The organism is Streptomyces sp. NPDC020958, from assembly GCF_055562175.1.
This window is the reverse complement of the sequence record NZ_JBVHFU010000018.1, coordinates 115344-161089: the sequence shown is the minus strand read 5'-3', so window position 1 is coordinate 161089 and position 45746 is coordinate 115344. Positions and strand designations below refer to the sequence as shown.

Sequence of the window (45746 nt, the reverse complement as noted above, 5' to 3'; positions counted from 1 at the left end):
ACTCACCCTCTCGGGCTTTCCTCCGGGCTTCCCTTCGGTCTTGCGTTTCCGACTCTATCAGATCTTTTTCCGATCCGATTTCCTCGGTGCTTTCCGGGTTCCCGCTCTCGCGTTTCCCTTTCCGGCGTTTCCGACTCTATCAGATCCTCTCGGTCCTGATTCCCAGTCAGCGGGGTTGTCATCCCGGCTGTTGGGCCGTTCCGACGAGTGAGACTTTAGCGGATTCCCGGCCTCCGAGCTAATCGGGGGCCGCGTCCTTTCGAACGTGGATTCCTCATTTCGCGAATACGCACGCCGAAGCGACACGACACCGTGGCGCCGATTGCTGGTTGGTACTTGCGGAATGGCTGTCCGGGGACCGACCGGGGTCGGCGCTCACGTCGGACAACTCGGAGAACAGTACGTAGCCGCTCGGGGTGTGTCAACTTGCGGCAGCACGGCATTCCGGCGGCGTATGGTGGCCGACATGACTACGCGTACGTGTACCCAGCAGTGGTGGGCCGCCTGACGGCGGCCGCGCTCACGTACGCATCCAACGGCCGCCGCCTCGGCGGCCGTTCGTGTTTCTCCCTCCGGAACTCCTGAGGGCCGGCCGCCCGGGACGGCGGCTCCGGCCAGGAGGTGGAGAAGGAATGACACGGGTCTTCAGCGGGATCAAGCCGACCGGGCACCTGACCCTGGGGAACTACCTGGGGGCCATGCGGCAGTGGGCCGCGGTGGACCAGCACCGGGCCGATGCCGTGTTCTGCGTCGTGGATCTGCACGGGATGACCGTGGACCACGACCCGGCGCGGTTGCGCAGGCTCACCCGGCAGGCGGCGACGCTGCTGCTGGCGGCGGGGCTGGATCCGGAGCTGTGCACCGTGTTCGTACAGAGTCATGTCGACGAGCACACCCGGCTGTCGTACCTCATGGAGTGCGTGGCGACGGACGGTGAGATGCGGCGGATGATCCAGTACAAGGAGAAGGTCGCGAGCGAGGGGACCCGGGGGCGCGGGGTGCGGCTGTCCCTGCTGACCTATCCGGCGCTGATGGCCGCGGACATCCTGGCGTACGGGGCTGACGAGGTTCCGGTCGGCGACGACCAGACGCAGCACGTGGAACTGACCCGGGACCTGGCGGTGCGGTTCAACCAGCGGTACGGGCACACGTTCGTGGTGCCGAAGGCGACGGTGGCGACTGTGGCCGCGCGGGTGATGAACCTGCAGGATCCGACGTCGAAGATGGGGAAGAGCGACGACTCGGGGCCCGGGATCGTCTACCTGCTCGACGAGCCGGACGTGATCCGGAAGAAGGTCATGCGGGCGGTGACCGACAGCGGGCGGGAGGTCGTGTACGACCGGGAGGAGCGGCCCGGGGTCGCGAACCTGCTGGAGATTCTCGCTGCGTGCACGGACGGGAACCCTGAGTCACTGGCGACCGTTCACGATTCGTACGGCGCTCTGAAGCGGGCCACCGCGGAGGCGGTGGTGGAGGTGCTGAGGCCCGTGCAGGCCAGGCACAGGGAGTTGTGTGCCGATCCGGGTTATGTGGAGGAGGTGCTGCGGCATGGGGCGGACAAGGCGCGGGCGATCGCCCGGCCGATCGTCGATACGGCCTACCGGGCGATCGGGCTGTTGCCGCCGGGGGCCTTCTCGGGGACGGCCGCACCGGAGCCGGCGGTGAACTCGGCTCGGTAGTCCGCCGTCCCCGCGGGGTGGGTCCGGGCCTCAGTCCTTGTTGCCGGAGGCCAGCTCGCGGCTGCGGTCGCGGGCTGCCTCCAGGGCGGCGATGAGGGCGGCCCGTACGCCGTGGTTCTCCAGTTCGCGGATGGCGTTGATGGTGGTGCCGGCGGGGGAGGTGACGTTCTCACGGAGCTTGACGGGGTGTTCGCCGCTGTCGCGGAGCATCACGGCGGCGCCGATCGCCGACTGGACGATCAGGTCGTGGGCCTTGTCGCGGGGCAGGCCGAGCAGGATGCCGGCGTCGGTCATGGCCTCGACCAGGTAGAAGAAGTACGCCGGACCCGAGCCGGAGAGGGCGGTGCACGCGTCCTGCTGGGACTCGGGGACGCGCAGGGTCTTGCCGACGGCGCCGAAGATCTCCTCGGCGTGGGCGAGGTGGGCGGCGGTGGCGTGGCTGCCGGCGGAGATGACGGACATCGCCTCGTCGACGAGGGCGGGCGTGTTGGTCATGACGCGGACGACCGGGGTGCCCGTGGCGAGGCGCTCCTCGAAGAAGGAGGTGGGGATGCCGGCGGCGCCGCTGATGACGAGGCGGTCGGCGGGCAGGTGAGGGGCGAGTTCGTCGAGGAGGGTGCCCATGTCCTGCGGCTTGACGGTGAGGATCAGGGTGTCGGCGGTCTTCGCGGCCTCGGCGTTGCTGACCGGGGTGACTCCGTGGCGGGTGCGGAGTTCTTCGGCGCGTTCGGGGCGGCGGGTGGTGACCAGGAGGTCGGCGGGTGCCCAGCCGCCGCGGATCATCCCGCTGAGCAGGGCTTCGCCGATCTTGCCGGTGCCGAGGACTGCGACTTTCTGACTCATGCGGTTCAGTCTGGCACCGGCCTCGGGGCGGCGGGGGTGGCTGTCCGCTGGACGGACGCGCACTGGTGTCCTGGCCGTGTCCTGGGTCCGGCGTCCTCGGCCTGGCTAGGCCGTGCGGCGCTTCAGGGTGGCGGCTCCCAGGACCAGGACGAGCAGGGCGCAGCCGGCGACGATCAGGACGTCCCGGACGAAGGCCGTGGTCATGTCGGCGTGGTGGAGGACCTCGTTCATGCCGTCGACGGCGTAGGACATGGGCAGGGCGTCGGAGACGGCTTCCAGGACGGGGTGCATGTCGGAGCGAGGGGTGAACAGGCCGCAGAGGAGGAGTTGGGGAAAGATCACCGCGGGCATGAACTGGACCGCCTGGAATTCCGAGGCCGCGAAGGCCGAGACGAAGAGTCCGAGGGCCGTGCCGAGCAGGGCGTCGAGCAGGGCGACCAGGAGCAGGAGCCAGGGTGAGCCGGTGACGTCGAGGCCCAGGAACCAGACGGCCAGGCCGGTCGCCAGGGCCGACTGGATGACGGCGAGGGTGCCGAAGGCGAGGGCGTAGCCGGCGATGAGGTCGGCCTTGCCGAGGGGCATGGCGAGGAGGCGTTCGAGGGTGCCGGAGGTGCGTTCGCGGAGGGTGGCGATGGAGGTCACCAGGAACATGGTGATGAGCGGGAAGATGCCGAGGAGCGAGGCGCCGATGCTGTCGAAGGTGCCCGGGCTGCCGTCGAAGACGTAGCGGAGCAGGACCAGCATCAGGCAGGGGACGAGGAGCAGCAGCGCGATCGTGCGCGGGTCGTGGCGGAGCTGGCGCAGGACCCGGGCGGCGGTGGCGGTGGTGCGGGAGAGGTTGAGGACGCTCACGGGGGCGGTCGGGGTGGTCGTCTGCTGGGTGGTCATCGTGCCGTTTCCTTTGCGCGGGACTGGGCGGCCGCCGCGTCGACGAGGTGGAGGAAGGCGGCTTCGACGGTGTCGGAGCCGGTGCGGGTGCGCAGGGCTTCGGGGCTGCCGTCGGCGAGGATCTCGCCGTCGCGCATGAGCAGGAGGCGGTGGCAGCGCTCGGCCTCGTCCATGACGTGGGAGGAGATGAGGAGGGTGGCGCCGCGGTCGGCGGCGACGGCGTGGAAGAGCTGCCAGAGGTCGCGGCGCAGGACGGGGTCGAGACCGACGGTGGGTTCGTCGAGGACGAGGAGTTCGGGGGCGCCGAGCAGGGCGACGGCCAGGGAGACGCGGTTGCGCTGGCCGCCGGAGAGGTTGCCGGCGAGGGCGTCGGCGTGGCTGGTGAGGTCGACTTCGCCGAGGACGCGTTCGACGTCGGTGCGGCGGTCGGCGGTGGGACGGGCGGGGTCGAGGACGGAGCCGAAGTAGTCGAGGTTCTGGCGGACGGTCAGATCGTCGTAGACGGAGGGGGCTTGAGTGACGTAACCGATGCGGGTGCGCAGGGTGGGGTGGCCGGCGGGGCTGCCGAGGACGTCCAGGGTGCCGGTGACCTTGGCCTGGGTGCCGACGATCGATCGCATCAGGGTCGACTTGCCGCAGCCGGAGGGGCCGAGCAGACCGGTGATCTGCCCCCGGGGGACGGTGAAGTCGAGGCCGCGCAGGACGGTGCGGGGGCCGCGGGTGACGACGAGGCCGGTGGCCTGGACGGCGGGGGGCAGGGCTGTGCTGCCGGGGGCCTGGGGCGGCTCCGACGAGTAATTCACCATGTGATGAATAATGCGCCGAGGGGACAGGGCCGTCAAGGAGCGGGGTGCGCACCACTGCTGACACCGAAGGCTGGGGAGGAACCCTGCGGTCAGTCAGCCCCCAACCCGGGGTCGCCGCCCCCGTCGCCCGGCGCGGCTCAGTCGTTGCGGGCGACGAGGAGGAGGACGTCGTACGTCTCCTCGACGACCGCGTCCGGGAAGGCCTTCAGCAGGTGGGAGCGTTCCTCGGCGAGGAAGGCGGTGCGGCGGTCCTCGGGGATGACCAGGAACGCCGAGTGGCTGCCGATGTTGGCGAGGTGGGTGTCGACGGAGACGCGGCGGCTCCAGCGGACCTCGCGGCGGGTGAAGCGGAGGCGGCCGCTGGGGTCGGCGAGGTCCGTGCGGTCGGCGGTGCTGCGCTTCTCGGCTGCGGTGGCCACGCCGAAGAAGCGGCTCAGGCGGTCGTCCTGGGCGGCGATCCAGTCGACGTCGAGGGGGGTGGTGTTCCACCACAGCGCCAGCGCGCCGCCGGGACGCAGGACGCGCAGCGCCTCCGGCACGGAGCGGGCGGTGTCGGTCCAGTGCCAGGCCTGGGCGTAGGTCAGGAAGTCGGCGGTGTCGGCGGCGAGCGGGAGGGCGTTGCCGTCGCCGCGGACGATCGGGATGTCGGGAAAGGTGGCCCGGAACTGCGCCGCCATGCCCTCCCCCGGCTCCACCGCGATCACGTCGGCGCCGCGCGCGTGCAGCAGGGCGGTGGCGATGCCGGTGCCCGCGCCGACGTCGACCGCCGTGGCCCCGGTGAGGGACCGGCCGGCCTCTTCCTCGACGGCGTCGAGCAGGGCGGGCGGGTAGGAGGGGCGGTTCGCGGCGTACTGGGCCGCGGCGGCGTTGAAGGAGTGGGCGCGGGTGGTGTGGGAGGAGGGGGTGGGGACCGGGGGGCGTGACTGGCTCGTGGTCATGCGGTCATCGTCCCGGTGGTGGGGCGCGGGGCGACAGGGGATTTCCGAGCGGGGCGGCTCGGGTGGCGCACGGGGCATACGGGGCTTACGGGGCGCACCGTGCGTACGGGCTCAGCGCTTCCGCTTCTTCTTCGAGGGGTTGCCCGTGCGGCGGGTGGTACGGCGTTCGTGTTCCTTGACGGCGGTGTCGTACTCGGCGCGGTGGAGTTTCTCGCCGGGGGCCTCGGTGAGGGAGCGGAAGAAGTAGGCGAGCAGGGAGCCGACGAAGCCGATGGCGAGCAGGCCGCGCAGGGAGGCCTGGCGTTCGGGGTCGGGGCGCTTGCCGAAGGAGTCCCAGGTGGTGCGGAAGGCGAGAGCGCTGCAGATGGCGAACATCGCGACGACGAGGACGGTGACGAAGGCCCCGGTGTCGGCGAGCTGTACACCCTCGTAGGCGAGGCGCAGGACCAGACAGGAGGCGACGGCGGCGGCGAGCGAGCCGATGGCTACGCCGATGCGGCGGGCGGTGTAGCCGTCGTCGTGGTGCACCCAGGACGTGCCGAAGAAGCGGAGGGGCTCGGGGCGGGGGCCGCCGGTGGAGCCCGCGGGGCTGTCCGGGGTGCCTGTTTCGTCGCTCACGGGACGATTATGGCGCCGAGGGCTCCGCGGGCTCCGGGCCGGGGCCGGGGCCGGTGCGAGGGTCAGCCGCAGCGATCGGCCACGTAGCCGTCGCTGCCGGTGTGGACGTAGGTGTCGGAGACGTATTCGCCGTTGTCGATGTTGTCCCAGATGTTCGACGTGCCGTAGTAGCCGGAGACCGTTGTGCCGGGGGTCTGACAGAAGATGGGGACGCGGGTGCCCTCGGGGAGGGTCCGCGTGATGCTGTAGTTGGTGCCGGGGCCGCTGCGGACGTTGAGACGGACGCCCGGCGCGACCGCGTACGTCGCGACGGATGCCGCCGAGGCGGTCACGGCTGCGCCCTCTCCGCTGCTCCCGGCTTCCTGCGCGTGCTCGACAGACATGTGGTACTCCCCCCACTGGACCCATGAGTGCCATGGAGTCCCGTTGATTCCCCTGGATCGAGCCACGAAACACACGTCCGCAACTCGAACGCGGAGGCTAGCAAGCCGCCTCTGTGTCGCACGAGTCATCGACTAGGCTCCGTGCGTCGCGCTCCGCGGAAACAGCACGGGGGTGGTCCCTTGACGCCACAGCGCAACACCGGAGCGGGCGCGGAAGCGGAACTTCCCGAGTACGCCGGGCACTACCGCCTGGAGTCCTGCCTGGGCTCGGGTGGCATGGGCGTGGTGCATCTGGCCCGCAGCACCTCGGGGCTGAAGCTCGCGGTGAAGGTCGTGCATGCCGAGTTCGCCAAGGACCGTGAGTTCAGGGGGCGTTTCCGGCAGGAGGTGGCCGCCGCGCGCAAGGTGAGCGGTGCCTTCACCGCTCCCGTCGTGGATGCCGATCCGGAGGCCGAACGGCCGTGGATGGCCACCCTCTTCATTCCCGGCCCGACGCTCTCCGAGCACGTGAAGCGGAACGGGCCGATGTCCCCCGCCCAGTTGCGCCGCCTGATGGCGGGGCTGGCGGAGGCGCTGGGCGACATCCACCGGGTCGGCGTGGTGCACCGGGATCTCAAGCCGAGCAACGTGCTGCTCGCCGAGGACGGTCCCAAGGTCATCGACTTCGGGATCTCCCGGCCGAAAGACAGCGAGCTGCGCACCGAGACGGGGAAGTTGATAGGTACACCGCCGTTCATGGCGCCCGAGCAGTTCCGGCGGCCGCGCGAGGTGGGTCCCGCCGCGGACATCTTCGCGCTGGGGTCGGTGCTGGTGCACGCGTCGACCGGGCGGGGTCCTTTCGACTCGGACAGTCCGTATGTCGTCGCCTACCAGGTCGTGCATGACGAGCCGGACATCACCGGGGTGCCGGAGGAGTTGGCTCCGCTGGTGCTGCGGTGCCTCGCCAAGGAACCCGAGGACCGGCCGACGCCCGACGAACTGATGCGGGAGATCAGGTCGTTGGCCGCGTCGTACGACACGCAGGCGTTCATACCGGCACAGCGGATCAAGGACGAGGACGGCGTCGGTGACGCGCCGGAGGCGCCGTCCCCCGCCGCGCCGGAGCCGAAGCTGCGAGGGCCGTGGCAGGCCACGCGGCGGCGGGTGGCCTTCGCCGCCGGGTCGGGCGTCCTGGTCCTGGGCGGCCTGGTCGGCTCGGTGCTGTGGCCCGGTGACAGCGATCCGAAGCCCGTGGGCAGCACTGGGCACGGCGCCACGACCGCCTTCGAGGCGTGGCAGACGGACGCGGGGGCCAAGGACGGCTCCGGTATGCCGCACTGCGTGGCCGGGGCCGGGAAGCTGCTGTGTTTCCGGTCGGGTCTGGCCTACGCCCTCGACCCGGCCGACGGACGTCTGCTGTGGCGGCACAGGGTCGCGGAGGAGCGTACGAGTGGCTCGCCGTTCCTGTCGGGCGGGCTGCTGCTGTTGCCGACGGACGGGGGGCGGCATGTCGAAGCCCTGGATCCCGCCTCGGGTTCGTCGCGGTGGACGCTGGACCTTCCCGCGTCCCAGAGCCTGGAGGTCACCAGGAGCATGCTGCTGGCCGTCGGGTCCGACGGGGTGCTCAGCGGCATGGACAGCGGGTCGGGCCGTACGCGGTGGAGTCGGCCCCTGTCCGGCGGCGCGCCGTCCCTGGACTCGTTCGCCGGAGATCCGCTGGTCTACGCGACCAGCACCTCCGACCACGGGACGCACACCGTGGTCACCGCGCTCGATCCGGCCACCGGCGCCGAACGCTGGAAGGCCCGGCTGGCTGGGGATCTGCGGCCGGTCGGTACTGCGGGCGGGTCCCTGTTCCTGCTGTCCGTGAAGACCTCCGCCGGGGAGACGGACGGGGTCGTGCGCTACACCCCGGCCTCCGAGGCGACCCGTCGGGTGGCGCTGCCCGTCCCCCGGGTGGCTCCGGCGGCCACGGTGCGCGGTGACGTGGTCTGTCTGCTGTCCGCCGGCGGTTCACTGGAGGCCGTCGACGTCGAGAGCGGCAAGCAGCTCTGGGCGCTCCAGACCTCGGTGAGCCGGGGCTCGGCGCCCGTGACCGACGGCCGGTACGTCTACTTCACCGCGGCCGACGGACGCCTGCTCGCCGCCGACGCCCGCAGGGGAACCCTGGTCGGCCAGACCCCGGCGCGGCTCGGCGCGAACGCGAGTGAGGTCACGGCGTCGCTGTCGGCTCCGCTGCTCCTCGACGCCCACGTCTACGCCACCGCCCCCGACGGCACCGTGTTCGCCGTGGACGCGAAGGATCCGCGGGACTGGTGACGTCGTAGGGACGGAGCAGGGGCCGCTCCCGTGGGGGAGGCGGCCCCTGGGCGGTCGCCGTGTACGGGGTCAGCCCAGCTTGGACACGTCGCGGACCGCGCCCTTGTCGGCGCTGGTGGCCATCGCCGCGTAGGCCCGGAGCGCCGCCGAGACCTTGCGCTCGCGGTTCTTCGGGGCGTACGCGCCGTTCAGGGCCTGCTCGCGGCGGGACAGCTCGGCCTCGTCCACGAGGAGCTCGATGGTGCGGTTCGGGATGTCGATGCGGATGCGGTCGCCGTCCTCGACGAGGGCGATCGTGCCGCCGGAGGCCGCCTCGGGGGAGGCGTGGCCGATGGAGAGGCCCGACGTACCCCCGGAGAAGCGGCCGTCGGTGATCAGGGCGCAGGTCTTGCCGAGGCCGCGGCCCTTGAGGAAGGACGTCGGGTAGAGCATCTCCTGCATGCCGGGGCCGCCCTTGGGACCCTCGTAGCGGATCACGACCACGTCGCCGTCCGTGACCTGCTTGTTGAGGATCTTCTCGACGGCCTCCTCCTGCGACTCGCAGACGACGGCGGGGCCCTCGAAGGTCCAGATGGACTCGTCGACGCCGGCCGTCTTCACCACGCAGCCGTCGACGGCGAGGTTGCCCTTGAGGACCGCGAGGCCGCCGTCCTTGGAGTAGGCGTGCTCGACGCTGCGGATGCAGCCTTCCGCCGCGTCCTCGTCCAGGGCCTCCCAGCGCTCGGACTGGGAGAAGGCCTCGGCGGAGCGGACGCAGCCGGGGGCCGCGTGCCACAGCTCCACGGCCTCCGGGGAGGGCGAACCGCCGCGCACGTCCCAGGTCTTCAGCCAGTCCGCCAGGGAGGGGCTGTGGACGGAGTGCACGTCCTCGTTCAGGAGGCCGCCGCGGTGCAGTTCGCCGAGGAGGGCGGGGATGCCGCCGGCGCGGTGCACGTCCTCCATGTAGTAGGTGCGGGTCTTGGCGACGTTCGGGGCGACCTTCGCGAGGCAGGGGACCCGGCGGGAGACCGCGTCGATCTCGTTCAGGCCGAAGGGGACGCCCGCCTCCTGGGCAGCCGCGAGCAGGTGCAGGATCGTGTTGGTCGAGCCGCCCATCGCGATGTCCAGCGCCATCGCGTTCTCGAAGGCCGCGAAGGTGGCGACGGAGCGGGGCAGGACCGTGTCGTCGTCCTGCTCGTAGTAGCGGCGGGTGATGTCCATGACCGTGCGGGCCGCGTTCACGTAGAGCTGCTTGCGGGCCGTGTGGGTGGCCAGGACCGAGCCGTTGCCGGGGAGGGAGAGACCGATCGCCTCGGTCAGGCAGTTCATCGAGTTGGCGGTGAACATGCCGGAACAGCTGCCGCAGGTCGGGCAGGCGTTCTCCTCGATCCGGAGGATGTCCTCGTCGGAGATCTTGTCGTTCACCGCGTCGGAGATCGCGTCGACGAGGTCGAGGGTGCGGACCGTGCCGTCCACCAGGGTCGCGCGGCCGGCCTCCATGGGGCCGCCGGAGACGAAGACCGTCGGGATGTTCAGGCGCAGGGCGGCCATGAGCATGCCCGGGGTGATCTTGTCGCAGTTGGAGATGCAGACCAGGGCGTCGGCGCAGTGCGCCTCGACCATGTACTCGACCGAGTCCGCGATCAGGTCACGGGAGGGCAGGGAGTACAGCATGCCGCCGTGGCCCATCGCGATGCCGTCGTCCACGGCGATCGTGTTGAACTCGCGCGGGATGCCGCCGGCCTCCGTGATCGCCTCGGAGACAATCCGGCCGACCGGCTGGAGGTGGGTGTGGCCCGGCACGAACTCCGTGAAGGAGTTCGCGACGGCGATGATCGGCTTGCGGCCGATGTCCGCACCGGGTACACCGGAGGCGCGCATAAGGGCGCGGGCGCCCGCCATGTTGCGACCGTGGGTGACAGTGCGTGACCTCAGCTCGGGCATCGTCGCTCGCTCCTTCAGACAGATAGGGCTGTTGACGAGCGTACGCCCGTCGCCCACGGCTCGGGACGCGCTGTCCGGAATGCGGGACGGATGTCTCAGGATGTCTCGGGATGTCTCGGGATGTCTCGGGATGTCTCAGCGGGCAGGTCGGTGACCGGCCGGACCGGGGCCCCGGTCGGAGGAGGTCAGAGGGACCCGGTCAGGGAGTGGTCAGGTGCCCCTGCACCACCGGAGCGACCCGCGCCACGATCTGCTCCAGGTCCGCCGACGCCAGGGGCTCCACCTTGATCACATAGCGCAGCATCGCGCAGCCGACCAGCTGCGCGGCCGCCAGTTCGGCGCGCAGCTCCGCGTCCGGAAGGTCCAGCTGTCCGGCGATCCGGCGCAGCAGCTGGGTGGCGATCAGGCGGCGGAAGACAGCGGCGGCGGTCTCGTTGTTGACGGCCGAGCGGACGATCGCCAGCAGGGGCGTACGGGTGGCGGGGTTCTCCCAGACACCGAGGACGAAGCGGGTCAGGCGTTCGCCGACGCCGTCCGGCGGGCCGTCGGCCAGCGCGGCGGGCGCGTTCAGCGCGGGGGCGAAGGCGACCGAGATGGCGGCCTCGAAGACCTGTTCCTTGGTGCCGAAGTAGTGGTGGACCAGGGCGGAGTCGACCCCGGCCGCCTTGGCGATGCCGCGTACGGACGTCTTCTCGTAGCCCCGTTCGGAGAACTCCTCGCGGGCGGCGGCGAGGATACGGTCCCGGGTGCCGGCCGACTCGGTGCGCGGCGGGCGGCCACGGCGGCGGGCGCCGGAGTTGTGGTCGGCGTCGGTCATCGGCGGGGCACCCGCACCGCGGAGGCCAGGTGCAGGCGGGTGAAGGCCAGGGCCTCCGCGAGGTCGGCCTCGCGCTCCGCGCCGGACATCGCGCGCCGGGTGTTGACCTCGATGACGACGTGCCCGTCGAAGCCGGTGAGCGCGAGGCGCTCCAGCAGCTCGGCGCAGGGCTGGGTGCCGCGTCCCGGCACCAGGTGCTCGTCCTTGGCGGAGCCGCGGCCGTCGGCGAGGTGGACGTGGCCGAGCCGGTCGCTCATGCGGTCGAGCATGGCCAGGGCGTCCACGCGGGACGTCGCGGCATGGCTGAGGTCGATCGTGAAGTGCCGGTAGTCGTCCTTGGTGACGTCCCAGTCGGGGGCGTACGCGAGCATCTCGCGGTCGCGGTAGCGCCACGGATACATGTTCTCCACCGCGAACCGTACGTCCGTCTCGTCGGCCATCCGCCAGATCCCCTCGACGAAGTCGCGGGCGTACTGGCGCTGCCAGCGGAACGGGGGGTGTACGACGACCGTGGTGGCGCCCAGCTTCTCGGCGGCGGCCCGGGCCCGCTGGAGCTTGACCCAGGGGTCGGTGGACCAGACCCGCTGGGTGATCAGCAGGCAGGGGGCGTGCACGGCGAGGATCGGGATGCGGTGGTAGTCGCTGAGCCTGCGCAGGGCTTCGATGTCCTGGCTGACCGGGTCGGTCCAGACCATGACCTCCACGCCGTCGTAGCCGAGGCGCGCGGCGATCTCGAAGGCCGTCGCCGTCGACTCCGGATACACGGAGGCCGTGGAGAGCGCGACCTTCGCATCCGGGATGCGGACGACGTCCCTTGGATTTGCCACGAGGGACAGGTTACGGGGTGCGGGCGGGTGGGCACGGGGCGGCTGCGCGCCGTTGTGACCACCGCCATGCTCGGCGCCCCGCGGAGCGGCTACGCCGAACCCATGTGATCAAGTCGCCGCAGGATCACACCTTCCCGCAACGCCCACGGGCAGACCTCCACGCTCTCCACCCCGAACAGGTCCATCGCGGCCTCCGCCACCAGGGCGCCCGCCACCAGCTGGTTCGCCCGGCCCTCCGACACCCCCGGGAGCGCGGCGCGCTGCACCGTGTTCATGGCCGCCAGCCTCGGGACCCAGGTCTCCAGGGAGTTCCGCTTGAGTTCGCGCTGCACGTAGAGGCCCTCGGCGGAACGGGCCGCGCCGGCGATGCGGGCCAGCTGCTTGAACGTCTTGGAGGTGGCGACCACGTGGTCCGGGGCGCCGAAGCGGCTGAACTCGCCGACCGTGCGGGCGATCTCGGCGCGGACATGGCGGCGCAGGGCCCGTATGTCGTCGGCGGCCGGCGGGTCGCCGGGGAGCCAGCCCGCGGTGAGCCGGCCGGCGCCGAGCGGGAGGGAGACCGCCGTGTCCGGTTCCTCGTCGATGCCGTAGGCGACCTCCAGGGAGCCGCCGCCGATGTCCAGGACCAGCAGCTTTCCGGCGGACCAGCCGAACCAGCGGCGTACGGCGAGGAAGGTCAGCCGGGCCTCCTCGGCGCCGGTCAGGACCTGGAGCTCGACGCCGGTCTCGGCCTGCACGCGCGCGAGGACGTCGTCGGCGTTGCTGGCCTCGCGCACGGCGGAGGTGGCGAAGGGCAGCAGGTCCTCGACGCCCTTGTCCTCGGCGGCCTGCAGGGCGTCCTTGACGACATCGACCAGTTTCTCGACCCCGTCGGGGCCGATCGCGCCGTTGCCGTCGAGGAGCTGGGCGAGGCGCAACTCCGACTTGTGCGAGTGCGCCGGCAGCGGGCGCGCGCCGGGGTGCGCGTCCACCACCAGCAGATGCACCGTGTTAGATCCCACGTCGAGGACACCGAGTCTCATGTACGGAACTGTACGGAACGCTGCTGGGAGCGGGTGCCGAGCAGTCCCCGCGGGGGCCTTCGGCGACTTACCCTGGACGCGTGCCAAAGACGAACAAGACGAAGGACCACAAGGGCGTCAAATCAGCCGAGGGTTCTTCGCGGGTGAAGCCGCCGCGGCCGTCGAAGACGCCGAAGCTGTCCAAGAAGGCCCTGGCCGCGGACGAGAAGGGGCTCGACTTCGCGCGCGCGTGGGTGGAGTTCCCTGATCCGGCGGACGACGAGCAGGTGTTCCGCTGCGATCTGACCTGGCTGACCTCCCGCTGGAACTGCGTCTTCGGCAGCGGCTGCCAGGGCATCCAGGCGGGCCGCGCGGACGACGGCTGCTGCACGCTGGGCGCGCACTTCTCCGACGAGGACGACGAGAAGCGGGTCGCCGAGCACGTGGCGCGGCTCACGCCGGAGATCTGGCAGCACCACGCCGAGGGCACGCGGGACGGCTGGGTCGCGGAGGACGAGGAGGGTTCCCGCCAGACGCGCCCCTTCCAGGGCTCGTGCATCTTCCAGAACCGTCCCGGGTTCGCGGGTGGCGCGGGCTGCTCGCTGCACATCCTGGCCCTGAAGGAGGGCCGGGAGCCGCTGGAGACCAAGCCGGACGTCTGCTGGCAACTTCCGATCCGCCGGACCTACGACTGGATCGACCGCCCCGACGACACCCGCGTCCTGCAGATCTCGATCGGCGAGTACGACCGCAGGGGGTGGGGTCCGGGCGGCCACGACCTCCACTGGTGGTGCACGTCGGCGACGTCGGCGCACGGCGCGGGCGACCCGGTGTACGTCTCGTACCGCCCGGAACTGACCGAACTGATGGGCAAGGCGGGCTACGACCGCCTGGTGGAACTCTGCGAGCAGCGCCTGTCGTCCCAGCTGCCGCTCCTGGCCCCCCACCCGGCGGATCCCGCCGACTGACGCCCGCTGCAGCGCCCCGAAAGGGGCACCGCGAGTGCCCCCAGTCTGCACGGAGGGGCCGGGGTCACGGGGGCGGTGGGGGTGCTTCGCTGCCCGGGGCCGTCGGTGAAGCCGATGCCGTCGGGCCGTCGGTCTCCGACTCGGTCGGCGTGGGGGTCGGTGTCGGCCCGCTCGACGTCGGGGGCTCGGTCACCGGCGGCGTCGGCTGCGTCGGGGCGGAGGCCGTCGGCGTCGGCCTTCCCGGAGGGGTCGGTTTCGGCCCACGGCGGCCGGGCGGAGCCATCCCGTACCCGTCGATCGACACCACCGCTCCCGCGGGCGCCACCGCCACCCGCGCGCTCCAGTGTCCCGACGGCTCCCGCAGATGGTCGACGTACACCTTGACCGTGAACGACTCGCCCGGCCGCAGCGTGCCCGAGGACCGGGAGAAGTACAGCCACCCCGCCGAGGTGGACAGCGACCACCGCACCGCCGCGTCCCCGTCCGCCGCGAGCGTGACCAGGGTCGTGTCGCCGTCGTTCTCGGCCGTCACCGTGAGGTGCCCCGCGCCGGCCTGCTTCCGGTCGGCCCCGAGCACGCTGATCACCTCCACCGACACGTCGGCCTTGCCGCCCGCGCCGATCCGCGGTCCGGGTCCGGGTCCGGCGTTCCCGGCGTTCTCGTACCCGCCGCCCCCGGTGCCGTCACCGCCGCCCAGGACGCCGGAGCCGGCGGCCTCCCGCGCGGTCGCGGACGGCCCGTCCTGCCCCTCCCCCGCCGGCGAGCCCCGGTAGGCGGCCCACAGGGCGAGCACCGGCGCCGCCACCACCGTCGCCACGACGGTCGTCGTGACGGCACGCGCGCGCAGCCGGTCCCGACGGGCCGCGCGGTCCTTGGGGTCCATCGGGAAGCCGCGCCGGTCGAAGCGCGGCAGAGCCGCTCCCCGCGCGCGGGGCTGGTGCGCCATCGCCTTGTGCAGGGCCGCGCGGGGCGCCTCCAGGACGGGCAGTTCCGCGGGGGTGGTCATCAAGCCGGGCCACCGGCCGGGGGCCGCGCGTTCGGCGGTGCGGCGACAGCGCGGGCAGTCGTCGACGTGCCGGACCAGTTCGCGGCGCAGGGCGCTGCTGAGCACCAGCTGACTGTCCCCGGTGAGGTGGGACACGCTCGGGCAGCCGCCGGTCTCGACGACGGCGAGGGCCGCGCGGGTGCGTTCGACCTCGCAGGCGGCGGAGGAGAGCAGTTCGCGGGCGCCGGCGAGGTCCATGCCGAGGACGGCGGCGACCTCCTCGACGGTGAGGTGGTGGCGTACCGCGAGTTCGAGCGCCTCGCGCTGCTCGGGGGTGGTGCCGGCCGCCTCGGGCCAGGCGAGCAGGGCGAGTTCGCGGCGCCGCTCCTCCTGGTCGTCGGTGGGGGCCTGCGGTTCGGGGGCGATGTGGCGGCCCGCCGCGTGGGTGGCCTGACGTTTCTGCTTGGCCTGGGCCAGCCCGCGCAGACAGGCCCAGCGGGCCAGTGCGTACAGCCAGGCCCTGCGGTCCCCGGCGGCCGGCGGGACGCGCTGGCCGCGCCGCTCGGCGAGGGCGAGGACGTCCCCGAGGGCGGCGGTGGCCGCGTCGTGGTCGCACAGCACCGAGAGGCAGTAGGTGAACAGCCCGTCGAGGTAGGGCTCGTAGCGCGCCGCCGGTCGCTGCGCCAGCGCGCGCGCCGCCGTACGGTCGCGCGCCGCGCGCGCCTCCCGGTGCGCCCGGTGTGCACCGGTCGTGCGGGTCGAGGTGTCCGGAGTGCTGCTCATCACCCGTGCGACCGTAGGCGGCGGCGTAACGTCCCTTCTTGCGGCTTGAGCACTTTTAATCCGTACGGGTGAAACGATCCCTCAATAGGGGACAGGAGGCCGCGATTCCGTGGCTCGTTCCCGACGGGGGATGGCCGGGACCGGTCCACCCACACCCGTCACAGGAGCCACCCCGGACCCGTTGTCGGTGGCGGGGGCTACGGTTTCCGCATGGCCACCCGTACCAAGACCGCCAAGGACCGCCCGTCGTACCGCTGCACCGAGTGCGGCTGGCAGACGGCCAAGTGGCTCGGTCGCTGCCCCGAGTGCCAGGCCTGGGGGACGATCGAGGAGTACGGCACGCCCGCGGTCCGTACGACGGCACCCGGCCGGGTCACCACCTCCGCGGTGCCGATCGGCCAGGTCGACGGCCGTCAGGCCACCGCCCGCACCACCGGCGTGCCCGAGCTGGACCGGGTCCTCGGCGGCGGCCTGGTCCCCGGCGCGGTCGTGCTCCTGGCGGGCGAGCCCGGCGTCGGCAAGTCCACGCTCCTGCTGGACGTGGCGGCCAAGTCGGCGAGCGACGAGCACCGCACCCTCTACGTCACCGGTGAGGAGTCCGCGAGCCAGGTCCGCCTGCGCGCGGACCGCATCGGCGCCATCGACGACCACCTCTACCTCGCCGCCGAGACCGACCTGGCCGCCGTGCTCGGCCACTTGGACGCGGTGAAGCCGTCGCTACTGATCCTGGACTCGGTGCAGACGGTCGCCTCCCCGGAGATCGACGGAGCGCCCGGCGGGATGGCCCAGGTGCGGGAGGTGGCCGGCGCCCTCATCCGCGCCTCCAAGGAGCGGGGCATGTCCACCCTCCTGGTGGGCCACGTCACGAAGGACGGCGCGATCGCGGGACCGCGGCTGCTGGAACACCTGGTGGACGTCGTCCTGCACTTCGAGGGCGACCGGCACGCGCGCCTGCGCCTGGTCCGCGGCGTCAAGAACCGGTACGGCGCCACCGACGAGGTCGGCTGCTTCGAACTGCACGACGAGGGCATCACCGGTCTCGCCGACCCGAGCGGGCTCTTCCTGACCCGGCGGGCCGAACCGGTGCCGGGCACCTGCCTGACCGTGACCCTGGAGGGCCGCCGCCCGCTGGTCGCCGAGGTCCAGGCGCTCACGGTGGACTCGCAGATCCCCTCCCCGCGCCGGACCACCTCCGGTCTGGAGACCTCCCGGGTCTCGATGATGCTGGCGGTGCTGGAGCAGCGCGGCCGGATCAGCGCGCTCGGCAAGCGGGACATCTACTCCGCGACGGTCGGCGGGGTGAAGCTCTCCGAGCCCGCCGCCGATCTGGCCATCGCCCTCGCGCTGGCCTCCGCCGCCAGCGACACCCCGCTCCCCAAGAACCTCGTCGCCATCGGCGAGGTCGGCCTCGCGGGCGAGGTCAGACGGGTCACCGGCGTCCAGCGCAGGCTCTCGGAGGCACACCGGCTCGGCTTCACGCACGCGCTCGTACCGGGCGATCCCGGCAAGGTCCCGCCGGGCATGAAGGTCCTGGAGGTCGCCGACATGGGGGACGCGCTGCGGGTGCTGCCGCGCTCCCGTCGCCGGGAGGCCCCACGGGAGGCGGAGGAGCGCCGGTAGACTTTGCCCTGGTCTCGCCCGTCCGTACGAACCGAGTGCGGGTGCGGCAGCGCCTCAGAACCTGCGACCGGAGGAGTGCAGTGGCAGCCAACGACCGGGCATCGGCTCCCGGAAAGTCCGGCGGGAGTGCCGGTTCCGAGGGCCTGATGCGCGCCTCGCTGAGCGCCGTGGCTCCGGGCACCGGCATGCGGGACGGCCTGGAGCGGGTCCTGCGCGGCAACACGGGGGGGCTCATCGTGCTCGGCTTCGACAAGACGGTCGAGGCGATGTGCACGGGCGGTTTCGTGCTGGACGTCGAGTTCACGGCGACCCGGCTGCGGGAGCTGTGCAAACTCGACGGGGGGATCGTGATCTCCTCCGACCTGTCGAAGATCCTGCGGGCGGGTGTCCAGTTCGTGCCGGACGCGACGATCCCGACGGAGGAGACGGGCACCCGGCACCGGACGGCGGACCGGGTCTCCAAGCAGGTCGGCTTCCCGGTGGTATCGGTCTCCCAGTCGATGCGGCTGATCGCCCTCTACGTCGCCGGGCAGCGCCGGGTCCTGGAGGACTCGGCGGCGATCCTCTCCCGCGCGAACCAGGCGCTCGCGACCCTGGAGCGGTACAAGCTCCGCCTGGACGAGGTCGCCGGGACGTTGTCGGCGCTGGAGATCGAGGACCTGGTGACGGTCCGGGACGTGTCCGCCGTCGCCCAGCGCCTCGAGATGGTCCGCCGGATCGCCACGGAGATCGCCGAGTACGTGGTCGAACTGGGCACCGACGGGCGGCTCCTGGCCCTCCAGCTGGACGAGTTGATCGCGGGGGTCGAGCCCGAGCGCGAGCTGGTGGTCCGGGACTACGTGCCCGAGCCGACGGCGAAGCGGTCCCGCACGGTCGACGAGGCGCTCTCCGAGCTGGACGCCCTGAGCCATGCGGAACTGCTGGAGATGCCGACCGTGGCGCGGGCGCTGGGGTACACGGGGTCGCCGGAGGCGCTCGACTCGGCGGTGTCGCCGCGTGGCTTCCGGCTGCTGGCGAAGGTGCCTCGGCTGCCGGGGGCGATCATCGACCGGCTGGTGGAGCACTTCGGGGGCCTGCAGAAGCTGCTCGCCGCGAGTGTGGACGACCTCCAGACGGTGGACGGGGTCGGGGAGGCTCGGGCGCGGAGTGTGCGCGAGGGACTGTCGCGGTTGGCGGAGTCCTCGATTCTTGAGCGGTACGTCTGATTTCGCCTGCCGGCTCGGGCGGTTGTGGCGGTACGGCGGCTGCTGCCAGGTGGGGGCTGATCGCGCGGTTCCTCGCGCCCCTTGCGGGGCGCTCCCCAGCCGTGTCTTCAGATCGGCCCTAGTCCGCTGACAGGACGAACGACGCCTGGGCCTTCGGGTAGCCCGGGACCGCCGCTTGCAGGAGGTACGTGCCCGCGCCGGCCGATCCCGCCGGGGGCGTCGCGCACTGGGCCGCGCTCGGCTTGCGGTCCCACTTCAGGGTGTACGTGATGCTGCTGCCGGCCGGCACCCGGTACCACCGGTTCCCCGCCGTCCTCGGGCAGTCGGCGGAGGACCAGTAGCTGTTGTCCGCGGACGACGCGGTGATCGTCAACACCGCGTTCTTCGGGCCGAGATCGATCTTGCAGTCGCTGGACGAGGTGTTCTTCGCGGCGAGTTCGAAGGTCGGCGTCTGCTCCGGCGAGTACGAGTTGTGCAGGCTCTTCAAGGCCAACTGCACCGCGCCCGCAGTGCAGTTGGGGAGGGCGGAGGACCCCGGCAGCGAGGCGACCGTACCGCCGGAGCCGGAGGTCACGTCGCCGCCCGAGCCGGCCGAGGAACCGGCCGAACCGGCGGAACCCGACGAGCCCGACGTCGAGCCGTCCCCCGTACCGCCCGAACTCCCGTCGCCCGTACCGGAGCCGGCACCGCCGCCGGACCCGGATCCCGACCCGCCCCCGCTCGACTCGTCCCGTCCGCCGGGGGCCTGGCTGATCGCGGGCCCGCTGCCGGAGGGACCCGGCGTGATGGTGGACACGGGATTCTTGCCGTTGGAGCCGTCGGCGCCCTTCTTGCCGCCCCCGCCGCCCGACGTCACGATCCATGCGATCAGCAGCGCCAGGACGACGACCGCGGACAGCATGACGGCCCTCCGTCGCCAGTAGATGGAGGAGGGAAGCGGCCCGACCGGATTGCGCAGAGATCCCACGGCGCAAACTGTACGAGAGATCCATGCGCTTCCTCGCCCCACCCGCCGCCCTAACCTCAACTTTTCCGGATCATCATTCCGGCAACTCCCGTCAGCCCGGCTCTTCTTCGCCGTCGACGCCGTCAACTCCGGCCTCGTCACCCACCACGTCCGCCCCGGTCGTCGCGGAACGTGGCAGGATCGGAAGGGTCATGACTGAGAAGCTGCACACCCCTGTGATCGCCTGGTTCGACGCCCATGCCCGCGACCTCCCCTGGCGCCGCCCGGAAGCGGGCCCGTGGGGTGTGATGGTCAGCGAGTTCATGTTGCAGCAGACGCCGGTCAGCCGCGTGCTGCCGGTGTACGAGCAGTGGCTGGCCCGCTGGCCGCGCCCCGCCGACCTCGCCGCGGAGGCGCCCGGCGAGGCGGTCCGCGCCTGGGGCCGGCTCGGCTACCCGCGCCGCGCCCTGCGGCTGCACGGTGCCGCGGTCGCCATAACGGAACGGCACGGCGGCGACGTACCCACCGACCACGCGCAGTTGCTCGCGCTGCCCGGGATCGGCGAGTACACGGCCGCGGCCGTCGCGTCGTTCGCGTACGGGCAGCGGCACGCCGTGCTGGACACGAACGTGCGGCGGGTGTTGGCGCGGGCCGTGACCGGAGTGCAGTACCCGCCGAACGCCACCACCGCCGCCGAGCGCAGGCTCGCCCGTGAGCTGCTGCCGGCGGACGAGCGGACCGCGGCCCGCTGGGCCGCCGCCTCCATGGAGCTGGGCGCGCTGGTGTGCACGGCGAAGAACGAGGGGTGCCCGCGGTGCCCGATCGCCGCGCAGTGCGCCTGGCGGCTGGCCGGCAAGCCGGAGCACGAGGGGCCGCCGCGGCGCGGGCAGACGTACGCCGGTACCGACCGGCAGGTGCGCGGCAAGCTGCTCGCCGTACTGCGCGAGGCGCACGCCCCCGTGCCGCAGACGGCGCTCGACCGGGTGTGGCACGAGCCGGTGCAGCGGGCCCGCGCCCTGGACGGGCTGGTCGCGGACGGACTGGTGGAGCCGCTCGCGGGCGGTCTGTACCGGCTTCCGTTGGGCTGACGCACAGCCACATCACAGCGGCCGGGGTCGTGTTACGGCCCTAACGGTCGGACAAATACCCCAATAACCGGGCATAGCTCCCCGCCTGCTTACCCCGAACCTACTTCCGTTACACAACCGACGGACAGCCGATTGCTAGCCGCAGGCTGCTCCGCACAGCCCCGTGACAACGACTCCGTAGCTTCGTTCCTGTGCCCGCCAGGACCGCGGGCCGGCAGTGACCAGAGCAGGAACTCAGGGGCCGAGGGCCGGGGAAAACGGGGATCGGGAGGCGGTTGATCATGGCGCAGGGCGAGGTGCTCGAATTCGAGGAGTACGTCCGCACCCGGCAGGACGCGCTGCTGCGCAGCGCCCGCCGGCTGGTCCCGGACCCCACGGACGCCCAGGACCTGCTCCAGACCGCGCTGGTACGGACGTACGGCCGCTGGGACGGCATCGCCGACAAGAAACTGGCGGACGCCTACCTGCGCCGCGTCATGATCAACACGCGGACCGAGTGGTGGCGGGCCCGCAAGCTGGAAGAGGTCCCGACCGAGCAGATGCCCGACGCCTGCGTGGACGACTCCACCGAGCAGCACGCGGACCGCGCTCTCCTCATGGACATCATGAAGGTTCTGGCTCCGAAGCAGCGCAGCGTCGTGGTGCTGCGACACTGGGAGCAGATGTCCACGGAGGAGACGGCCGCCGCCCTCGGCATGTCGGCCGGTACGGTCAAGAGCACGCTGCACCGGGCGCTCGCCCGGCTCCGCGAGGAGCTGGAGTCCCGCGACCTCGACGCACGCGCGCTGGAGCGTGAGGAGCAGGAGCGTTGCGCGGCCTGACCGACGCGGGGCCCGACAGGGGCCCGGCGGGCGCACAGGCGGTGGTCACGGCGTCAGCCGTGGTCGCCGCCGTCGCCCTTTTCGCCGCTGCCTGCGGCACCGGTGGCACCGGCGCCCGTGACGAGGGGCCGGCCCACTCCGACTCGGTCGAGCACGCCCCGGCCGCCAAGGCTCCCTCACCCAACCCGTCGCAGACCTACGAGAAGATCGACGCGGTCGCCCTGGTGAAGGCCGACCCGGCGGTCTCGGCCACCGTGAAGCGGGACCTCAAGCCCTGCGCGGGCAACGCGTACCCGGTCGACGTGACCTACGGCGATCTCACCGGAGACCAGCTGGACGACGTCGTCGTCAATGTGCTGACCTGCGGGGACGCGGTGGGAGTGGGGGCGTACGTGTACCGCAGGGAAGACGGTTCGTACAAGAATGTCTTCAAGGCCGAGGAGTCCCCGGTCTACGCGGAGATCGACAAGGGCGACCTGAGCGTGACCAAGCAGGTGTACGAGAAGGGGGACCCCGTGTCGAGTCCCTCGGGCGAGAACGTGATCACCTACCGCTGGACCTCGGGACGCTTCGTCCAGGAGGACTTCCACCACACCGACTACGGCAACGCGGCCGGCGGCGCCGCCACCGAGGACCCGACCGCCGCCGGCTGACCCGGCCCCGACCCCACCACGACGACACGAGAGAGCCGGATGGCAGACCAGACCCACGTCCTGTTCGTCGAGGACGACGACGTCATCCGCGAGGCCACGCAGCTCGCCCTGGAGCGGGACGGCTTCGCGGTCACCGCCATGCCCGACGGGCTGTCGGGCCTGGAGGCGTTCCGGGCCGACCGGCCCGACATCGCTCTGCTGGACGTGATGGTCCCCGGCCTGGACGGGGTGAGCCTGTGCCGGCGGATCCGGGACGAGTCCACCGTGCCGGTGATCATGCTGTCGGCGCGCGCCGACTCGATCGACGTGGTCCTCGGCCTGGAGGCGGGCGCCGACGACTACGTCACCAAACCGTTCGACGGGGCCGTGCTGGTGGCCCGGATCCGGGCGGTGCTGCGCCGCTTCGGACACGCGAGCGGCGGTGAGAAGCCCCATGAGGACGCGGCGCCGGTCACCGGCGGGCTGCTCACCTTCGGCGATCTGGAGATCGACACGGAGGGCATGGAGGTGCGCCGGGCCGGACAGCCGGTGGCGCTCACCCCGACCGAGATGCGGCTGCTCCTGGAGTTCTCCTCGGCACCGGGGACCGTGCTCTCCCGCGACAAGCTGCTCGAACGCGTCTGGGACTACGGCTGGGGCGGGGACACCCGGGTCGTCGACGTGCACGTGCAGCGGCTGCGCACGAAGATCGGCCAGGACCGGATCGAGACGGTCCGCGGTTTCGGCTACAAGTTGAAGGCCTGAGCGAGGCGGCCATGCGGGGGTTCACCAGACACATCCGGCACAGCGGCCCGGGACTGCGCACCGGGCTCCGCTGGAAGCTGAGCGCGGCCATCGCGCTGGTCGGCGCGCTGGTCGCGATCGCGCTGAGCCTGGTGGTGCACAACGCGGCCCGGGTCTCGATGCTGGACAACGCACGCGACCTCGCCAACGAGCGGTTGCAGATCGCCCAGCGCAACTACGAGCTGTTCGGCCGGGCGAACTTCCCCGACGTCAAGGTCAACGACCCGCTGCTGCCGGACGCCCTGCGGGACAGGGTCGACGCGGGCCGCCGGGCGACCGACGTCATCGACCACGGCAGCGGCGCGCCGGACATCTGGGCGGCCGTGCAGGCCAAGGACGGGCGGGTGCTGTCCCTGCACGGCACCTTCCCGAACCGCAGCAGCAACGTCCTGCGGGACCTCGACCAGGCCCTCGTCATCGGCTCCATCGCGGTGGTCCTCGGCGGCAGCGCGCTCGGCGTGCTGATCGGCGGGCAGCTCTCACGCCGGCTGCGCAAGGCGGCGGCCGCGGCCAACCAGGTCGCCCAGGGCGAGCCGGACGTGCGGGTGCGGGAGGCCATCGGCGGGGTCGTACGGGACGAGACCGACGACCTCGCGCGCGCGGTGGACGCCATGGCGGACGCGCTGCAGCAGCGGCTGGAGGCCGAGCGGCGAGTGACCGCCGACATCGCGCACGAGCTGCGTACGCCGGTGACGGGGCTGCTCACGGCGGCCGAACTGCTCCCGCCCGGCCGCCCGACGGAACTGGTCCTGGACCGGGCGAAGGCGATGCGCACCCTCGTCGAGGACGTCCTGGAGGTGGCCCGGCTGGACAGCGCCTCCGAGCGGGCCGAGCTGCAGGACATCATGCTGGGCGAGTTCGTGTCCCGGCGGGTGGCGGCGAAGGACCCGGCGATCGAGGTGCGGGTGGTGCACGAGTCGGAGGTCACCACCGATCCCCGGCGGCTGGAGCGGGTGCTGTTCAACCTGCTCGCCAACGCGGCCCGGCACGGCAGGCCGCCGATCGAGGTGACCGTCGAGGGCCGGGTCATCCGGGTCCGCGACCACGGCCCCGGCTTCCCCGAGGAACTCCTCGCGGAGGGCCCGAGCCGGTTCCGCACCGGCAGCGCGGACCGCGCGGGCCAGGGGCACGGCCTGGGGCTGACCATCGCGGCCGGGCAGGCGCGGGTGCTGGGGGCCCGTCTGACCTTCCGCAACATCCGCCCGGCGGGGGCGCCCGAGCACATTCCGGCGGAGGGTGCGGTGGCCGTCCTGTGGCTCCCCGAACACGCTCCGACGGCCACCGGCAGCTACCCGATACTCCCGGGACCGGCCCAGGCGGGAAGCCGCTGAGAGTCCTTCACGCCGGCGGCGCGGGCCAGTGCGGCGATCCGCTCCGGCGCGTAGCGGCTCAGGAAGGGCGTGCCGGAGGCCCGCGCGGCCCGCTGCGGCACCGGTGGCTGCTCCCGCTGGTCGGGTTCGACGTCCTCGACCGGCCGCAGGAACGTGGTGACCGGCCGCGGCCTTCCCGGGGCGAGCCGCCGGCCGCGGCACGGACACGACGACGCCGGCCGACTGGAGAACCAGTCGGCCGGCGTCGTCGTCGGTGAGCCGCGTCGTCAGACGTCGGTGAGCGGCGTCGTCAGACGGCCTCGGCCAGCTGGATCGGAACCGCTTCCTCGCTGGTGGCCGGTCCGCTCTTGAGCGGCACCTCCTTGACGAACACCGCCGCCACCAGCACCACCACGGCGATCACGGCACCCAGCAGGAACGCCGAGTGCGTACCGGCCGACACCGCGTGCTGGTAGGCGTCCCGCACCGGGGCGGGCAGCTTCGCCAGGCTCGCCGCGTCCAGCGAGGCGGACTTCTCGGTGGCCTTGGCCGCCAGCGCCCCGCCCCGCTCGGACATGACGTGCTTGACCCGGTCGTTGAAGAGCGCGCCCATGATGGCCACACCGAAGGAGGAGCCGAGCGTCCGGAACAGGGTGGTGGAGGAGGACGCGACGCCCATGTCCTTCATCTGCACGCTGTTCTGTGCGACCAGCATGGTGATCTGCATCAGGCAGCCCATGCCGAGGCCGACCACGGCCATGTACAGCCCGGAGGTCAACCGGGTGGTGTCGGTGTCCATGGTGGACAGCAGGTACAGCCCGACGGCCAGCAGCACACCGCCCACCAGGGGGAAGATCTTGTAGCGGCCGGTGTTGGTGGTGACCCGCCCGGCGACCATCGAGGTCACCAGCATCGCGCCGAGCATCGGCAGCAGCAGCAGCCCGGAGTTGGTCGCGGAAGCGCCCTGCACGGACTGCTGGTAGAGCGGCAGGAAGAGCGTGGCGCCGAACATCACGAAGCCCACGATGAAGCCGATGACCGACATGAGGGTGAAGTTGCGGCTGCGGAAGATGTGCAGCGGCAGCACCGGCTCCGCGGCCATGGTCTGCCAGAAGACGAACCCGACCAGCGCGGCGACACCGATGGCGATCAGTTCCATGATCCGCGCGGACGTCCAGGCGTACTCGGAGCCGCCCCAGGTGGTGACCAGCACGATGGAGGTGATGCCGAGGGTCAGCAGCCCGGCGCCGAGGTAGTCGATGCGGGTCTTGTTCCGCTTCTTCGGCAGGTGCAGTACGGCGCTGATGGCGGCCAGCGCGATCACGCCCAGCGGCAGGTTGATGTAGAAGGCCCAGCGCCAGCCCCAGTTGTCGGTGATGGTGCCGCCGACCAGCGGGCCGCCGATCATCGCGAGCGCCATGACGCCGGCCATCATGCCCTGGTACTTGCCGCGCTCGCGGGGCGGTATCAGGTCACCGATGATCGCCATGACCCCCACCATCAGACCACCGGCGCCGAGCCCCTGAACGGCCCGGAACCCGATCAGCTCGCCCATGTTCTGGGCCATACCGCTGAGCGCGGAGCCGATCAGGAAGATGACTATGGAGATCATGAAGGCGCCCTTGCGCCCGTACATGTCGCCGAGCTTGCCCCAGATCGGGGTCGCCGCGGCGGTCGCCAGGGTGTACCCGGTCACCACCCACGACAGGTGCTCGAGGCCGCCCAGCTCGCCCACGATCGTCGGCATCGCGGTGCCCACGATCATGTTGTCGAGCATCGCGAGCATCATCGCGATCATGAGCGCGAGCAGTACGACCCGTACGCTCCTCGGCTGTTTCTCCGACTGCTCCGTCGGCTCCGGTGCCCCCGGAGTCTCCTGGCCGGTAACGGCCGCCTGGGTGTCCGCCATCTCTCCCACTCCCCCTGGCGACAGGTACTTACTTGCCGCCCGGCTAGTTCACTACACTGGGAAGGTAGACCTGTCACTAGCCGGGCGTCAAGTAAGTTTCCCAGGACGGACGACGGCGTCCGGCCGGACGAATTTTCGCGGGAGCGCGAGGAGTAAGAGGATGGGCGTCACCATGGACGGCACCAAGCAGCAGCGCCGCGGCAACACCCGCCAGCGCATCCAGGACGTCGCGCTCGAACTCTTCGCCGAGCAGGGCTACGAGAAGACCTCCCTGCGGGAGATCGCCGAGCGCCTCGACGTGACCAAGGCGGCCCTGTACTACCACTTCAAGACCAAGGAAGAGATCCTGGTCAGCCTCTTCCAGGATCTGACGCAGCCCATCGGCGACCTGATCGAGTGGGGCAAGGACCAGCCGCACACCCTGGAGACCAAACAGGAGATCGTCCGGCGCTACAGCCAGGCGCTCGGTGACGCGGAGCCGCTGTTCCGGTTCATGCAGGAGAACCAGGCGACGGTCCGGGAGCTGCGCATCGGCGACACCTTCAAGGACCGGATGCGCGGTCTGCGGAACATCCTGATGGACCCGGACGCTCCGCTGACCGACCAGATCCGCTGCGTCAGCGCGTTGTTCACGCTGCACGCCGGCATGTTCGTGATGCAGGACATCGAGGGCGACCTCCAGAAGAAGCGGGAAGCCGTTCTGGAGGTCGCCATGGACCTGGTGACCCAGGCCCACCAGGGTTCGGACCGGCCCGCTTAGACGGTCACGCCCTGGGCGCGCAGGAAGGCGACCGGGTCGACGGCGGAGCCGTAGTTCGGCGTCTTGCGGATCTCGAAGTGCAGGTGCGGTCCGGTGGAGTTGCCGGTGCTGCCGGACAGGGCTATGTGCTGACCGGTCTTCACGACCTGCCCGACCCTGACGTCGATGCGCGAGAGGTGCGCGTACTGCGAGTACTCGCCGTTGGCGTGCTTGATGACGACGGCGTTGCCGTACGCGGGGCCGTCGCCGGCGCCGTTGCCGCCGGCCTTGACGACGGTGCCGCCGTGCGCGGCGACGACCTCGGTGCCGGTGGGCACGGCGAAGTCCTGGCCGCTGTGCCGGGCGACCCACATGCCGCCGGCCTGGTTGAAGGTGGCGGAGAGCGTGTACTTCTTCACCGGGTCGACCCAGGCGGCGGCGCTGGAGGTGGCGGCCGACGCGACACCCGAGCCCACGACCGCCGTCACCGCGGCACCGGCGGCCAGAACGGCGGCGCGCTTGCGGAGCGAGGACGTACGGGGGGCACGGAGAGCGGCGCGCAGGGACATCGGAACCTCGTGGGGTAGGCAACAGGGGACCCACCGGCACACCGGCTCGTTCGCCGGCCGTGCACTGGGTGGGCCATCCCTTGGTAACCCACAGGCCGCCCGACGCTCAAACCCCCCGTCTACGGCACTTCGTAGTATCCGCTTCCATAACAGGGCCTTTCTTGACAGAAACCCCGACCGCACCACCCCGCCCCGACGTCGCGACACCGCCGCCACCTCCGGCCGCCACACCCCTTCATCTCGGCTACAGGTCCCACTATCTCGGCTAGTACCGGACATTTCCCCCGTGCGGTATGTCACCAGTCGCCGGGACCCGCACCCGTCGACATGTGACGGCCGCCACCCCGCCCCACGGCCGCACCGGGCCGCGGGCCGCGGCGGGAGAGCGGCTCCACCGGTCGACCACGCCACCTGGCGGCATCTGCGGCTTCCTCAGCCTCTTTCACTGACCTGGTCGGCCCACAGGACCGCCCAGCGCGTCGTCGGGCGAGGGCAAGGCGTTCAAACTGCCGGACCACGGCGGCCGACTGTCCCAGGTCCCGCGCCACGGCATGCGACAGGGGCCGGTGCTTCGAGAAGCACCGGCCCCTGTCATCGGCTCACCCCTGAAGGGCTACGCCTCCTTGCTCAGGTTCGGTCCGGCTCCGCCGGCCGCCTGCTCGATCGGCGGGACGTCGGGGAGTGCCGACTTCTCCTCGCCGCGGAAGGTGAAGGTCGCGGTGTCGCCCTCGCCCTCCGTGTCGACGACCACGATGTGGCCGGGACGCAGCTCGCCGAAGAGGATCTTCTCCGAGAGCGTGTCCTCCACCTCGCGCTGGATCGTGCGGCGCAGCGGACGCGCGCCCAGCACCGGGTCGTAGCCCTTCTTGGACAGCAGCTCCTTGGCGGACTGGGAGAGCTCGATGCCCATGTCCCGGTCCTTCAGGCGCTCGTCCACCTTGCTGATCATCAGGTCGACGATCCGCAGGATGTCCTCCTGCGTGAGCTGCGGGAAGACCACCACGTCGTCGACGCGGTTGAGGAACTCGGGCCGGAAGTGCTGCTTGAGCTCGTCCTGGACCTTGTTCTTCATGCGCTCGTAGTTGGTCTTCGTGTCACCCGAGGCCGCGAAGCCCAGGTTGAAGCCCTTGGAGATGTCCCGGGTGCCGAGGTTGGTCGTCATGATGATGACCGTGTTCTTGAAGTCCACGACCCGGCCCTGGGAGTCGGTCAGCCGACCGTCCTCCAGGATCTGCAGCAGGCTGTTGAAGATGTCCGGGTGGGCCTTCTCCACCTCGTCGAAGAGGACGACGGAGAACGGCTTGCGGCGGACCTTCTCGGTCAGCTGGCCGCCCTCTTCGTAGCCCACGTAGCCGGGGGGCGAACCGAAGAGACGCGACACCGTGTGCTTCTCGCTGAACTCCGACATGTCGAGGGAGATCAGCGCGTCCTCGTCACCGAAGAGGAACTCGGCGAGGGCCTTGGACAGCTCGGTCTTACCGACACCGGACGGGCCGGCGAAGATGAACGAGCCACCGGGGCGCTTCGGGTCCTTCAGACCGGCACGCGTACGGCGGATCGCCTTCGACAGCGCCTTGACGGCGTCGACCTGGCCGATGACCCGCTTGTGGAGCTCGTCCTCCATGCGCAGCAGGCGGGACGACTCCTCCTCGGTCAGCTTGAAGACCGGGATGCCGGTGGCCGTGGCGAGGACCTCGGCGATCAGCTCGCCGTCGACCTCGGCGACGACGTCCATGTCGCCGGCCTTCCACTCCTTCTCCCGCTTGGCCTTGGCGGCCAGGAGCTGCTTCTCCTTGTCACGCAGGGAGGCGGCCTTCTCGAAGTCCTGCGAGTCGATCGCGGACTCCTTGTCCCGGCGGACGGCGGCGATCTTCTCGTCGAACTCGCGCAGGTCCGGCGGCGCGGTCATCCGGCGGATGCGCATCCGGGAACCGGCCTCGTCGATCAGGTCGATCGCCTTGTCCGGCAGGAAGCGGTCCGAGATGTAGCGGTCGGCCAGGGTGGCCGCCTGGACCAGCGCCTCGTCCGTGATGGAGACCCGGTGGTGGGCCTCGTACCGGTCACGCAGACCCTTGAGGATCTCGATCGTGTGCGGCAGGGACGGCTCGGCGACCTGGATGGGCTGGAAGCGGCGCTCCAGGGCCGCGTCCTTCTCCAGGTGCTTGCGGTACTCGTCCAGGGTGGTGGCACCGATGGTCTGCAGCTCACCGCGGGCCAGCATCGGCTTCAGGATCGAGGCCGCGTCGATGGCGCCCTCGGCGGCACCCGCACCGACCAGCGTGTGCAGCTCGTCGATGAACAGGATGATGTCGCCGCGGGTGCGGATCTCCTTGAGGACCTTCTTCAGGCGCTCCTCGAAGTCACCGCGGTAGCGGGAGCCGGCGACCAGGGCGCCGAGGTCCAGGGTGTAGAGGTGCTTGTCCTTGAGGGTCTCGGGCACCTCGCCCTTGACGATGGCCTGGGCGAGGCCCTCGACGACGGCGGTCTTGCCGACGCCGGGCTCACCGATCAGGACCGGGTTGTTCTTGGTACGGCGGGACAGCACCTGCATGACCCGCTCGATCTCCTTCTCGCGCCCGATGACCGGGTCGAGCTTGGACTCACGAGCGGCCTGGGTGAGGTTCCGGCCGAACTGGTCGAGGACCAGGGACGTCGAGGGGGTGCCCTCGGCAGGGCCGCCGGCGGTGGCGGTCTCCTTGCCCTGGTAGCCGGAGAGCAGCTGGATGACCTGCTGCCGCACCCGGTTGAGATCGGCGCCCAGCTTGACCAGGACCTGGGCGGCGACGCCCTCGCCCTCACGGATCAGGCCGAGCAGGATGTGCTCCGTGCCGATGTAGTTGTGGCCCAGCTGAAGGGCCTCGCGGAGCGACAGCTCCAGGACCTTCTTGGCACGGGGGGTGAAGGGGATGTGCCCGGACGGGGCCTGCTGGCCCTGGCCGATGATCTCCTCCACCTGCTGGCGGACCGCCTCGAGCGAAATCCCGAGGCTCTCAAGGGCCTTGGCGGCGACACCCTCACCCTCGTGGATCAGGCCCAGGAGGATGTGCTCGGTGCCGATGTAGTTGTGGTTGAGCATCCGGGCTTCTTCCTGAGCCAGGACGACAACCCGCCGCGCGCGGTCGGTGAACCTCTCGAACATCGTTAATCGCTCCTCAGAGCGGTCAGGCAGTGGGGGGAACTTCCCCTCCCTGTCCTTCCGCAGCTTAGTCCCGCAAGCGGGGACCGCTCATTCCAACTGCCGACACCGTCGATGGCCTCCTGACCCCGAACGCCGACATCTGCTCCAACCCGATGGTGCGAGACGATGTTCCCGCAGGCCAGGCAGTTACCCCTTCCACCAGTACGCCGATGGCGAACGTGAGACGGTCTCGCATGCGTGTCGCCCCCCTCCCACTAGGGATGTCTTACCCGCAGCGACGGACAGTCCATGCCGTGAGCCCCCGGTCCCTCCGCTATGGGCGAACAACCTTGCACCGCTCCGGACGCCCGCGCGGCGCCTGTCGCGCGACGCTGCGCAGTCACCGGCGCACCCAGCGTAACTCTGGCGGCCCTCGGGCGTTGCAGGGGGCATGGCTGGCACGCTCCCCCTGGCTGCTTCCACGGTCCCTCACCCCCGTCGTCCGCTCGGTTCCGGTTCCGCTCGGGGCGGCTCCGTCGGTGCGCCCCGCGGCACCCGGTCCCCGGGCCCGCTGTGGCACTGGTACGAGAACGATCTGGGGTGGACGACAGTGCCCGCGTCGCCCGGAGAACCGCTACGGCTGGTCACGGGCGTGCGCTTCGACGTCCTCGACGTGCCGGCCGAGGCGGGCGTCGAGGCGCTCAGGCATCTGACGCCGGGCTCTCCGGTGGCCCTCCAGGGCGGGCGGATGCGGCTGCTGGTGGCCGCGGGCGGCGCGGAGGAGCTGCCGGGGCTGCTGGAGTGGCTGGAGTGGGGCGCGCTGGCCCTCGACGTGCGGGCACTGGGCGCGCGGGGCCGGATGGACGCGCCGGCCCGGCCCGGACATGCCGAGGACCTCACGGAACCCGTACGGGGGGCCGCCGTCTGGTTGCGACCCCCCGGGGCGGGGTGCGAGGTCGAGGCCTCGCTGCCGACGCTGTCGGCCGCGGGGCGCGTCGGGGGCGCCCCCGATCTCGTGCGCGTGGTGGAGACGGTGGCCACCGAGTGCCACCGCATCCGGCTGCGGCGTGCGGGCCGCGAGCCGGGCCGTCAGGCGTTGGCGTCCTCGTAGGCCTGGCGAATGGTCGCGGGAACACGTCCGCGGTCGTTCACCTCGTAGCCGTTCTCCTTCGCCCAGGCGCGGATCTGCGCGGTGTCCTGGCTGCCGCCGGAAGCCGCACGGGCCTTTCCGCGCCCGCCCGAGGAGCGGCCACCGGTACGCCGGCCGCCCTTGACGTAGGGGTCGAGGAGATCACGCAGCTTGTCCGCATTGGCCGTCGTGAGATCGATCTCGTATGTCTTGCCGTCCAGCGCGAACGTCACGGTCTCGTCCGCCTCGCCGCCGTCGAGGTCGTCGACAAGAAGGACCTGAACCTTCTGTGCCACCGGATTTCCTTTCATCGAAAACGTGAGGGCCGGGGGTCCGCGGCGTCCGCCGTTACGCCGTCCCCTGTTATATGCAGTACTGCAGTACGTCGGAAAGCAAACCGCTTTTGCGAGGAAAACACAAACCCCTGGGAGAGACCGGGGGGCCCACTCCCACGCGGAAACGTGCGCGTTTCGGACATAGGGCACCGGGGCAAGGCGGGGTGCCCGGAATAGCGGGCCGATCTCCCGTCGATCTCCTGCCCATCTCTGCCCTCGCGGCCCTTGGCGATCACAGATGCAGAAGCATCCGGCTGTTGCCCAAGGTGTTCGGTTTCACTCGTTCGAGTCCGAGGAACTCCGCGACGCCCTCGTCATAGGAACGCAACAGCTCCGCGTAGACATCGGTGTCCACGGGCGTCTCGCCGATCTCCACGAAGCCGTGCTTCCCGAAGAACTCGACTTCGAAGGTCAGACAGAAAACGCGGCGAACACCGAGCCAACGCGCGGTCTCCACCAACTTCTCCAGCAACTGATGACCGACACCGGCGCCCTTGAGGCCCGGCTTCACCGCGAGAGTGCGCACTTCCGCGAGGTCTTCCCACATCACGTGCAGTGCGCCGCAGCCGACCACCTCGGCGTTGTCGTCGCGTTCCGCGACCCAGAACTCCTGGATGTCCTCGTAAAGCGTGACCGTCGCTTTGTCGAGCAGGATGCGGTCGCGGACGTACGCGTCAAGGAGGCGGCGCACCGCCGGGACATCGCCGGTCCTGGCCCGCCGGACGGTGATGGCTTTTGCGGTGACTTCGGGGCGCATCGCTGACATGAGCGGACGCTATCGCCCTCCGTGGTCCACCACAGAGCCGGGGTTCTCCTCTTCCGGCCGTTCCGCCCTATCCGGGCCCTGCACGATGCGTACGGCGTCGCGCAGCGCCTGACGCTGTTCGTCGCTCATCATCCCGAAGAAGGCGACGAGAGCGGCGGCGGGGTTGTCGCTCTGCGACCAGGCGTCGTTCATCAGAGCGGCGGCGTAGGCGGCCCTGGTGGAGACGGCCTCATATCGATAGGCACGCCCTTCGGCCTCGCGGCGGACCCAGCCCTTCTGATGGAGATTGTCCAAAACGGTCATCACCGTGGTGTAGGCGATGGACCGTTCCTGCTGGAGGTCTTCCAGGACTTCTCGAACGGTCACCGGGCGGTTCCACTTCCACACCCGCGTCATGACCGCGTCTTCGAGTTCTCCCAATGGGCGAGGCACAGCTCAGACAATAGTGGGAGATCCCGCCAAAGGCGTGCCGGACGTGCACCTTCGCCGACAAAGGCGAACAAAAAGGGCGTGCGCCCCGGAGAGTGCCGCCGGGGGCGGACCGGCGCGGGCCCGACGGGTCAGGCGTCGGCCTTCGGGGCGGCGGCCTGCCGGACGCCCTCCGCGTGGGCGAGGGCGGCGTCGACGGCGGCGTCCTCCTTGGCCTTGGCGGCTCCGCCCTGGGTCTTCACGATCACCCGGACCAGGCCGATGAAGAAGATGGCCATGACGACCGGAGGCAGGAGCGCGGCGGCATATTCCATGCGTCCAGAGTAGCCACGGCGGACCGGGCGAAAGGTGCGGGGTGGGCGAAGCGATCCGCAACCCCCGCGAGCTGCCGTTTTCCCCACCCACCCGCGTGTCCCCCACGACCCGGGCGGCCGGGTGGGGCGCGGCCCGGGGTTCAGCCCGCGGCGAGCTGACGGAGCTGGCGCGGGGGCCCGGCGGGGGGCGGGGTGGGGCGGCGGCGGGGGAACACCTCGCCCGGGGTGGGGATGGGGCGCTTCGGCGCGGCGGGCTCGGGAGTCGCGGGCCGCGGGGCCGGCCGCTCGGCGGGCTTCTCCTTCGGCTTGCGCTCCGGGTCCTCGGCCACACCGCCCGGCAGGGCTGCCAGGCGGGCCCTGGAGAGCGGAACGGCGGGCGCCGGCACCCTGCGGGCACCCTGCGCGAGGCGGGCCCGCACGTCGCACTCGGCGAGATCCTGGCACCGGTCGAGCAGCGCGGCGGCGGCGGGGTTGCCGCGCAGCGCCCGCAGCGCGGCGAGATCGTCCGGGGTGGGCCGGTGCCCGGCGGCCAGGACCTCCTCCAGGAGGGCCAGGTAACCGGTGGCGGTTCCCGGAAGGGCGGCCCGATAGCGGGCGAGATCGGCCACCAGGAAGGCGCGCAGCCGGTCCGCCTCGCGCGTCGCCTCGTCGAGCGACTCGGCGAGCCGATGACAGTGCTTGATGTCGTCGGCGGAGGCGGGGCCGGGGTGAAGGGCGAGGGCGAGAGCACGGCGGAGCACGCGCAGCTCCTCCGCACCGAACGCCATGCCGCCGCGGGATCCGTAGGGCGTGGGCATGGACCGAAGATACGCGTAAATCAGACAAACCAGACACAGGGTGCGGGTGTGGCGCGATAGGGGCCACCCGCCTAGCCGCCTCTCGGCAGGGCCCCTCGCGCGCGGCGGGGGCGGCGCGGGCCGCGAGTACGCCAGGGGCGGCGCGGACGGCGGGCGCGGCGCGGGCCGCGGGTACGGCAGGAGCGGCGCGGGCGGCGCGGGCCGCGAGTACGCCAGGGGCGGCGCGGACGGCGGGCGCGGCGCGGGCCGCGGGTACGCCAGGGGCGGCGCGGACGGCGGGCGCGGCGCGGGCCGCGGGTACGGCAGGAGCGGCGCGGACGGCGGGGGCGCAGCCCGCCGCTCGCGTCGCGCGGTGCCGCGCCGTGCTCCGCCCCGGGCGGCCTACGGCCGCGACACGTTCCGCTCGTACACCAGCCGCAGGCCCACCAGCGTCAGCCACGGCTCGTGCTCGTCGATCACCGAGGACTCGCCCAGCACCATCGGCGCCAGCCCGCCCGTCGCGATCACCGTCACGTCGTCCGGATCGTCCGCCAGCTCCCGGGCCATCCGCCCGACCACCCCGTCGACCTGGCCGGCGAACCCGTACACGATGCCCGCCTGCATGGCCTCCACCGTGTTCTTCCCGATCACGCTCCGCGGCCGGGCCACCTCGATCTTCCGCAGCTGGGCGCCCTTGACGCCCAGCGCCTCCACGGAGATCTCGATGCCGGGCGCGATCACACCGCCGACGTACTCCCCGCGCGCGGACACCGCGTCGAAGGTCGTCGCGGTGCCGAAGTCGACGACGATCGCCGGGCCCCCGAACAGTTCGACGGCCGCGACCGCGTTGATGATCCGGTCGGCGCCGACCTCCTTCGGGTGGTCGGTCAGGACCGGCACCCCGGTCTTCACCCCGGGCTCGACGAGAACCGCGGGCACGTCGCCGTAGTAGCGCCGCGTGACCTCGCGCAGCTCGTGCAGCACGGACGGCACGGTCGCGCAGATCGCGATCCCGTCGATGCCGTCGCCGAGCTCGTCGCCGAGCAGCGGGTGCATGCCCATCAGGCCCTGGAGGAGCACCGCCAGCTCGTCGGCGGTACGGCGCGCGTCCGTGGAGATGCGCCAGTGCTCGACGATGTCCTCGCCGTCGAAGAGGCCGAGGACGGTGTGCGTGTTGCCGACGTCGATCGTGAGGAGCATGGCGTCACTCCGCCGCGCGCAGGTCCAGGCCGATGTCCAGGATCGGCGAGGAGTGAGTCAGGGCGCCGACGGCCAGGAAGTCCACGCCGGTGTCGGCGTACGCCCGCGCGTTGTCCAGGGTCAGCCGCCCGGACGCCTCCAGGAGCGCGCGGCCGTGCACGAGGGCGACGGCCTCCTCGCACTCGCCCGGCGTGAAGTTGTCCAGCAGGATCAGGTCGGCGCCCGCGTCGACGACCTCGCGCAGCTGGTGCAGGGTGTCCACCTCGACCTCGATCGCCAGGTCGGGGAATGCCTCGCGGACGGCCTTGAAGGCCTGGGCGACGCCACCGGCGGCGAGCACGTGGTTGTCCTTCACGAGGGCCGCGTCGGAGAGCGACATGCGGTGGTTGACGCCACCGCCGCAGCGCACCGCGAACTTCTCCAGGGAGCGCAGCCCCGGCGTGGTCTTGCGGGTGTCGCGCACGCGCGTGTCCGTGCCTTCGAGGGCGTCGGCCCACGCGCGCGTGGCGGTCGCGATGCCGGACAGGCGGTTCAGGATGTTGAGCGCGCTGCGTTCGGCCGTGAGCAGGTCGCGGGTGCGGGTGGTGATCGAGAGCAGCTTCTGCCCGGCCTCGACCCGGTCGCCGTCCTCGACGTGCCGCTCGACCTCGAACTCGTCGGTGCAGACCACGGAGACCACGGCCTCGGCGACCCGGAGGCCCGCGACGACGCCCGCCTCGCGCGCGACGAAGTCGGCGGTCGCCACGGCCTCCTCGGGGATCGTCGCGACGGTGGTCACGTCCACGCCGTTGTCCAGGTCCTCCTGGATGGCCACGTTGGCGATGTCCTCGACCTCCAGGGGGTCGAGTCCGGCGGCGGCGAGGAGTTCGGCGAGCGCGGGGTCGAGCCCGCACACCATGTACTCTGCGGCCCCCTCGTCGCCATCGGCGCCGCAGGCACAGCCGTCGCCGCAGCCGCCGCCGTCGGCGAGGGGAAGATCGTTGGTGCTCACGTCTGTCACTGCTCCTGGGATGGCTGGTGCGGCCGGGTCGGGGGGAAGTCTGCGGTGTCGGTGGTGCGTACGGCCAGCGAACGGTCCGGATTGAGCCGTACGACGATGTGGCGCCGCCAGTTCACGTCGTCGCGGTCGGCGTGGTCCTCGCGCCAGTGGCAGCCGCGGGTCTCCGCGCGGCGCAGGGCCGCCTCGACGAGCACGCGCGCGACGCACAGGAGGTTGGTGGCCTCCCAGGTGTCGACGCCGGGCTCGGCGGTCTTGCCGTGCTCCACGAGTGCCTCGCGGGCCTCGGTGTGCAGGCGCTGCAGCTGCTCGGCGGCCCTGGTCAGGGACTCGGCGGAGCGCAGGACGCCGGCGCCCTCGGTCATGATCCGCTGGATGGCGAACCGGGCCTCGGGGGTCTGCAGCGGGTGATCGGGCTGGTCGGGGTGCGGGACCGGTGCGGGTACGCGCGCGTGGAGGCGGTCCGCCGCGTGCCGCTCCGTGATGTCGGCGACGATGCGCTCGGCATAGACCAGGCCCTCCAGGAGGGAGTTGGACGCCAGCCGGTTCGCGCCGTGCACGCCGGTGCACGCGACCTCTCCGCAGGCGTACAGGCCGGGGACGGTCGTGCGCCCGCGCGCGTCGGTGCGCACGCCACCGGAGGCGTAGTGCGCGGCCGGCGCGATCGGGATGGGCTCGGTGACCGGGTCGATGCCGTGCGCCCGGCAGGCGGCCAGGATGGTCGGGAAGCGGTGCTCCCACATGTCCGCGCCGAAGTGCCGGGCGTCCAGGAACATGTGCTCGGCGTCCTGCTCCTGCATGCGCCGCGTGATGCCCTTGGCGACGATGTCCCGGGGCGCCAGCTCGGCCAGTTCGTGCTGCCCGACCATGAAGCGCACGCCGTCCGCGTCGACCAGGTGCGCGCCCTCGCCGCGCACCGCCTCGGAGACCAGCGGCTGCTGGCCCTCCGCGTCGGCGCCGAGGAACAGCACGGTCGGGTGGAACTGCACGAATTCGAGGTCGCTGACCTCGGCGCCCGCGCGCAGCGCCAGCGCCACGCCGTCGCCCGTGGACACCGCGGGGTTGGTGGTCGCGGAGAAGACCTGGCCCATGCCGCCGGTCGCGAGGACGACCGCGGGGGCGTGCACGGCGCCCACGCCGTCGTGCTGGCCCTCGCCCATCACGTGCAGGGTCACGCCCGCCGTGCGCCCCTCGGCGTCCGTCAGCAGGTCGAGCACCAAGGCGTTCTCGATCATGCGCACGCCCCGCGCGCGAGCCGCTTCCACCAGCGCGCGGGAGATCTCCGCGCCGGTCGCGTCGCCACCCGCGTGGACGATCCGGCGCCGGTGGTGGCCGCCCTCGCGGGTCAGCTCGATGTCGCCGTCCGCGTCGGTGTCGAAGTGGGCGCCGGTCGAGATCAGCCGTCGTACCGCGTCCGGGCCCTCGGTGACCAGGATCCGGACGGCGTGCTCGTCGCACAGGCCGACGCCCGCGACCAGGGTGTCGTCCAGGTGCTGCTCGGGGGTGTCGCCCTCGCCCAGGGCCGCGGCGACGCCGCCCTGTGCCCAGCGCGTGGAGCCGTCGTCGAGGAGCGCCTTGGTGACGACGACCGTGGTCAGTCCCGCGGCCTCGCAGCGCAGGGCGGCGGTCAGGCCGGCGACGCCGGACCCGACGACCACCACGTCGGCGTCGATGGACCATCCGGGGGCGGGCGCGTGCAGTCGTATGCCGGTACTGGTCACGAGGCGGCTCCGGGGGCGGCGAAGGTGAGGGGGATGTTGTCGATCAGCCGGGTGGTGCCGACCCGGGCGGCGACGGCGAGGACGGCCTCACCCATGAAGTCGTCGTCGATCTCGGTGAAGTCGGCGGGGTCGACCAGGGCGAGGTAGTCCAGTTCGAGCGGCGGGTCGAAGTGCACGCCCTCGTCCAGGACGGCCCGGGCGGCCGCGCGGACGGCCGCGGCGGCGTTCGGCACCGCCTTGGCGACGGCGTGCGCGTCGGCGGCGGCGCGGGACTCCCCTATGGCGCTGAGGGCCTCGGCACGCGCGCGCGTGGAGGGCACCTCCAGGGCCCGCGCGCGCAGCGCCTCCTGCGCCGCGTGCCGGTCGCGTCCGGCGAACAGCGCGCGGGACAGGGTGAGCGCCGTGCGCCGCTCGTCGGCCGACAGGTAGCGGTTGCGGCTGGACAGCGCGAGTCCGTCGGCCTCGCGCACGGTCGGCACGCCGATGATCTCGATGCCGAAGTTCAGGTCGCGCACCATGCGCCGGATCACGGCCAGCTGCTGGGCGTCCTTCTGCCCGAACAGGGCCACGTCGGGCCGGGTGAGGTGCAGCAGCTTGGCGACGACGGTGAGGACACCGTCGAAGTGCCCGGGACGCGAGGCGCCCTCCAGGCGGGCGCCCATCGGCCCCGCGGTGACCCGCACCTGGGGCCGGCCGCCCGGGTAGACCTCGTCGACCGAGGGGGCGAAAACGGCGTCGGCGCCCGCCTGTTCGGCGAGCTTCAGATCGGCTTCCAGCGTGCGCGGATAGCGGTCGAGGTCCTCGCCCTCCCCGAACTGCAGCGGGTTGACGAAGACCGTGACGACGACCTCGCCGTCCGGGCCCGCGGCTTCGCGCGCGGCGCGGATCAGCGTGGCGTGGCCCTCGTGCAGGGCTCCCATGGTCATCACGACGGCGCGGCGGCCGTGGCGCTCCCGCGCGCGCAGCTCGTCGGCGGTGCTCAGCAGGGCGGTCGTCATCGGGCGTTCCCCTCGGTGCCTTCGGTGCCGTCGGTGCCGTCGGTGGCGCTCCCGTCGACGGCACGGTTCGCGAGGACGCCGAGGAGGTCCTCGGCGAGCTCCGGCTTCAGCAGACCGTGCGCCAGGGCACGGTCGGCCGTCGCGCGGGCCATCGCCAGGTAGCCGTCGACGGCCTGCGGGGCGTGCCTGCGCAGCTCCGTGACGTGGGCGGCCACGGTCCCCGCGTCCCCGCGCGCGACCGGCCCGGTCAGCGCCGCGTCACCGGAGCGCAGGGCGTTGTCCAGGGCCGCGCCCAGCAGCGGGCCGAGCATCCGGTCGGGGGCCTCCACACCGGCGGTGCGCAGCAGCTCCATGGCCTGGGCGACCAGCGTGACCAGGTGGTTCGCGCCGAGCGCGAGGGCCGCGTGGTAGAGCGGGCGGTTCTCCTCCAGGATCCACTCCGGCTCGCCGCCCATCTCGATGACCAGGGCCTGCGCCGCCAGCCGCAGCTCCTCGGGCGCGGTGACGCCGAACGCGCAGCCGGCCAGCCGCTGTACGTCCACCGGTGTCCCCGTGAAGGTCATCGCGGGATGCAGGGCCAGCGGCAGGGCGCCCGCGCGCAGGGCGGGGTCGAGGACCCGAGCGCCGTACCGTCCGGAGGTGTGCACCAGCAGCTGTCCCGGGCGTACCGCGCCGGTCTCGGCGAGGCCCGTCACCAGGCCCGGCAGGGCGTCGTCGGGGACGGTCAGGAGCACCAGGTCGGCGCGCTGGAGGACCTCGGCGGGCGGTACCAGCGGGACGTCGGGCAGCATCGTCTCGGCGCGCCGCCGGGAGGTGTCGGAGACCCCGGACACGGCGACCGGGCGGTGCCCGGCGAGCTGCAGGGACGCGGCGAGTGCGGGGCCGACGCGGCCGGCGCCGACGACGCCCACGGTGAGCCGTGCGGGGCGGTCGCTGGGGTCTGGGTGTTGGACTGTACTCACGCGACGGTGGCCTTCCCGTTCCAGTCCGCTCTGGGTACCGGACGATTTCTCGTCATGTTAACGCTATCGGGTCGGGGCGCGGTTGGCCGTCCACAGGCTGTGGGTGACCCGTCACATCGCGCGGGAACACGCCGGGCATCATCCACGGCATGAACGACAACCCTCAGAACGAGATCACCCCGGACGGGACCGGCGAGGGCGAGCAGCCGGACGAGCAGCCCGGCGGTTCCCGCTCCGCCGAGGAACGCCTCCGGGAGCGGCGCGCGGCCGCCTACCGGGCGGCCGGGCGCGTCCTCGCGCGCGTGAACGTGCGCGCCTCGCTCCGCGATCAGCTGGCATGGCTCCAGGAGGCGGCGCCCGGGGTGTACGACCTGGACGAGGCCGTGGACGTCTACGGCAACGGCGTCGTCGAGGCCCTGGAGAAGCGGGTCGCGGCCCTGCTGGGCACGGAGGCCGCCGCGTTCTTCCCGACCGGCACGATGGCCCAGCAGGTCGCCCTGCGCTGCTGGGCGGGCCGCACCGGCAACGCCACGGTCGCCCTGCACGCTCTCGCCCACCCCGAGGTGCACGAACGCGACGCCTTCCGTGAGGTGGCCGGCCTGCGCCCGGTGCGCGTCACCCGTGAGCCCCGGCTCCCCACCGCCCGGGAGATACGCGACTTCGAGGAGCCCTTCGGGGCCCTGATGCTGGAACTTCCCCTGCGGGACGCCGGTTTCGTGCTGCCTTCCTGGGAGGAGCTCACCGAGGTCGTGGCTGCGGCCCGGGACCGCGACGCGGTGGTGCACTTCGACGGGGCCCGCCTGTGGGAGACCACCGTCCACTTCGGCCGCCCCCTGCCCGAGATCGCCGACCTCGCGGACAGCGTCTACGTGTCGTTCTACAAGTCCCTCGGCGGTTTCGGCGGCGCCGCGCTGGCCGGTCCCGGTCCTCTGATCGAGGAGGCGAAGACCTGGCGGCACCGGTACGGCGGGATGGTCTTCCAGCAGTTCCCGACCGCCCTCGCCGCTCTCGTCGGCCTGGACCGCGAACTCCCGCGCCTCCCGGACTACGTGCGGCACGCGCGCGTGGTCGCCGCGGCACTGGGCGAGGGCCTCGCGGAAAGCGGCGTCCCCTGGTCGCGGGTGCATCCCCGGGAACCGCACACCCACCAGTTCCAGGTCTGGCTGCCGTACGAGGCGGACGCGCTGACGGAGGCGGCGCTCCGGCAGGCCGAGGAGACCGGCACCTACCTCTTCGCCGGCTTCTGGGAGACGAAGGGACCGGGCCTCTCGATGACGGAGGTGACGGTGACGGCGGCGGGTCTGGACTGGACGGCGCAGGAGGTACGGGCGGCGGTCGCGGACTTCGTGACACGGTTGCCGTGAACCCCCGTCACCGAAGCGCCCGCGGGGGCGTTGTCGGTGGCGGGGTGCACGATGGGCACATGAGCGTGCGTATCGACATCGCGGGGCTGCGGCCGGACAGGGTCGCCGTCGTGCCCTCTGCGCTGGCCGAGCTCGGCATGGCGCTGCACGCGCTGTCCGAGCCGGGGCACCATCCCGGCCTCCAGGGCTGGGTGACGGGCGTGACCGCACGCCTGGAGCCGGACCTGGCGGACCGGATGTGCGAGGCGGACTTCCTGTGGCGGTCGACGTTCTCCGACTTGTTCCTGCCGTTCGCGGGCGTGCCGGGCGCCGTCCCGGGCGGCACGCTCGCGGAGGAACTGGACCAGCTGGACAAGCTGACGGACGGGCAGTTCGTGGACGCCGCCCTGGAGTTCACCTGCGTGTGGTCGTACGACGCGAAGGCACCGGACATCCTGTCGGACCCCGTCGTGCGGCGCCGGGCGCTGGAGGTGGCGGCCTCCCGCGGCCCGCGGCAGGTCCGCTTCGCCCAGCGGCTGCTCGACGATCCGCCGAGCGTGCGCGCGTGGCTGCGCCGGTTCCTGGCGGACTGCGCGGCGGCGTTCTTCGACGAGGCCTGGTCGCGGCTGCGCCACCAGCTGGCGGCCGACGCCCGGCACAAGACCGAGCTGCTGCGGCACAAGGGGCTGGCCGAGGCGCTGGCCGCCGTCTCACCCTCCGTGACGCTCGACGAGGCCGCCTCGCGGATCACCGTGGACAAGCTGACCGACGGCCACGCGGTGACGGACGTCGACGGCCTGCTGCTGGTGCCCACGAGCCTCGGCTGGCCGCATCTGATGGTGCTGCACCGCTACGGCTGGCAGCCGGTGCTGCACTATCCGGTCGGTTCACCGGAGCTGGCCACCCCGGCCTCGGTGGAGCAGTTGACGCTGCGGATGGCCGCGCTCTCCCATCCCGTCCGGATGCGGCTGTGCCGGTTCCTGGCGCGCAGCGCGTACACCACCAGCGAGCTGGCGCAGGTGCACGGCCTGTCGGCGCCGGAGGTGTCCCGGCACCTGGGGGTGCTCAAGAAGGCCGGCCTGGTCACGACCCGCCGCCGCGGCCGCTACGTGCTTCACCAACTGGACGTCACGGTCGTCGCCCGGCTGGGCAGCGACTTCCTGGAGGGCATACTCCGCTAGCGCGGGCCGGTCCGCACCGGGGTTCAGGCGGCCGTGGCCGGCTGCGCCTTGGCCCGGCGCACCCCGCGCAGCGCCCCGGACCAGGCGATCAGCTGGTCGAGCAGCCCTTCCACGGCGGTGTCGAGGCCCTCCTGGGGTACGAAGGCGCCGGTGCGGAACGAGGGGTGCGTCGAGATGGCGGGCTGGGCGCGGACGGTGGCCACCTGGAGTTCGGCGAGGACGAGCCGCAGCGCCTCGGCGGCCCGTGCCCCGGCGACCCAGCCGCCGTAGCTGATGATCCCGGCGGCCTTGTCGTTCCACTCCCGGTAGACGTAGTCCAGGGCGTTCTTCAGCGCTCCCGGGTAGGCGCGGTTGTACTCGGGGACGAGGAACACGTAGCCGTCGAAGCTGTCGATGAGCGCGCCCCACGCGCGGGTGTGGTCGTGCTGGTACTGCTGGAAGCTCGGGTTGCCGGGTTCGTCGAGGTTGCCGAGGTCGTGGTCGGCGAGGTCGACGAGTTCGTAGTCGGCGCCGCCGTGGGCGCGGGCGGCCTCCAGTGCCCAGGCGGCGATCTGGTCGCCGCGGCGTCCGGGGCGGGTGCTACCGAGGATGAGCGCGATGCGGAGCGGCATGGTCTTCCTTCCCGAAGGGAGTTGATACGTCAACTCTATGGGGGAGTGAGTTGATGTGACAACACCGCTGTTCGCGGTAGTCTCGGCGGCATGACGGAGACGCGAGCGCTGGAACCCGAGGAGTGGGAGCTCTGGGACACCTGGATGCGGGCGCAGCGCCTGCTCACCAGGGAGCTGGAACGCGGTCTGCAGGGCGCCTGCGGCATCTCCAAGCCCGAGTTCAGCGTGCTGGTGACGTTGTGGCAGGCCGCCGGCCGGGAGATGCGGGTCGGCGAGCTCTCCGAGTCGCTCGACTGGGACAAGAGCCGCGTCTCGCATCAGCTGACGCGCATGGAGAAACGCGGCTTCGTCAAGCGCACCCGGTACGGGGCCGACGGTCGCCGCGCCGGGGTCGGGCTCACCCCCGAGGGCCGCGACGCCGCCCGGAACGCCGTCCTCGTGCACGGCGCCAACATCCGCCGCCACTTCCTCGACCCGCTGACCCCCGAGCAGACGGCGGTCATCCGCGCCTGGAGCGGGCAGGCGGTCGAGCGCCTCGACCCGGAGCGCAACGAGGCCGCCACCGACGGCGCGTCCTAGACCGCGCCCGTCGCGGACCGGCGGTCCCGGCGCGCGGGGTGCGTCAGCCGAGCCCGCCGCCCGCCCGGACCAGGCCGGTCTCGTAGGCGAGGACGACGACCTGGACGCGGTCGCGCAGTCCGAGCTTCGTGAGGATGCGGCCCACATGGGTCTTCACGGTCGCCTCGGACAGCACCAGGCGGCTCGCGATCTCGCCGTTCGACAGGCCCTGCGCGACCAGCACCATGACCTCGCGCTCACGGTCGGTGAGCCGCTCCAGCTCCTGGTGCCGGGGCTCCTTGCCCGCGGAGGGCAGCATCGGCGCGAAGCGGTCGAGCAGCCGGCGGGTGGTGGACGGCGCGACGACGGCGTCGCCGCTGTGCACGGAGCGGATCGCCGCCAGCAGCTCGCCGGGCGGCACGTCCTTGAGCATGAAGCCGGACGCGCCCGCCTTCAGCCCGGAGAAGGCGTACTCGTCGAGGTCGAAGGTGGTCAGGATGAGCACCTTGGGCGGATCGGGCTCGACGCAGATGCGCCGGGTGGCCTCCACGCCGTCCAGCTTGGGCATGCGCACGTCCATGAGGACGACGTCCACGGCGGTGGACCGCAGCACCTGGAGGGCCTCGACGCCGTCGCCCGCCTCCGCGACGACCTCCATGTCCGGCTGGGCGGCGAGCACCATCCGGAACCCGGTGCGCAGCAGCACCTGGTCGTCGACGAGCATCACACGGATCGTCATCGGCTCCTCTTCCGTTTCCGTTCGTCTGCCTACGCCCGGAATCTCCGGGGCGTGACAGGTGTCAACCGGGGGCGTGCGTCAGCGTCAATGCGCTGGTTTGAGCGGCAGCAGGGCACTGATGCGGAATCCTCCGCCAGGGCGGGGGCCCGCGTCGAGAGTGCCGCCCACCATGCCGACCCGCTCGCGCATGCCGATCAGGCCGTGGCCCTGGCCGTCGGCACCGCCCTCCTCGTACATCTCGTGCGGGGCGCCCTTGCCGTCGTCCTCCACCAGCAGGCCCAGCCCGTCGTCGAAGTAGACCAGCCGCACACTGGCGCCCGCGTCGGGGCCGCCGTGCTTGCGGGTGTTGGTGAGCGCCTCCTGCACGATCCGGTACGCCGTGAGCTCGACGCCGCTGGGCAGCGGGCGCGGGGTGCCCTCGACCTTGAAGTCGACGGGCAGCCCGGAGGTGCGGCACTGCTCCACGAGGTCGTCGATCTGCTCGACGTCGGGCTGCGGGACGTACTCGCCGACCTCCTTGTGCTCGCCGGTGCGCAGCACGCCCAGCAGGCGGCGCATCTCGGCGAGGGCCTGGCGGCCGGTGGAGGAGATCGTCTCCAGGGCCTTCCTGGCCTGGTCGGGGGCGGCGTCGAGGACGTAGGCGGCGCCGTCGGCCTGGACCACCATCACCGACACGTTGTGCGCCACCACGTCGTGCAGCTCCCGCGCGATCCGGGCGCGCTCCGCGGCGACCGCGACCTTGGCCTGTGCCTCGCGCTCCTTCTCCAGCCGGGCGGCGCGCTCCTCCAGCTGCGCGAAGTAGGCGCGGCGGGTGCGCATGGAGTCGCCGAGCACCCAGGCCAGCACGAACGGCACCGTCTGGAACAGCACGATCGCGACATGGCCGGGGAAACTCGCGGACGGCTGCGGCCACCGGATCTCCGCCAGGGGAGCCGCGCACAGCCCGGCGTAGAGGCCGAACCGGGACGCCCAGCGAGCGCCGATCGCGGCGTTCGTGCAGACGATCACCAGCATGGCGAAGTTGGCGGCGGTCGTCTCCACGTCCAGGACCAGCTGGGCCACGCCGGTGGCCGCCGCCAGCAGCAGCATCCGCTCCGGGAACCGGCGGCGCAGCGCCACGACGACCCCCAGGACGACCGAAAAGGCCACCATGGCGGCGGTCGAGCCGT

Annotated in this window: 43 protein-coding genes (1 of these 43 only partly in view); 15 read left to right on the top strand and 28 right to left on the bottom strand. The window is 72.0% G+C overall.

The annotated features are described in order from the left end of the window. The first annotated feature begins 632 nt into the window (after positions 1-632). A complete protein-coding gene (gene trpS / locus ACZ3KP_RS35715) occupies positions 633-1679 on the top strand; it encodes a tryptophan--tRNA ligase (protein ID WP_467504707.1) in 1047 nt (348 codons plus the stop codon). Positions 1680-1709: 30 nt separating this feature from the next. Here trpS and proC read toward each other — a convergent pair whose 3' ends face one another. The 6 genes from proC to ACZ3KP_RS35685 form a co-directional block, all read right to left on the bottom strand. Beyond that, positions 1710-2522, bottom strand: coding sequence for a pyrroline-5-carboxylate reductase (gene proC / locus ACZ3KP_RS35710; RefSeq protein WP_358985977.1), 813 nt, complete (start codon positions 2520-2522; stop codon positions 1710-1712). 105 nt (positions 2523-2627) lie between these two features. Beyond that, positions 2628-3410 carry an ABC transporter permease gene (locus ACZ3KP_RS35705; protein WP_467504705.1) on the bottom strand — a complete coding sequence of 261 codons (783 nt, stop codon included), beginning with the start codon at positions 3408-3410 and terminating at the stop codon, positions 2628-2630. Next, entirely contained in the window at positions 3407-4216 is an 810-nt protein-coding gene (locus ACZ3KP_RS35700; protein WP_360564297.1) for an ABC transporter ATP-binding protein, read from the bottom strand. Before ACZ3KP_RS35700 ends, ACZ3KP_RS35705 begins: the two co-directional genes overlap by 4 nt. Positions 4217-4353: 137 nt before the next feature. After that, a complete protein-coding gene (locus ACZ3KP_RS35695; protein ID WP_467504703.1) occupies positions 4354-5154 on the bottom strand; it encodes a class I SAM-dependent methyltransferase in 801 nt (266 codons plus the stop codon). 111 nt (positions 5155-5265) lie between these two features. Beyond that, the gene (locus ACZ3KP_RS35690; protein WP_467504701.1) at positions 5266-5772 is read right to left on the bottom strand and encodes an EamA/RhaT family transporter; all 507 of its coding nucleotides are present in this window, start codon (positions 5770-5772) and stop codon (positions 5266-5268) included. 62 nt (positions 5773-5834) lie between these two features. Then, entirely contained in the window at positions 5835-6155 is a 321-nt protein-coding gene (locus ACZ3KP_RS35685; RefSeq protein WP_358985990.1) for an SH3 domain-containing protein, read from the bottom strand. A gap of 180 nt (positions 6156-6335) precedes the next feature. On the opposite strand from ACZ3KP_RS35685, the gene ACZ3KP_RS35680 reads away from it, so the two are divergent. Continuing rightward, positions 6336-8453, top strand: coding sequence for a serine/threonine-protein kinase (locus ACZ3KP_RS35680; protein ID WP_467504698.1), 2118 nt, complete (start codon positions 6336-6338; stop codon positions 8451-8453). Positions 8454-8522: 69 nt separating this feature from the next. Here the strand turns inward: ACZ3KP_RS35680 and ilvD are convergent, their stop codons facing one another. From ilvD to ACZ3KP_RS35660, 4 genes are all read right to left on the bottom strand, one after another. Beyond that, positions 8523-10376, bottom strand: coding sequence for a dihydroxy-acid dehydratase (gene ilvD / locus ACZ3KP_RS35675; protein ID WP_132889329.1), 1854 nt, complete (start codon positions 10374-10376; stop codon positions 8523-8525). Positions 10377-10575: 199 nt separating this feature from the next. Continuing rightward, positions 10576-11193, bottom strand: a complete 618-nt coding sequence (locus ACZ3KP_RS35670) for a TetR/AcrR family transcriptional regulator (RefSeq protein ID WP_467504697.1) — start codon at positions 11191-11193, stop codon at positions 10576-10578. Then, positions 11190-12020 (bottom strand): sugar phosphate isomerase/epimerase family protein, encoded by an 831-nt coding sequence (locus tag ACZ3KP_RS35665; RefSeq protein ID WP_467504695.1) that lies wholly within the window; start codon positions 12018-12020, stop codon positions 11190-11192. Before ACZ3KP_RS35665 ends, ACZ3KP_RS35670 begins: the two co-directional genes overlap by 4 nt. Positions 12021-12109: 89 nt before the next feature. Beyond that, positions 12110-13042, bottom strand: a complete 933-nt coding sequence (locus ACZ3KP_RS35660) for a Ppx/GppA family phosphatase (protein ID WP_467504694.1) — start codon at positions 13040-13042, stop codon at positions 12110-12112. A 143-nt stretch (positions 13043-13185) separates the two neighbouring features. Between ACZ3KP_RS35660 and ACZ3KP_RS35655 the strand changes: the two genes are divergently transcribed. Further along, the gene (locus tag ACZ3KP_RS35655) at positions 13186-13989 is read left to right on the top strand and encodes a DUF3109 family protein (protein WP_467504715.1); all 804 of its coding nucleotides are present in this window, start codon (positions 13186-13188) and stop codon (positions 13987-13989) included. A 64-nt stretch (positions 13990-14053) separates the two neighbouring features. Here ACZ3KP_RS35655 and ACZ3KP_RS35650 read toward each other — a convergent pair whose 3' ends face one another. Next, positions 14054-15760, bottom strand: a complete 1707-nt coding sequence (locus tag ACZ3KP_RS35650) for a BACON domain-containing protein (RefSeq protein WP_467504692.1) — start codon at positions 15758-15760, stop codon at positions 14054-14056. 207 nt (positions 15761-15967) lie between these two features. Here ACZ3KP_RS35650 and radA point away from each other — a divergent pair, with 207 nt between their 5' ends. Both radA and disA read left to right on the top strand, forming a co-directional pair. Continuing rightward, positions 15968-17377, top strand: coding sequence for a DNA repair protein RadA (radA, locus tag ACZ3KP_RS35645; protein WP_360564311.1), 1410 nt, complete (start codon positions 15968-15970; stop codon positions 17375-17377). Between the two features lie 80 nt (positions 17378-17457). Beyond that, positions 17458-18582 carry a DNA integrity scanning diadenylate cyclase DisA gene (gene disA / locus ACZ3KP_RS35640; RefSeq protein ID WP_132889339.1) on the top strand — a complete coding sequence of 375 codons (1125 nt, stop codon included), beginning with the start codon at positions 17458-17460 and terminating at the stop codon, positions 18580-18582. 118 nt (positions 18583-18700) lie between these two features. On the opposite strand, the gene ACZ3KP_RS35635 is transcribed toward disA, so the two are convergent. Next, positions 18701-19549, bottom strand: a complete 849-nt coding sequence (locus ACZ3KP_RS35635) for a hypothetical protein (RefSeq protein ID WP_467504690.1) — start codon at positions 19547-19549, stop codon at positions 18701-18703. Positions 19550-19740: 191 nt separating this feature from the next. Here ACZ3KP_RS35635 and ACZ3KP_RS35630 point away from each other — a divergent pair, with 191 nt between their 5' ends. From ACZ3KP_RS35630 to cseC, 5 genes are all read left to right on the top strand, one after another. Then, positions 19741-20616 (top strand): HhH-GPD family protein, encoded by an 876-nt coding sequence (locus ACZ3KP_RS35630; RefSeq protein WP_467504688.1) that lies wholly within the window; start codon positions 19741-19743, stop codon positions 20614-20616. Between the two features lie 281 nt (positions 20617-20897). Further along, on the top strand, positions 20898-21437 hold the full coding sequence (locus ACZ3KP_RS35625; RefSeq protein ID WP_360564317.1) for a SigE family RNA polymerase sigma factor: 540 nt from the start codon (positions 20898-20900) through the stop codon (positions 21435-21437). Further along, positions 21425-22090 carry a hypothetical protein gene (locus ACZ3KP_RS35620; RefSeq protein ID WP_467504686.1) on the top strand — a complete coding sequence of 222 codons (666 nt, stop codon included), beginning with the start codon at positions 21425-21427 and terminating at the stop codon, positions 22088-22090. The genes ACZ3KP_RS35625 and ACZ3KP_RS35620 overlap by 13 nt, the downstream gene beginning before the upstream one ends. Positions 22091-22129: 39 nt before the next feature. Continuing rightward, the gene (gene cseB, locus ACZ3KP_RS35615) at positions 22130-22834 is read left to right on the top strand and encodes a two-component system response regulator CseB (protein WP_132889347.1); all 705 of its coding nucleotides are present in this window, start codon (positions 22130-22132) and stop codon (positions 22832-22834) included. Between the two features lie 11 nt (positions 22835-22845). Next, positions 22846-24204 carry a two-component system sensor histidine kinase CseC gene (cseC, locus tag ACZ3KP_RS35610; protein ID WP_467504684.1) on the top strand — a complete coding sequence of 453 codons (1359 nt, stop codon included), beginning with the start codon at positions 22846-22848 and terminating at the stop codon, positions 24202-24204. A 289-nt stretch (positions 24205-24493) separates the two neighbouring features. On the opposite strand, the gene ACZ3KP_RS35605 is transcribed toward cseC, so the two are convergent. Continuing rightward, complete coding sequence (locus ACZ3KP_RS35605) at positions 24494-26092, bottom strand: MDR family MFS transporter (protein ID WP_467504682.1); 1599 nt, start codon at positions 26090-26092, stop codon at positions 24494-24496. Positions 26093-26252: 160 nt separating this feature from the next. On the opposite strand from ACZ3KP_RS35605, the gene ACZ3KP_RS35600 reads away from it, so the two are divergent. Further along, the gene (locus ACZ3KP_RS35600; protein WP_467504680.1) at positions 26253-26852 is read left to right on the top strand and encodes a TetR/AcrR family transcriptional regulator; all 600 of its coding nucleotides are present in this window, start codon (positions 26253-26255) and stop codon (positions 26850-26852) included. Here ACZ3KP_RS35600 and ACZ3KP_RS35595 read toward each other — a convergent pair. Together ACZ3KP_RS35595 and ACZ3KP_RS35590 are read right to left on the bottom strand one after the other, a co-directional pair. Then, the gene (locus ACZ3KP_RS35595; protein ID WP_467504678.1) at positions 26849-27400 is read right to left on the bottom strand and encodes a M23 family metallopeptidase; all 552 of its coding nucleotides are present in this window, start codon (positions 27398-27400) and stop codon (positions 26849-26851) included. The genes ACZ3KP_RS35600 and ACZ3KP_RS35595 overlap by 4 nt on opposite strands. Positions 27401-28013: 613 nt before the next feature. Beyond that, the gene (locus tag ACZ3KP_RS35590; RefSeq protein ID WP_132889358.1) at positions 28014-30539 is read right to left on the bottom strand and encodes an ATP-dependent Clp protease ATP-binding subunit; all 2526 of its coding nucleotides are present in this window, start codon (positions 30537-30539) and stop codon (positions 28014-28016) included. 430 nt (positions 30540-30969) lie between these two features. Here ACZ3KP_RS35590 and ACZ3KP_RS35585 point away from each other — a divergent pair, with 430 nt between their 5' ends. After that, a complete protein-coding gene (locus tag ACZ3KP_RS35585; RefSeq protein WP_467504676.1) occupies positions 30970-31629 on the top strand; it encodes an SCO3374 family protein in 660 nt (219 codons plus the stop codon). Here ACZ3KP_RS35585 and ACZ3KP_RS35580 read toward each other — a convergent pair. The 10 genes from ACZ3KP_RS35580 to ACZ3KP_RS35535 form a co-directional block, all read right to left on the bottom strand. Next, positions 31608-31943, bottom strand: a complete 336-nt coding sequence (locus ACZ3KP_RS35580; RefSeq protein ID WP_132889364.1) for a histone-like nucleoid-structuring protein Lsr2 — start codon at positions 31941-31943, stop codon at positions 31608-31610. The two genes, ACZ3KP_RS35585 and ACZ3KP_RS35580, sit on opposite strands and share 22 nt — an antisense overlap. Before the next feature lie 271 nt (positions 31944-32214). Next, on the bottom strand, positions 32215-32748 hold the full coding sequence (locus ACZ3KP_RS35575) for an amino-acid N-acetyltransferase (RefSeq protein WP_132889366.1): 534 nt from the start codon (positions 32746-32748) through the stop codon (positions 32215-32217). A gap of 9 nt (positions 32749-32757) precedes the next feature. After that, entirely contained in the window at positions 32758-33168 is a 411-nt protein-coding gene (locus tag ACZ3KP_RS35570) for a BlaI/MecI/CopY family transcriptional regulator (RefSeq protein ID WP_467504714.1), read from the bottom strand. A gap of 140 nt (positions 33169-33308) precedes the next feature. Continuing rightward, on the bottom strand, positions 33309-33491 hold the full coding sequence (locus ACZ3KP_RS35565; RefSeq protein ID WP_360564333.1) for a hypothetical protein: 183 nt from the start codon (positions 33489-33491) through the stop codon (positions 33309-33311). 140 nt (positions 33492-33631) lie between these two features. After that, complete coding sequence (locus ACZ3KP_RS35560) at positions 33632-34258, bottom strand: hypothetical protein (RefSeq protein WP_467504712.1); 627 nt, start codon at positions 34256-34258, stop codon at positions 33632-33634. A 411-nt stretch (positions 34259-34669) separates the two neighbouring features. Then, a complete protein-coding gene (locus ACZ3KP_RS35555; RefSeq protein ID WP_132889372.1) occupies positions 34670-35467 on the bottom strand; it encodes a type III pantothenate kinase in 798 nt (265 codons plus the stop codon). 4 nt (positions 35468-35471) lie between these two features. Beyond that, positions 35472-36458, bottom strand: coding sequence for a carboxylating nicotinate-nucleotide diphosphorylase (gene nadC / locus ACZ3KP_RS35550; protein ID WP_360564335.1), 987 nt, complete (start codon positions 36456-36458; stop codon positions 35472-35474). A gap of 5 nt (positions 36459-36463) precedes the next feature. After that, entirely contained in the window at positions 36464-38185 is a 1722-nt protein-coding gene (locus tag ACZ3KP_RS35545; protein ID WP_467504673.1) for an L-aspartate oxidase, read from the bottom strand. Continuing rightward, entirely contained in the window at positions 38182-39183 is a 1002-nt protein-coding gene (gene panC, locus ACZ3KP_RS35540) for a pantoate--beta-alanine ligase (protein WP_467504671.1), read from the bottom strand. The genes ACZ3KP_RS35545 and panC overlap by 4 nt, the downstream gene beginning before the upstream one ends. Next, entirely contained in the window at positions 39180-40145 is a 966-nt protein-coding gene (locus ACZ3KP_RS35535) for a Rossmann-like and DUF2520 domain-containing protein (RefSeq protein ID WP_467504669.1), read from the bottom strand. The genes panC and ACZ3KP_RS35535 overlap by 4 nt, the downstream gene beginning before the upstream one ends. Positions 40146-40294: 149 nt before the next feature. Here ACZ3KP_RS35535 and ACZ3KP_RS35530 point away from each other — a divergent pair, with 149 nt between their 5' ends. Together ACZ3KP_RS35530 and ACZ3KP_RS35525 are read left to right on the top strand one after the other, a co-directional pair. Next, on the top strand, positions 40295-41509 hold the full coding sequence (locus ACZ3KP_RS35530) for a threonine aldolase family protein (RefSeq protein WP_467504667.1): 1215 nt from the start codon (positions 40295-40297) through the stop codon (positions 41507-41509). 59 nt (positions 41510-41568) lie between these two features. Further along, positions 41569-42669 carry a DUF5937 family protein gene (locus tag ACZ3KP_RS35525; RefSeq protein WP_467504665.1) on the top strand — a complete coding sequence of 367 codons (1101 nt, stop codon included), beginning with the start codon at positions 41569-41571 and terminating at the stop codon, positions 42667-42669. Between the two features lie 23 nt (positions 42670-42692). Here ACZ3KP_RS35525 and ACZ3KP_RS35520 read toward each other — a convergent pair whose 3' ends face one another. After that, a complete protein-coding gene (locus ACZ3KP_RS35520; protein WP_467504664.1) occupies positions 42693-43280 on the bottom strand; it encodes an NADPH-dependent FMN reductase in 588 nt (195 codons plus the stop codon). 90 nt (positions 43281-43370) lie between these two features. Between ACZ3KP_RS35520 and ACZ3KP_RS35515 the strand changes: the two genes are divergently transcribed. Continuing rightward, positions 43371-43859, top strand: a complete 489-nt coding sequence (locus ACZ3KP_RS35515) for a MarR family winged helix-turn-helix transcriptional regulator (protein ID WP_467504662.1) — start codon at positions 43371-43373, stop codon at positions 43857-43859. 43 nt (positions 43860-43902) lie between these two features. Here ACZ3KP_RS35515 and ACZ3KP_RS35510 read toward each other — a convergent pair whose 3' ends face one another. Beyond that, a complete protein-coding gene (locus tag ACZ3KP_RS35510) occupies positions 43903-44577 on the bottom strand; it encodes a response regulator transcription factor (protein WP_132889389.1) in 675 nt (224 codons plus the stop codon). A gap of 84 nt (positions 44578-44661) precedes the next feature. After that, positions 44662-45746: the 3' portion of a sensor histidine kinase gene (locus ACZ3KP_RS35505; RefSeq protein WP_358981945.1), read on the bottom strand. Its footprint extends 121 nt past the window's final position; the window shows 1085 of its 1206 coding nt (coding positions 122-1206); its start codon lies off the right edge, out of view; its stop codon occupies positions 44662-44664.

Coding starts and splice junctions, on each gene's coding strand:
- ACZ3KP_RS35595 (WP_467504678.1), bottom strand. CDS start 27,400: ATGTCCCTGCGCGCCGCTCTCCGTGCCCCCCGTACGTCCTCGCTCCGC.
- ACZ3KP_RS35555 (WP_132889372.1), bottom strand. CDS start 35,467: ATGCTCCTCACGATCGACGTCGGCAACACGCACACCGTCCTCGGCCTC.
- ACZ3KP_RS35590 (WP_132889358.1), bottom strand. CDS start 30,539: ATGTTCGAGAGGTTCACCGACCGCGCGCGGCGGGTTGTCGTCCTGGCT.
- ACZ3KP_RS35625 (WP_360564317.1), top strand. CDS start 20,898: ATGGCGCAGGGCGAGGTGCTCGAATTCGAGGAGTACGTCCGCACCCGG.
- cseC (WP_467504684.1), top strand. CDS start 22,846: ATGCGGGGGTTCACCAGACACATCCGGCACAGCGGCCCGGGACTGCGC.
- panC (WP_467504671.1), bottom strand. CDS start 39,183: ATGACGACCGCCCTGCTGAGCACCGCCGACGAGCTGCGCGCGCGGGAG.
- ACZ3KP_RS35695 (WP_467504703.1), bottom strand. CDS start 5,154: ATGACCACGAGCCAGTCACGCCCCCCGGTCCCCACCCCCTCCTCCCAC.
- trpS (WP_467504707.1), top strand. CDS start 633: ATGACACGGGTCTTCAGCGGGATCAAGCCGACCGGGCACCTGACCCTG.
- ilvD (WP_132889329.1), bottom strand. CDS start 10,376: ATGCCCGAGCTGAGGTCACGCACTGTCACCCACGGTCGCAACATGGCG.
- ACZ3KP_RS35510 (WP_132889389.1), bottom strand. CDS start 44,577: ATGACGATCCGTGTGATGCTCGTCGACGACCAGGTGCTGCTGCGCACC.
- cseB (WP_132889347.1), top strand. CDS start 22,130: ATGGCAGACCAGACCCACGTCCTGTTCGTCGAGGACGACGACGTCATC.
- ACZ3KP_RS35575 (WP_132889366.1), bottom strand. CDS start 32,748: ATGTCAGCGATGCGCCCCGAAGTCACCGCAAAAGCCATCACCGTCCGG.
- ACZ3KP_RS35560 (WP_467504712.1), bottom strand. CDS start 34,258: ATGGCGTTCGGTGCGGAGGAGCTGCGCGTGCTCCGCCGTGCTCTCGCC.
- ACZ3KP_RS35515 (WP_467504662.1), top strand. CDS start 43,371: ATGACGGAGACGCGAGCGCTGGAACCCGAGGAGTGGGAGCTCTGGGAC.
- ACZ3KP_RS35530 (WP_467504667.1), top strand. CDS start 40,295: ATGAACGACAACCCTCAGAACGAGATCACCCCGGACGGGACCGGCGAG.
- ACZ3KP_RS35520 (WP_467504664.1), bottom strand. CDS start 43,280: ATGCCGCTCCGCATCGCGCTCATCCTCGGTAGCACCCGCCCCGGACGC.
- ACZ3KP_RS35525 (WP_467504665.1), top strand. CDS start 41,569: ATGAGCGTGCGTATCGACATCGCGGGGCTGCGGCCGGACAGGGTCGCC.
- ACZ3KP_RS35585 (WP_467504676.1), top strand. CDS start 30,970: ATGGCTGGCACGCTCCCCCTGGCTGCTTCCACGGTCCCTCACCCCCGT.
- proC (WP_358985977.1), bottom strand. CDS start 2,522: ATGAGTCAGAAAGTCGCAGTCCTCGGCACCGGCAAGATCGGCGAAGCC.
- ACZ3KP_RS35685 (WP_358985990.1), bottom strand. CDS start 6,155: ATGTCTGTCGAGCACGCGCAGGAAGCCGGGAGCAGCGGAGAGGGCGCA.
- ACZ3KP_RS35605 (WP_467504682.1), bottom strand. CDS start 26,092: ATGGCGGACACCCAGGCGGCCGTTACCGGCCAGGAGACTCCGGGGGCA.
- ACZ3KP_RS35660 (WP_467504694.1), bottom strand. CDS start 13,042: ATGAGACTCGGTGTCCTCGACGTGGGATCTAACACGGTGCATCTGCTG.
- ACZ3KP_RS35565 (WP_360564333.1), bottom strand. CDS start 33,491: ATGGAATATGCCGCCGCGCTCCTGCCTCCGGTCGTCATGGCCATCTTC.
- ACZ3KP_RS35705 (WP_467504705.1), bottom strand. CDS start 3,410: ATGACCACCCAGCAGACGACCACCCCGACCGCCCCCGTGAGCGTCCTC.
- radA (WP_360564311.1), top strand. CDS start 15,968: ATGGCCACCCGTACCAAGACCGCCAAGGACCGCCCGTCGTACCGCTGC.
- ACZ3KP_RS35700 (WP_360564297.1), bottom strand. CDS start 4,216: ATGGTGAATTACTCGTCGGAGCCGCCCCAGGCCCCCGGCAGCACAGCC.
- ACZ3KP_RS35630 (WP_467504688.1), top strand. CDS start 19,741: ATGACTGAGAAGCTGCACACCCCTGTGATCGCCTGGTTCGACGCCCAT.
- ACZ3KP_RS35670 (WP_467504697.1), bottom strand. CDS start 11,193: ATGACCGACGCCGACCACAACTCCGGCGCCCGCCGCCGTGGCCGCCCG.
- ACZ3KP_RS35600 (WP_467504680.1), top strand. CDS start 26,253: ATGGGCGTCACCATGGACGGCACCAAGCAGCAGCGCCGCGGCAACACC.